Origin of the sequence: Bradyrhizobium sp. LTSP849 (assembly GCF_000938255.1) — a bacterium.
Classification (GTDB): Bacteria; Pseudomonadota; Alphaproteobacteria; order Rhizobiales; family Xanthobacteraceae; genus Bradyrhizobium.
Genome location: NZ_JYMR01000052.1, coordinates 110,194 through 167,864 on the forward strand (window position 1 = coordinate 110,194; position 57,671 = coordinate 167,864).

The 57,671-nt window shown below is 63.6% G+C and carries 47 protein-coding genes (2 of these 47 only partly in view); 32 read left to right on the forward strand and 15 right to left on the reverse strand.

Features of this window, described 5'->3' with window-relative positions:
* Positions 1–1,091: the 5' portion of a winged helix-turn-helix domain-containing protein gene (locus UB31_RS31325; RefSeq protein ID WP_045013918.1), read on the reverse strand. Its footprint begins 475 nt before the window's first position; 1,091 of the gene's 1,566 nt are visible here — the first part of the coding sequence; it begins with the start codon at positions 1,089–1,091; its stop codon lies off the left edge, out of view.
* 163 nt (positions 1,092–1,254) lie between these two features.
* Between UB31_RS31325 and UB31_RS31330 the strand changes: the two genes are divergently transcribed.
* The 4 genes from UB31_RS31330 (at position 1,255) to UB31_RS31345 (ending at position 6,546) form a co-directional block, all read left to right on the forward strand.
* On the forward strand, positions 1,255–2,229 hold the full coding sequence (locus tag UB31_RS31330; protein ID WP_045013609.1) for a Bug family tripartite tricarboxylate transporter substrate binding protein: 975 nt from the start codon (positions 1,255–1,257) through the stop codon (positions 2,227–2,229).
* A gap of 25 nt (positions 2,230–2,254) precedes the next feature.
* Positions 2,255–3,271, forward strand: coding sequence for a methyltransferase (locus UB31_RS31335; protein ID WP_045013610.1), 1,017 nt, complete (start codon positions 2,255–2,257; stop codon positions 3,269–3,271).
* A gap of 239 nt (positions 3,272–3,510) precedes the next feature.
* Positions 3,511–4,860 carry a malonyl-CoA decarboxylase gene (locus tag UB31_RS31340; RefSeq protein WP_045013611.1) on the forward strand — a complete coding sequence of 450 codons (1,350 nt, stop codon included), beginning with the start codon at positions 3,511–3,513 and terminating at the stop codon, positions 4,858–4,860.
* Between the two features lie 237 nt (positions 4,861–5,097).
* Positions 5,098–6,546 (forward strand): MmgE/PrpD family protein, encoded by a 1,449-nt coding sequence (locus UB31_RS31345; RefSeq protein ID WP_045013612.1) that lies wholly within the window; start codon positions 5,098–5,100, stop codon positions 6,544–6,546.
* 185 nt (positions 6,547–6,731) lie between these two features.
* On the opposite strand, the gene tarD is transcribed toward UB31_RS31345, so the two are convergent.
* From tarD to UB31_RS31370, 5 genes are all read right to left on the reverse strand, one after another.
* Complete coding sequence (tarD, locus tag UB31_RS31350; protein WP_045013613.1) at positions 6,732–7,901, reverse strand: D(-)-tartrate dehydratase; 1,170 nt, start codon at positions 7,899–7,901, stop codon at positions 6,732–6,734.
* A 124-nt stretch (positions 7,902–8,025) separates the two neighbouring features.
* Positions 8,026–8,268, reverse strand: coding sequence for a DUF3297 family protein (locus UB31_RS31355; protein ID WP_045013919.1), 243 nt, complete (start codon positions 8,266–8,268; stop codon positions 8,026–8,028).
* 11 nt (positions 8,269–8,279) lie between these two features.
* A complete protein-coding gene (locus tag UB31_RS31360; protein ID WP_045013614.1) occupies positions 8,280–8,756 on the reverse strand; it encodes a glutathione peroxidase in 477 nt (158 codons plus the stop codon).
* A 2-nt stretch (positions 8,757–8,758) separates the two neighbouring features.
* Positions 8,759–10,159: an amidase family protein gene (locus tag UB31_RS31365; RefSeq protein ID WP_045013615.1), complete on the reverse strand. Its 1,401-nt coding sequence runs from the start codon at positions 10,157–10,159 to the stop codon at positions 8,759–8,761.
* 80 nt (positions 10,160–10,239) lie between these two features.
* Positions 10,240–10,497 carry a DUF6894 family protein gene (locus tag UB31_RS31370; protein WP_045002120.1) on the reverse strand — a complete coding sequence of 86 codons (258 nt, stop codon included), beginning with the start codon at positions 10,495–10,497 and terminating at the stop codon, positions 10,240–10,242.
* A 248-nt stretch (positions 10,498–10,745) separates the two neighbouring features.
* On the opposite strand from UB31_RS31370, the gene pqqA reads away from it, so the two are divergent.
* From pqqA to UB31_RS31420, 10 genes are all read left to right on the forward strand, one after another.
* Entirely contained in the window at positions 10,746–10,826 is an 81-nt protein-coding gene (gene pqqA / locus UB31_RS31375) for a pyrroloquinoline quinone precursor peptide PqqA (protein WP_045002119.1), read from the forward strand.
* Positions 10,827–10,959: 133 nt separating this feature from the next.
* Positions 10,960–11,889 carry a pyrroloquinoline quinone biosynthesis protein PqqB gene (gene pqqB, locus UB31_RS31380; protein ID WP_045013616.1) on the forward strand — a complete coding sequence of 310 codons (930 nt, stop codon included), beginning with the start codon at positions 10,960–10,962 and terminating at the stop codon, positions 11,887–11,889.
* Positions 11,886–12,665 (forward strand): pyrroloquinoline-quinone synthase PqqC, encoded by a 780-nt coding sequence (gene pqqC, locus UB31_RS31385; protein WP_045013617.1) that lies wholly within the window; start codon positions 11,886–11,888, stop codon positions 12,663–12,665. The genes pqqB and pqqC overlap by 4 nt, the downstream gene beginning before the upstream one ends.
* A 10-nt stretch (positions 12,666–12,675) precedes the next feature.
* Positions 12,676–12,987 (forward strand): pyrroloquinoline quinone biosynthesis peptide chaperone PqqD, encoded by a 312-nt coding sequence (gene pqqD, locus UB31_RS31390; protein ID WP_045013618.1) that lies wholly within the window; start codon positions 12,676–12,678, stop codon positions 12,985–12,987.
* Positions 12,984–14,183, forward strand: coding sequence for a pyrroloquinoline quinone biosynthesis protein PqqE (pqqE, locus tag UB31_RS31395; RefSeq protein WP_045013619.1), 1,200 nt, complete (start codon positions 12,984–12,986; stop codon positions 14,181–14,183). Before pqqD ends, pqqE begins: the two co-directional genes overlap by 4 nt.
* Positions 14,173–15,159 (forward strand): prolyl aminopeptidase, encoded by a 987-nt coding sequence (gene pip / locus UB31_RS31400; RefSeq protein WP_045013620.1) that lies wholly within the window; start codon positions 14,173–14,175, stop codon positions 15,157–15,159. The genes pqqE and pip overlap by 11 nt, the downstream gene beginning before the upstream one ends.
* A gap of 13 nt (positions 15,160–15,172) precedes the next feature.
* The gene (locus UB31_RS31405; protein ID WP_045013621.1) at positions 15,173–15,850 is read left to right on the forward strand and encodes a DUF4286 family protein; all 678 of its coding nucleotides are present in this window, start codon (positions 15,173–15,175) and stop codon (positions 15,848–15,850) included.
* A gap of 238 nt (positions 15,851–16,088) precedes the next feature.
* Positions 16,089–17,888: an FAD-dependent oxidoreductase gene (locus UB31_RS31410; protein WP_045013622.1), complete on the forward strand. Its 1,800-nt coding sequence runs from the start codon at positions 16,089–16,091 to the stop codon at positions 17,886–17,888.
* Positions 17,858–19,705, forward strand: coding sequence for a 2-oxoacid:acceptor oxidoreductase subunit alpha (locus UB31_RS31415; protein WP_045013623.1), 1,848 nt, complete (start codon positions 17,858–17,860; stop codon positions 19,703–19,705). Before UB31_RS31410 ends, UB31_RS31415 begins: the two co-directional genes overlap by 31 nt.
* Positions 19,702–20,757 carry a 2-oxoacid:ferredoxin oxidoreductase subunit beta gene (locus UB31_RS31420; RefSeq protein ID WP_045002110.1) on the forward strand — a complete coding sequence of 352 codons (1,056 nt, stop codon included), beginning with the start codon at positions 19,702–19,704 and terminating at the stop codon, positions 20,755–20,757. Before UB31_RS31415 ends, UB31_RS31420 begins: the two co-directional genes overlap by 4 nt.
* Here UB31_RS31420 and UB31_RS31425 read toward each other — a convergent pair whose 3' ends face one another.
* Together UB31_RS31425 and UB31_RS31430 are read right to left on the reverse strand one after the other, a co-directional pair.
* Complete coding sequence (locus UB31_RS31425; protein WP_045002109.1) at positions 20,758–21,204, reverse strand: DUF4399 domain-containing protein; 447 nt, start codon at positions 21,202–21,204, stop codon at positions 20,758–20,760.
* A 17-nt stretch (positions 21,205–21,221) separates the two neighbouring features.
* The gene (locus tag UB31_RS31430; protein ID WP_045013624.1) at positions 21,222–22,751 is read right to left on the reverse strand and encodes an SUMF1/EgtB/PvdO family nonheme iron enzyme; all 1,530 of its coding nucleotides are present in this window, start codon (positions 22,749–22,751) and stop codon (positions 21,222–21,224) included.
* Between the two features lie 325 nt (positions 22,752–23,076).
* On the opposite strand from UB31_RS31430, the gene UB31_RS31435 reads away from it, so the two are divergent.
* The 5 genes from UB31_RS31435 (at position 23,077) to UB31_RS31455 (ending at position 25,607) form a co-directional block, all read left to right on the forward strand.
* On the forward strand, positions 23,077–23,697 hold the full coding sequence (locus UB31_RS31435) for a hypothetical protein (RefSeq protein WP_045013625.1): 621 nt from the start codon (positions 23,077–23,079) through the stop codon (positions 23,695–23,697).
* A 100-nt stretch (positions 23,698–23,797) separates the two neighbouring features.
* The gene (locus UB31_RS31440) at positions 23,798–24,247 is read left to right on the forward strand and encodes a DsrE family protein (RefSeq protein ID WP_045002104.1); all 450 of its coding nucleotides are present in this window, start codon (positions 23,798–23,800) and stop codon (positions 24,245–24,247) included.
* 98 nt (positions 24,248–24,345) lie between these two features.
* Positions 24,346–24,669, forward strand: coding sequence for an ArsR/SmtB family transcription factor (locus tag UB31_RS31445; RefSeq protein WP_045013626.1), 324 nt, complete (start codon positions 24,346–24,348; stop codon positions 24,667–24,669).
* Positions 24,666–25,097 carry an SRPBCC family protein gene (locus UB31_RS31450; RefSeq protein ID WP_045013627.1) on the forward strand — a complete coding sequence of 144 codons (432 nt, stop codon included), beginning with the start codon at positions 24,666–24,668 and terminating at the stop codon, positions 25,095–25,097. Before UB31_RS31445 ends, UB31_RS31450 begins: the two co-directional genes overlap by 4 nt.
* A 60-nt stretch (positions 25,098–25,157) precedes the next feature.
* Positions 25,158–25,607, forward strand: coding sequence for a DUF1801 domain-containing protein (locus tag UB31_RS31455; RefSeq protein WP_045013628.1), 450 nt, complete (start codon positions 25,158–25,160; stop codon positions 25,605–25,607).
* 9 nt (positions 25,608–25,616) lie between these two features.
* On the opposite strand, the gene UB31_RS31460 is transcribed toward UB31_RS31455, so the two are convergent.
* From UB31_RS31460 to UB31_RS31475, 4 genes are all read right to left on the reverse strand, one after another.
* On the reverse strand, positions 25,617–27,152 hold the full coding sequence (locus UB31_RS31460; RefSeq protein WP_045002098.1) for a SpoVR family protein: 1,536 nt from the start codon (positions 27,150–27,152) through the stop codon (positions 25,617–25,619).
* Positions 27,149–28,423 carry a YeaH/YhbH family protein gene (locus tag UB31_RS31465; protein WP_197087150.1) on the reverse strand — a complete coding sequence of 425 codons (1,275 nt, stop codon included), beginning with the start codon at positions 28,421–28,423 and terminating at the stop codon, positions 27,149–27,151. The genes UB31_RS31460 and UB31_RS31465 overlap by 4 nt, the downstream gene beginning before the upstream one ends.
* Before the next feature lie 19 nt (positions 28,424–28,442).
* Complete coding sequence (locus tag UB31_RS31470; protein ID WP_045002095.1) at positions 28,443–30,386, reverse strand: PrkA family serine protein kinase; 1,944 nt, start codon at positions 30,384–30,386, stop codon at positions 28,443–28,445.
* A 299-nt stretch (positions 30,387–30,685) separates the two neighbouring features.
* Positions 30,686–31,324 (reverse strand): STM3941 family protein, encoded by a 639-nt coding sequence (locus UB31_RS31475; RefSeq protein WP_045013629.1) that lies wholly within the window; start codon positions 31,322–31,324, stop codon positions 30,686–30,688.
* A 294-nt stretch (positions 31,325–31,618) separates the two neighbouring features.
* On the opposite strand from UB31_RS31475, the gene UB31_RS31480 reads away from it, so the two are divergent.
* Genes UB31_RS31480 through UB31_RS31505 form a run of 6 tightly spaced genes read left to right on the forward strand, consistent with a single transcriptional unit; the run spans position 31,619 to position 39,119 of the window.
* Positions 31,619–34,468, forward strand: a complete 2,850-nt coding sequence (locus UB31_RS31480) for a bifunctional transaldolase/phosoglucose isomerase (protein ID WP_045013630.1) — start codon at positions 31,619–31,621, stop codon at positions 34,466–34,468.
* A 13-nt stretch (positions 34,469–34,481) separates the two neighbouring features.
* On the forward strand, positions 34,482–35,480 hold the full coding sequence (gnd, locus tag UB31_RS31485; RefSeq protein ID WP_045002090.1) for a phosphogluconate dehydrogenase (NAD(+)-dependent, decarboxylating): 999 nt from the start codon (positions 34,482–34,484) through the stop codon (positions 35,478–35,480).
* 25 nt (positions 35,481–35,505) lie between these two features.
* On the forward strand, positions 35,506–37,017 hold the full coding sequence (gene zwf / locus UB31_RS31490; protein WP_045002088.1) for a glucose-6-phosphate dehydrogenase: 1,512 nt from the start codon (positions 35,506–35,508) through the stop codon (positions 37,015–37,017).
* Entirely contained in the window at positions 37,017–37,766 is a 750-nt protein-coding gene (pgl, locus tag UB31_RS31495) for a 6-phosphogluconolactonase (protein WP_045013631.1), read from the forward strand. The genes zwf and pgl overlap by 1 nt, the downstream gene beginning before the upstream one ends.
* On the forward strand, positions 37,753–38,310 hold the full coding sequence (locus UB31_RS31500; RefSeq protein ID WP_045013632.1) for a gluconokinase: 558 nt from the start codon (positions 37,753–37,755) through the stop codon (positions 38,308–38,310). Before pgl ends, UB31_RS31500 begins: the two co-directional genes overlap by 14 nt.
* Positions 38,307–39,119 carry a Cof-type HAD-IIB family hydrolase gene (locus UB31_RS31505; RefSeq protein WP_045013633.1) on the forward strand — a complete coding sequence of 271 codons (813 nt, stop codon included), beginning with the start codon at positions 38,307–38,309 and terminating at the stop codon, positions 39,117–39,119. Before UB31_RS31500 ends, UB31_RS31505 begins: the two co-directional genes overlap by 4 nt.
* A 2-nt stretch (positions 39,120–39,121) precedes the next feature.
* Here UB31_RS31505 and UB31_RS31510 read toward each other — a convergent pair whose 3' ends face one another.
* Both UB31_RS31510 and malQ read right to left on the reverse strand, forming a co-directional pair.
* The gene (locus UB31_RS31510) at positions 39,122–40,927 is read right to left on the reverse strand and encodes a glycoside hydrolase family 15 protein (RefSeq protein ID WP_045013634.1); all 1,806 of its coding nucleotides are present in this window, start codon (positions 40,925–40,927) and stop codon (positions 39,122–39,124) included.
* A 31-nt stretch (positions 40,928–40,958) separates the two neighbouring features.
* Complete coding sequence (gene malQ, locus UB31_RS31515; protein WP_045013635.1) at positions 40,959–42,932, reverse strand: 4-alpha-glucanotransferase; 1,974 nt, start codon at positions 42,930–42,932, stop codon at positions 40,959–40,961.
* 205 nt (positions 42,933–43,137) lie between these two features.
* Here malQ and UB31_RS31520 point away from each other — a divergent pair, with 205 nt between their 5' ends.
* Genes UB31_RS31520 through treY form a run of 6 tightly spaced genes read left to right on the forward strand, consistent with a single transcriptional unit; the run spans position 43,138 to position 57,148 of the window.
* Positions 43,138–45,084, forward strand: coding sequence for a maltotransferase domain-containing protein (locus tag UB31_RS31520; protein WP_045013636.1), 1,947 nt, complete (start codon positions 43,138–43,140; stop codon positions 45,082–45,084).
* Positions 45,085–45,096: 12 nt separating this feature from the next.
* Positions 45,097–48,390, forward strand: coding sequence for a maltose alpha-D-glucosyltransferase (gene treS / locus UB31_RS31525; RefSeq protein ID WP_045013637.1), 3,294 nt, complete (start codon positions 45,097–45,099; stop codon positions 48,388–48,390).
* Positions 48,383–50,530, forward strand: coding sequence for a 1,4-alpha-glucan branching protein GlgB (glgB, locus tag UB31_RS31530; RefSeq protein WP_045013638.1), 2,148 nt, complete (start codon positions 48,383–48,385; stop codon positions 50,528–50,530). The genes treS and glgB overlap by 8 nt, the downstream gene beginning before the upstream one ends.
* 3 nt (positions 50,531–50,533) lie before the next feature.
* Positions 50,534–52,612 (forward strand): glycogen debranching protein GlgX, encoded by a 2,079-nt coding sequence (gene glgX, locus UB31_RS31535; RefSeq protein WP_045013639.1) that lies wholly within the window; start codon positions 50,534–50,536, stop codon positions 52,610–52,612.
* Entirely contained in the window at positions 52,609–54,363 is a 1,755-nt protein-coding gene (treZ, locus tag UB31_RS31540) for a malto-oligosyltrehalose trehalohydrolase (RefSeq protein WP_045013640.1), read from the forward strand. The genes glgX and treZ overlap by 4 nt, the downstream gene beginning before the upstream one ends.
* 1 nt (position 54,364) lies before the next feature.
* Complete coding sequence (gene treY / locus UB31_RS31545) at positions 54,365–57,148, forward strand: malto-oligosyltrehalose synthase (RefSeq protein WP_045013641.1); 2,784 nt, start codon at positions 54,365–54,367, stop codon at positions 57,146–57,148.
* Positions 57,149–57,151: 3 nt separating this feature from the next.
* Here treY and UB31_RS31550 read toward each other — a convergent pair whose 3' ends face one another.
* Positions 57,152–57,469, reverse strand: coding sequence for a polyhydroxyalkanoic acid system family protein (locus UB31_RS31550; protein WP_045013642.1), 318 nt, complete (start codon positions 57,467–57,469; stop codon positions 57,152–57,154).
* Positions 57,470–57,649: 180 nt separating this feature from the next.
* Between UB31_RS31550 and UB31_RS40830 the strand changes: the two genes are divergently transcribed.
* A protein-coding gene (locus UB31_RS40830) for a DUF3309 family protein (protein ID WP_007595743.1) crosses the window boundary here: on the forward strand, positions 57,650–57,671 show its 5' end (the start). The gene runs 143 nt beyond the window's last position; only the first 22 of its 165 coding nucleotides appear in the window; its start codon is at positions 57,650–57,652; its stop codon lies beyond the right edge, outside the window.

Genomic DNA, 57,671 nt, shown 5'->3' on the forward strand with positions numbered 1-57,671 from the left:
TCGGCGATGCCCTGGGCGGCGCGGTTTGTGAAGATCTGGACGACGCCCATCAGGCAATGTGCCCTCGCGTGATTAGGTGTGCGGGCAAGTATCCTCGTTAAGGACGCTTCGACCACTTGCAGGGGCGCCGCCCTGTCAATCAGCATGGAGGTCGCCCGCATGGTATCGACAGAAGCCATGCCCACCATGGCTTCGACGTTCGCAGAATCCAGGCGGAGCGCCTGTTCGAAGAACGGGCGCGCCTGCGACAGGCTCGCGGGATCCGTTCCGCGATTCATATATTCCATACCTTGAAAATACAGGTCCATCGAATCCGGATGGGGCGCCCGCGCCGCGCGCCGCGCCTCCACCATGACCAGCTCGGTCCCGAGTTGATTGGCAAGACGGGCACCAATCTCGTCCTGCATGTCGAAGAGGTCGACGACCTGTTTATCAAAGCGATCGCCCCACAAATGATTGCCGGTCCCGGCATCGATGAGCTGGACGTTGATGCGCATCCGGCTTCCAGCCCGCTGCACCGAGCCCTCGAGCACGTAGCGAACGCCGAGTTCACGACCGAGCTGCTTCAGATCGACATGCGTACCCTTGTAGGTGAAGGCGGTGTTACGGCCGATCACGAAGATGCCGGCCATTCGCGACAGATCCGTGGTCAGGCTCTCGGTCACGCCGTCGACAAAATATTCCTGCGCGGGATCCGGGCTCAGATTGGCGAAGGGAAGAACCACAAGCGACGGCTTGCCTGCGGCGGGGCTCGGCAAGACGGCGACAGTTGCAGCCGTCGGCACTTCGCGCACCTCCGCGACGAAGCGGATGCCCTTGCGCGGAAAGGTCTTGATCAGGCGCTGCGCGTCTCCGGAATCGCCGATCGCCTTGCGCGCGACATTAAGTCGCGTGGTCAGGGCGACGTCGGAGACGGCGCGGCCATGCCAAATGGTACGGATCAGGTCATCCTTGCTGACGACGCGCTCGCGGTTGCCGATCAGATAGCCGAGCAGGTCGAAGACCTGTGGCGCGATGGCGATCGCATCCGCTCCGCGGCGCAGCTCGCGCCGCTCGGTGTCGAGAGAAAAATTTTCAAAGAGATAGCGCAAGCCGTTTCCCTGCAGTCGCGGTCGATCGCTGAAATCCTTCCGTTCAAGAATAAGCTGCCGGTAAGGAAAATGTAAGCCGGCGACCAGGCCCGTCGGCCTCCCGACGTGATACATCTAAAGGTAGAGCCCGCGGAAACGTTGGGCCTGGTCAGGGAGACGGGCAATGATCACGCGTCGTGATGTGTTATCGACCGCCGCTGCCGCGTTCGCCGCCACGTATCCTGCGCCGCGCGCGCTCGCACGGCCGCTCTCAAAAACCGTGCACATTCTGACAGGCTTCTCGCCCGGGTTCCAGGACGCCATGGCGCGGCTCGTGGCCGGACAGATGAGCGGCTATGCGGAAACCATCGTGGTCGAGAACCGGCCAGGCGCGGGCGGTCGCATCGCGGTGGAGGCGCTGAAGAACGCCGATGCCGACGGATCGGCCATGCTGTTCTCGCCGCTCGGCTTCATGATGTTCTTTCCGCATGTCTACAAGACGCTGAGATACCAGCCGCGTGATTTCACACCGGTGTCGACCGTCGCCTCGACCCCGACATTGCTGACGGTCGGCCCGAAGGTACCGGCCGACGTCAAGACGCTGGCGGACTTCGTTGCCTGGTGCCGCGCCAATCCGAAGCTCGCCACCTTCGGTACGCCGGGCGCCGGAACCACGCTGCATTTTCTCGGTACGATGCTGGGCCGCAGCGCGGGCTTCGATTTTCTTCACATACCCTATCAAGGCGGTGGCGCGATTCAGGATCTGGTCAAGGGCGTGATTGCGGCGACCGTCATGCCGATCGGAAGCTCGCTCGGGCTTGTCCAGTCTGGAGATCTTCGCGCGCTGGCGACCACCGGACCGCGCCGCTGCCCGTTCATTCCGGAGGTACCGACGGTGCGGGAAGCCGGATATCCGTCGCTCGAGGACCTCACATGGTTTGCGTTCTTCGTTCCGGCGAAGACACCAGCGCCGATTGTCGATAAGCTCAATGCCGCGATCCAGGCGGCCGTGCGCACCGACGAGGTCAGGGCCGGCATGGCAAAGCTGGCCGTCGAGCCCGATACGATCGCGATGGAAGACTTCACCCGGCTGATCGCATCGGAATCCGACCGGTGGAAGGCGATCGTGCAGGAAACGGGGTTCGTCCCGACCGATTGAGCGCGGCATTGACAGGAGGCAACACATGAGCGGGCCGGCATCCGTGCATGATCTCGTGCAGTCGCATCGCATCACCGCGGTGATCTATGCTGCGGCGAAGCTCAATCTCGCCGAGGCCATCGGCGATGAGGCGAAATCCGTGGCCGAGCTTGCCCGGCTGGTGTCCGCCGACGAAAGCGCGCTACGCAGACTGCTCGTCGGCCTGACGACAATTGGCCTGTGCAGGCAGGCAGACCTAGACCGGTTTGCCATGACCGATCTCGGCCGGCAACTCGGCGAGACCGCCGACCCATCCTTCAAGGACTGGGTTCTCTTTGAGGGCGAGATGCTCGCGCAATCCTGGAGCGGACTGGTCGATTCGGTTCGCACCGGAAAGACTGCGACCCAGCTGCGCGGAGAAGGCGATGACCGTTATGCCGCGTCAGGCAATGCGCCGGACGCAAACCGACGGTTCAACGCTGCGATGGTCAGCCTCACGCGGTCGATCGTTCCAAAGATCGTTGCGGCCCACGACTTCGCCGCCGCGCGCCTCGTCATGGATCTCGGCGGCGGCACCGGCGAATTGATCGGCGCCGTGCTTCAGCACAACCCTCATCTTGAGGGCGTTGCCCTGGATCTGGCGCGTTGCGAGGCAGATGCGCGCGCACATTTCGACCGGCTTGGTATCGCCGGCCGCTGCCGGTTCGTCGCCGGCAGCTTCTTTGAAAAAGTCCCGAGCGGCGCCGACACGATCGTGATGAAGAGCATTCTCCATAATTGGAATGACGATCGTTGCCGGATTATCCTGCGCAATTGCCGGGACGCGCTGCCGCCGGGCGGGACGCTGATCGTGATCGAGCGGATCATGCCGGAGCTTGCCACGACGGAACCCGGGGATCGCTCCTGCGTCATGAGCGACCTCAACATGCTGCGAGGACCCGGCGGCTGCGAGCGGACGGAAGCCGAGTATCGCAGGCTCGCGGGCTCGGCCGGCTTCGCTTTCGTCCGGACGACCGGCATGGGCTCGTTCAGCCTGGTCCAGTTCAGCAGATCCGGCAATTGAGCAGGCCCTCTTCTGGCGCTGACGTCGGGGGAGCGGATCGCGGACGCACCGGCCCCCATTCGCCACACTGCGCGGCAGGCTACTGCGTACCGTACCCCGCCCTCGCCGGGCATGAGAGCATTCTCGAAACGCACAGCCCAGCTAAAGTTGCCAAATTCGCCTGCTTGATTGTGATCGGCTTCCGCCTCAATCCCGTGTAAGCTTCCGCACCGCACAAACCCCGGATTCGAAAAGCCCAGATGGCCAACGCCTTCTTCTCCGATCTGCTCGCCACGATCTCCGAGCGCGGCCGCACGCTGCTTCGCCGCGATTCTGCTGATACCAAACAGGACGCCGACGGGCTGATCGAGCTCTGCGGCGCGCTGCTGTCGGGCCGGGGTGAAGCCTCCGGCACAGCCATGGCGCGCGAAGTGCTCGACGTCTACGGAGAGCTGGATGCGGCAGGACGTCGCGCCTTTTTCGAGGGCCTCGTGCGCGATTTCGGCCCGGACCGGGAACGTCTGGCCAAGGCCATCGAAAAGTGGCGCGCCCAGCCCAGCGACGAGGACGCGAGCTCGCTGCATTTCGCCTCGGAACCGCGCCGGCAGGAACTGATCCGCCGTCTCAACCGCGCGCCCGGCGGCACCGGCGATCTCGTCAACATGCGCGCCGATCTGCTCGGCATGACGAACGGCCACACCGATCTCGCCGCGCTCGACCGCGACGTCTCCCATCTTCTCTCTTCGTGGTTCAACAGGGGGTTTCTCGTGCTGCGCAGGATCGACTGGTCGACCCCGGCCAACATCCTCGAAAAGATCATTCGCTACGAGGCCGTCCACGAGATCAGCGACTGGGACGATCTGCGCCGCCGCATCGATCCGGTCGACCGCCGCTGCTACGCCTTCTTCCATCCCGCGATGGTGGATGAGCCCCTGATCTTTGTCGAGGTGGCGCTGACCGAGACGATCCCCGGTGCGATTGCGCCGCTGCTCGCGGTCGACCGCCCGTCGGTCCCGATCGAGCGCGCGCGCACCGCCGTGTTCTATTCGATCTCCAACACCCAGCGTGGACTTGGCGGCATCTCGTTCGGCAGCTTCCTGATCAAGCAGGTGGTCGAGGAGCTGCGCCGCGAGACGCCGAAACTCGACACCTTCGTGACGCTGTCGCCGGTGCCCGGCTTCATGCAATGGGTGAAGCAGGACAAAGACGTTCCGCTGTCGGACGAGGATCGCGAGCTGCTGAAGCGTCTCGACGATCCCAAATGGTTCGAGAACCCCGAGACGACCGCGCAACTGCGCAGCGTGATCGAGCCGCTCGCCGCGCACTACTTCCTGAAGGCGCGCACGCCGAAGGGCCGCCTGATCGATTCGGTCGCCCGCTTCCATCTCGGCAACGGCGCGCGGCTCGAGCGCATCAACTGGCTCGGCGACCTCTCGCCGAAGGGTGTGCGGGAATCCGCTAGCGTGATGGTCAACTATCTCTACCGCCTCGACGACATCGAGAAGAACCACGAGGCCTATGCCAATGACGGCGAGGTCGTGGCGTCCAGCGCGGTGAAGAAGCTGTTGAAGGGCGAAGGACGAAGGCTGCTCGACATGCGGCTGTCGTAGCGCCCCACTTGTCGTCCTGGCGAATGCCAGGACCCATTACCACCGCAGCCTGTTTGGCGATGACTGCCCATTGCCATGTTGATGCAGGCGGCGACGAATGTTCGCTACAACTCCTCCCTGGGGTAATGGGTCCTGGCTTTCGCCAGGACGACGTTGGGGAGAGTTCGCCGGCTGGACATGCGGCTATCATAAGCGCTATCCGTTTCATCGAACTCCTGCACCAAAGAACGGGACACCATGAAACGACGCGATTTTCTCGGCCTGACCGCTGCGGCGGCAACCAGCCTCTCGCTCTCGCCCGCACGCAGTTTCGCGGAGGGCTCCGGCTCAGGGCCGGAGATGACGGCGCTGTGCGACTACATGAGCGCGGCGAAGACCCGCGCGCTTCCGGCGGACGTCGTCGAACACGCAAAACACCACATTCTCGATACGCTGGCCTCGATGATATCCGGATCGGAGCTGCCGCCCGGCCAAGCCGCGCAGCGCTACATCCGCGCCAATGCTGCGCAGGGCACATCGACGGTTGCCGGCACGGCGCTCACGGCATCGCCGATCGAGGCCGCACTTGCCAACGGCGTCATGGCGCATGCCGACGAGACCGACGATTCGCACAGCCCGTCGCGGTCGCATCCCGGCTCTTCAACCGTCCCCGCGGCGCTTGCGCTCGGTGAACACCTCGGCATCGACGGTGCCCATTTCCTGCGGGCGGTGACGCTCGGTTACGACGTCGGCACGCGCGTGGTGATGGCAATGGGCGGCGCCGATTTCAGCTATGAAAGCGTGCTGAGCACGCACAGCATTTCCGGCACGTTCTGCGCCTCGGCTGCGGCGGCCTGCGTCGCCGGCTTCGACGCGCGCCGGATGCGCTGGGTGCTCGACTATGCCGCGCAGCAATCCTCCGGCTTCATCGTGTGGCGGCGCGACGTCGATCACATCGAGAAGGGGTTTGTGTTCGCCGGCATGCCGGCCCGCAACGGCGTGACCGCGGCGCTGCTGGTGCGCTCGGACTGGAACGGCGTCGACGACGTGTTCTCAGGGCCAGACAATTACTTCCTGGCCTATGCGCCGAAGGCAGCCACCGGAAAGCTGGTGGAGAAGCTCGGCGAGCGTTACGAGATCGCCGTGACCGACATCAAGAAATGGACCGTGGGCTCGCCGATCCAGGGACCGCTCGATGCGGTCTACGCCATTCGCAGCAAGCAGGCGTTCGAGGCCGACCAGGTCAAACGCGTGACGGTGCGCCTTGCGCCATCCGTCGCCGAGGTCGTTGATAACCGCGACATCCCCGACATCTGCCTCCAGCACATGGTCGCCGTGATGCTGCTCGACAAGACCGCCTCGTTCCACGCCGCGCACGACAAGCCGCGCATGCAGGACGCGGCGGTTTTGAAGGAGCGCGCCAAGGTAAATCTGGTGCGCGACGAGGAGCTGGCCAAGCTGTTGCCGGTGCGCGTCGCCATCGTCGAGATCGAGCTCGCCGACGGCACCCGCCTCTCCGAACGCGTCACCGCCGTCCGCGGCACCCCGCGCAACCCGATGACGCGGGAAGAGGTCATCGACAAGGCGCGCGATTTGATCGCACCGGTGGTGGGAGCCGAGAAGGCGGAGCAGTTGATCAAGTCGGTGTATGGGATTGAGGCGGTGACTGACATCCGCGGTCTGCGGCCGTTGCTGCAACGCGCGTGAGGCTGCGCGCGGCTCACTCCATTGTCGTCCCGGCGAAGGCCGGGACCCATAACCACAGGAAGTGGTTTGACGAAGACTCGGAGTTGTCAGCTCGCGCCATAACTTCTCCCTGGGGTTATGGGTCCCGGCCTTCGCCGGGACGACAGCGAGTATTTGGCGCGGCCGTCGTACTCCAACGACAAATGCTACTCCGCCAGCGCCTTCATCTCCTTGTAGAGATCAGACTTGCCCTCGAAGCCGATGCCCGGCAAATCCGGCATGGTGATGTGGCCGTTCTCGACGCGGACGCCGTCGGGAAAGCCGCCATAGGGCTGGAACAAATCCGGATAGCTCTCATTGCCGCCGAGACCTAAGCCGGCTGCGATGTTGAGTGACATCTGGTGGCCGCCGTGCGGGATGCAGCGGCTTGGCGACCAGCCGTAGGTCTTCAAGACCTCCAGCGTGCGCTGATATTCGCAGAGGCCGTAGGACAGCGCGCAGTCGAATTGCAGCCAGTCGCGATCCGGGCGCATGCCGCCGTAGCGGATCAGGTTGCGCGCGTCCTGGTGGCTGAACAGGTTTTCACCGGTCGCCATCGGGCCCGGATAGAACTCGGCGAGCGCGGCCTGGAGCGCATAGTCGAGGGGATCGCCGACCTCCTCGTACCAGAACAAGGGATAGTCGCGCAGCATCTTGGCGTAGGCGATGCCGGTTTCGAGATCGAAGCGGCCGTTGGCATCGACCGCGAGCTGCGCGTCCTTGCCGATCTCCTTCAGCACCGCCTCGATGCGGCTGCGATCGTCCTCGATCGGCGCGCCGCCGATCTTCATCTTCACGACGTTGTAGCCGCGATCGAGATAGCCGCGCATCTCGCCGCGCAGCATCGAGAGGTCCTTGCCGGGATAGTAATAGCCGCCGGCGGCGTAGACGAAGACGCGCGGATTGGCCGTGAGGCCGTGGCGTTCGGCAAGCAGCCGGAACACCGGTTGGCCTGCGATCTTCGCCACCGCATCCCACACCGCCATGTCGATGGTGCCGACCGCGACAGAGCGTTCGCCATGGCCGCCCGGCTTCTCATTGGTCATCATCGCGGCCCAGACCTTGTCGGGGTCGAGATTGTCGCCGGACGCGTTCAAGAGCGACTTCGGATCAGCCTCCAGGATGCGCGAGGCAAAGCGCTCGCGGATCAGGCCGCCCTGCCCGTAGCGGCCGTTGGAGTTGAAGCCGTAGCCGACCACGCGCTTGCCGTCGCGCACCACGTCGGTGACGATGGCGACCAAGCTCGTCGTCATCTTGGTGAAGTCGATATAGGCGTTGCGGATCGGCGATGAGATCGGTTTTGTGATCTCGCGGACGTCGACGATGCGGACGGACATGGGCTTGGCCTTTCACTTTCGTCATTGCGAGCGCAGCGAAGCAATCCAGACTGCCACTGCGGAAAGATTCTGGATTGCTTCGCTTCGCTCGCAATGACGAGTGGAGAGAGTGTGCGCGCCGAGGTTACTTCTTATCCCTGAAATACGGCTCGACCGGGCCATGCACCTTGATGGTCAGCGGGTTGCCGTGACGATCCTTGGCATTGCCTGCGGTGACGCGGACCCAGCCTTCGCTGATGCAGTACTCCTCGACATTGGTCTTCTCGACGCCCTTGAAGCGGATGCCGACGTCGCGCGCCAGGATCTCCGCGTTGTGATAGGGGCTGTTCGGATCGACCGACAGTCGGTCCGGAAATTCGTCGCTCATGATTGTCTCGCTCACAACAGGGTCTCGATTTGCTGCCGCAATCCTTCCGGCCGTGCGGTCGGCGCGTAGCGCGCGATCACTCGGCCGGCGCGGTCCACCAGGAATTTTGTGAAATTCCATTTGATGGAGGCACCCAACAGTCCGGATTGCTGGTGTTTCAGATACTCATACAAAGGGTGCGCCTTGGCGCCGTTGACGTCGACCTTCTCGAATAGCGGGAAGGTGACGTCGTAATGGGTCGAGCAGAACGACTGGATCTCGCTCGCCTGCCCCGGCTCCTGCGCGCCGAACTGGTTGCAGGGAAAGCCCAGCACCGAGAAGCCGCGCGGCGACAGATCGCGGTGCAAATCCTCGAGCCCGCGATATTGCGGCGTGAAGCCGCATTTGCTCGCGGTGTTGACGATCAGCAGCACCTGTCCCTCGAAGCGGCGCAGGGCGACCTCGTCGCCGGCGAGCGAGTTGGCCTTGAATTCGTAGATCGCCGACATCGCTAACCCACGGGATCGATCGGCGACGGCGGCACGCCGCCCGCCTCGATCGCTTCGCCTGCGAGAAGACAAAGGTCCTCGCGATAACGGCCGGACACGATATGCACGCCGACCGGCGCCTTGCCGACGAGGCCGGTCGAGACCACGAGGCCCGGCAATCCCATGAAGGGAATCGCGATCTGCGGCAGCTGCGCTTCCCAGACGCGCTTGAAGGACGCCTCGTCCTTGCGGTCGAGATGATCGGGGAACGGCAGTTCGCCGGAGACCGGCGTCAGCACCACGGCGTATTGCTCGAAGAACAGCATCCAGTCGCGGGTCAGCGTGGCGCGGCGGGTCAATGCCTTGGCGTAATTCGCCTGGTCGAACGGCGTGACCTTGGCGCGGTTGCCGCGCAGGCACGCCAGTGCGCCGGGATCACCCTCGCGCTCGGCCATCTCAAGCTGCGCCTCATAGCCGTCGCCGAGCCAGAGCTTGACCTGCCACTCGACGGCTTCGCGCATCGGCGGCGTGTTCTCGATCAGTTCAACGGTCCAGCCGGCGCGCTCCAGGCGCTTACCGGCGTCGGTCACGGCCGCCTTCACCTCGGGCGTGGTCGCAAGGCCGTCCGGATTGAGGCAGATCGCGGCGCGCTTCGGCCGCGCCGGGCCTTCCAGCGGTGCCGGCACAAACCAGGGGTCGCGCGCGTCGCGCGCCGACATCGCGGCGAGCGAAATGCGCAAATCGTTGACCGTGCGCGCCAGCGGACCCGACACCGCCATGATCTGCGGCCCGATCGGGCGCTCCGGCAGCGCCGGGTTGAAGGCGGGGATGCGGCCGAGCGTCGGGCGCAGGCCGTGCACGCCGCAGGCATAGGCGGGATAGCGGATCGAGCCGGCGATATCGGTGCCGTGGGCGATGTGGCCAATGCCGGCCGCGACAGCCGAGCCGGCGCCGCCGGACGAGCCACCCGGCGTCAGCGCGGCATCGCGGGGGTTCTTGGTGTCGCCATGGACCAGATTGGTGGTGAACCAGCGATAGGAGAAGGCCGGGCAATTGGTGCGCCCAAGGAGAACCGCGCCGGCTTTGCGGAAATTGGCGACCACCGGATTGTCCTCGCGCGCGATCAGGTCGCGCTGGAGTTTCAGGCCGTTGGTGGTGGCAAAGCCTTCCTGGTCGACATTGGCCTTGATGGTGACGGGCACGCCGGCCAGCACGCCGGGATCCTCTCCCCTCGCGATCGCCGCATCGACGGCATCGGCCTGCTTGAGCACGTCCTCCGGCCGGTGGTCGATCACCGCATTGAGCTTGGGATTGACCGCATCGAGCCGGGCGAGGCCGGCCTTGGCGGCCTCCCTGGCCGACACCTTTTTGGACTTGACGAGGGTAGCGAGGTCGGCGGCCGACAGGCGCCAGAGGTCTTGCATGGCTTGCTCCGTGTAACCGGCGTCTTTTAGCGCCGGAAACACAGCAAAGCCATGCGGATTTCGCAGGGGCGAAGCCGGGATTAGTGCCGGGTCGCGGATTGGTCCGGGACGTCCAGCAGGGCCTCGGTGAAGGGGAATTCCAGCACGATCTCGCCTTCGACGTCGGTGACCTCGATCACCGCCGCCATGAGCGCCGGCTGGGTGCCCTCGGATCTCAGCACCTCCAGGATCATCTGGCGGGCGACCTCCCAGGCACGATCGGGATTGCGCAGGTCCTCGCCTTCGGGATCCACGATCAATTCATCGCCGATACGGGTGTTGAAGAAATATTTGGGCATCACCGAGGTCCAGTTGGGTCGCCTGTACCGGATTGAAAGCTGTCCTGCACTCACAACTGCTTTATCAGGACAGGGTTGGCGACCGAATGCGCCGGGCGCAAGGCTGCGTCGTCAGAAGTGAAGTTCCACTAGCATTTTTCGCGGCGCAACATGGACTTCTCGGGAAAATTTCACTGGCGAACTTTTCCGCCCGCATTACTTTAACCCATGGGCGTACACGTCCCAGTTCGCGAAAATGGAGAGCCAAAATGGCCTGGAAAACCCCGAAGATCGTCGAAGTGCCCTGCGGCATGGAAATCAACATGTATGTGAGCGCCACCCGCAAGTAAGCGGTTGGTGAGTTCGCGTTCAGCGCAGGTGGTTCTTTCGGTCGAGTCCTATTCGGTCACGATGCGTTTCCGAAAGACAGGATTTGTGTCGGCCTGAGATCCACCTCGCGGCGTTCCCTCCAGGAGACGGATCATGCTTCGCGTCGTCGTCCTGGGCGCTGCAGCCGGCGGCGGAGTGCCGCAATGGAATTGCGGCTGCGAGGGCTGCCGGGCGGCCCGTACGAATGGCCATGAGCTTCAACGGACCCAGGCCTCGGTCGCCTTCAGTGGCGATGGCGAGCACTGGTTCCTGATCAATGCGTCCCCCGACCTGCGTCAACAATTGAATGCCACGCCGCAGCTGCACCCCAAGGCGGGTGCGCTACGCCACACGCCGATCGCCGGCGTGATCTTGACCAATGGCGAGGTCGATGCGGTGGCGGGCCTGCTCTCGATGCGCGAGGGCTCGCCGTTCACGGTCTACGCGCATGAGAAGGTGCTGGCGATCCTCAAGGCCAACAGCATCTTCAACGTGCTCAACGAAAAGAACGTGCGGCGGCAGCCGATCGATATCAGCGAGCCGTTCGAGCCGCGACTGCCCGACGGCGCGCGTACGGGACTAGAGGTGCAGCCGTTCGCCGTGCCCGGCAAGTCGGCCTGGTATCTCGAAGGCAAGGCGCATCCCGGCGGCGAGACCGGCGATGGCGACACGCTGGGCCTGAAGATCACCGACAAGTCGACCGGCAAATGCTTCTATTTCATCGCCGCCTGCGCCGAGGTGACCGACGCGCTCAAGGCCGAGATCGACGGTGCAGCCCTGGTGTTCTTCGACGGTACGGTCTGGCGCGACGACGAGATGATCAGGTGCGGGCTCGGCCACAAGACCGGCAAGAGCATGGGCCATGTCGCGATGTCCGGCGACGACGGCGCGATCGCGCGGCTCGCCGATCTCACACTCGACAGGAAGATGTTTCTGCATATCAACAACTCGAACCCGGCATTGCTGCCCGGCTCGCCCGAGCGCAAGACTACTGAGGCGGCGGGTTGGCAGATACCCGCTGACGGAACGGAGATCGTGCTGTGAATGCCGCGTCCATGACTGGAATGACCGCGCTCTCGATCGGCAAGGACATCAGGCTCAACTCCGCCGAGGAGCTCGAGGCAACGCTGCGCCACATTGGGGCTACGCGCTATCACAGCCTGCACCCGTTCCATAAGCTCTTGCACGGCGGCAAGCTGAACAAGGGCCAGGTGCAGGCCTGGGCGCTGAACCGCTATTATTACCAGAGCACGATCCCGATCAAGGACGCCGTGGTGATCTCCCGCTTTCGCGATCGCGCCACCCGGCTGGAATGGCGCCACCGCATCGAGGACCATGACGGCGATGTCGGCTCTGAAGGCGGCATCGAGCGCTGGCTCAAGCTGACCGGCGGCCTCGGCCTCGACACGGCTTACGTGGAATCCACCGAAGGCATCTTGCCGGCGACGCGCTTCGCGGTGGAAGCCTATGTGCATTACTGCCGCGAGAAGAGCCCGCTGGAGGCGATCGCCTCCTCGCTCACGGAATTGTTCGCGCCGAACCTGCACGAAGAGCGGATCTCCGGCATGCTGGAGCACTATGACTTCGTCAATCCTGATATCATGAGCTACTTCAAGCGACGGCTGGCACAGGCACCGCGCGATGCCGGCTTTGCGCTCGACTATGTCAAGGCACATGCCACGACGCCGGAGCAACGCGCCTCCGTCTGCAACGCGCTGATCTTCAAGACCAATGTGCTATGGGTGCAACTCGACGCGCTCTATCACGCCTATGTCGAGGGCAACATTCCGCCGGGTGCGTTCGTGCCCAAAGCGAGCTGAGGAACCATTGATGGCCGGGCCGCGGAACATCAGCGTCAGCGAGGCCAGCCGCCCGGTGCTGCCGCGGCACGCCAAGCTCAGATATGACGAGACGCGAAAGGTCTGGGTGATCCTGGCGCCGGAGCGCGTGCTGGCGCCGGACGAGATCGCGGTCGAGGTCTTGCAGCTCTGCGATGGCGAGCGCAGCGTCGGCGACGTATCCGACCAGCTGGCGGCAAAATACGCCGCGCCGCGTGAGGCGATCCTCACCGATGTCATCGGCATGCTCCAGGATCTCGCGGACAAGGGGTTCCTTACGGAGGCCCGGGAGAAGACGCCATGAGCGATCTGCTCGGCAATCCCACCATTCCGCCTGATGCCAGCGACAGCCTCGCGGTGCTCGAAAAGCAGCGCTCCACGGCGGAGACCTTTGGCATTCCGCTCGCCGTGCTGCTCGAGATCACCCATCGCTGCCCGCTGCAATGCCCCTATTGCTCGAACCCGGTCGAGCTTGACCGTTCCGGCAAGGAGCTGACCACCGAGGAATGGAAGAAAGTCCTGAGCGAGCTCGCCGAGATCGGCGTGCTCCAGGTGCATTTCTCCGGCGGCGAGCCGACCGCGCGCAAGGATCTGGTCGAGCTGGTCAAGCATGCCAGCGACGCCGGGCTCTACACCAATCTGATCACCTCGGCCGTGCTGTTGACGCGCGACAAGCTCAGCGATCTTGCGGATGCCGGGCTGTGCCACGTGCAGATCAGTTTCCAGGGCGTCGAAGAAGGCCTCGCCGATCGCGTCGCCGGCTACAAGAATGGGCATCGCAAGAAGCTCGAAGTCGCGAAGTGGACGCGCGAGCTCGACTTGCCGCTCACCGTGAATGCGGTGATGCACCGGCAGAATCTGCATCAGCTCCCCGACATCATCCAGATGTCGATCGATCTCGACGCCGACCGGCTCGAAGTCGCCAATGTGCAGTATTACGGCTGGGCGTTGAAGAACCGGGCGGCGCTGATGCCGACCGTGGCGCAGCTCGACGAATGCACCCGCATCGTCGAGGAGGCGCGCGAACGGCTCAAGGGCCGACTGACAATCGATTACGTCGTGCCGGATTATTACGCGCTGCGGCCGAAGAAATGCATGGGCGGCTGGGGCCGGCAGTTCTTCAACATCTCGCCGGCCGGCAAGGTGCTGCCCTGCCACGCCGCCGAAAGCATCACCGGGCTCGACTTCGAATCCGTCCGCTCCAACCATTCGATCGCCTGGATCTGGCAGAACTCCGACGCCTTCAACCGCTATCGCGGCACCGGCTGGATGAAGGAGCCATGCAAGTCTTGCGAATTCCGCGAGATCGATTTCGGCGGCTGCCGCTGCCAGGCCTTTGCGCTGACGGGCGACGCTGCCAACACCGATCCGGCCTGTGCGCTGTCGCCGCTGCACGAGACCATCTTCAAGCAGGCCGAGCGCGAGGCCGAGGGCGAGACCAACCGCTTCCTCTATCGCAATTTTGCCGGCGGCACTTTGGAATCCGGGAATGACGCCTGACGCCGACGCGGCCAATTCAGTCAAACGCGCCGATCCCTTTGCGCCGCTGACCTCCGAAATGCTCGATGTCGGCGACGGCCACGAGCTCTATGTCGAGAGCGTCGGCCGGCCCGACGGCATCCCCGCAATCTATCTGCATGGCGGCCCCGGCTCCGGCTGCCAGCCCGATCATCGCCGCTTGTTCGATCCCGACCGTTTCTGCGCGGTGCTGTTCGACCAGCGCGGCTGCGGCCGCAGCCGGCCGAAAGGATCGCGCGCGCACAACACGACGGCGCACCTCATCGCGGACATGGAAAAGATCCGCGAAAAATTCGGCTTCGACCGCTGGATGGTGGTCGGCGGCTCCTGGGGCGCGACGCTGGCGCTGGCGTATGCGCAAGCCCATCCCGAGCGCGTCTCCGGCATCGCGCTGCGCGCGACCTTTCTGGGCACGCGAGCGGAAGTCGAGACGGCTTTCACCTCGCGCCTGGCGCAGTTCTATCCGGCGCTGTACGAAGATTTTCTGAATGTGCTGCCGCCCGAGGAACGAGAGCGGCCGGTCGAAGCTTACTATCGCCGCATCCTCGATGCCGACCCCGCCGTGCATGGACCGGCATCGCGGGCCTGGCACGATACCGAACGTGCGCTCTCCGAGCACAAGCCCGCAAAGACGCGAATTGACCTCGCCTCGCTGAACGTCTGGCGCACATTGCCGGCGACACCGTTCATGGAAGCGCATTACTTCGTCAACGACAGCTTCATGAGCGAGAGCCAGTTGCTGCGGAACGCCGAGAAGCTCAATGGCATTCCCGGCATCATCATCCAGGGCCGCTATGATCTGCTGTGCCCGCCTGAGACATCCGAGCGGTTGGCGAAAGTTTGGCCGGGTTCCGAGATTCGCATCGTGGAAGAAGCCGGGCATTCGCTCTATGATGCCGGCGTGCGGGACGCGGTCATGAAGTCGATCGCCGATCTTGCGTCGAAGGCCGCGCGATAGAAGGACAAGAACAATGCCCCTCGCCGGAAAAGGCATGTTGCTGACGTCGATGAATATCGACGAGGCCGATGAGGTCGACTTCAACCGCTGGTACGATCGCGAGCACCTGGAAGAGCGCGTCGCGATCGATGGTTTTCTGGAAGCGCGGCGCTATGTCGCGCACGCCGCCAACCCCAAATATCTCTCGCTCTATTCGACCGTGACGCTCGACGTGCTCGACAGCCCCGCCTACCGCGCGCGGCTCGCCAACCAGACCGAATGGTCGCGACGGACCATGGCGCATTTCAAGAACATGCTGCGCGTCGTCGCACGCATCACCATCAGCAACGGCACCGGTCGCGGTGCTGCGCTCGGCGTGGTGCGGCTGCGGCCGGCGCCGGACAATGCAGGCGCATGGCGTGATGCGCTGCAAGAAAAGCTGGTGCCGGAGACGCGCGAGGGCATCATCTCGATGCATCTGCTCGAAAGCGAGCCGGAGTTGTCGGGTGCAACGGCGGATATCCCCGCGGCGCGCAACGAAGGCGCGCGCGACTGGTTCGTGCTGATCGACGGCACGCATGTCGGCGCGGTCTCGGCCGCGATCGCCGAGCGCTTCACCGGCCCGACTGCGGCGCCCTTCCCGCTGCCCGTCTCGGTCGGCACCTATGCGCTGATGTGGGACCTCGCGAAGAGCGACATCGCGCGAAGCTAAAATAGCCAGACGCAACGCAACATATTGCAGCGCCGCATTGGTTGCGCGCGGCCGTTAATGCTGTGCGCGCGTGGCTCCCATGAAAGCAGTCAATCGCGAAAATTTGCCGTTGTACTTCGGAGCGGTTCTAATAAGCTAACCCAATGACGTCATTCAGAAACCAGATCGAAGCGCGTTAGCGTTCGCCAAGCTCAAGAAAAGGCCGCCGGGTCTTTGAGCCTGCGCGGACAGGGTAGGAATGAAACCAACCGATATCGCGGCCCCCGACTACTTTCATAAAGTGGTCGATTGCCAATGGGCTTGTCCTGCGCACACCCCGGTTCCCGAATACATCCGACTGATCGCACAAGGCCGCTACAGCGACGCCTATATGATCAATTGGAAATCGAACGTGTTTCCCGGAATTCTGGGACGCACCTGCGATCGTCCATGCGAGCCGGCGTGCCGGCGCGGACGCGTCGAGGAGACTCCGGTTGCGATCTGCCGCCTCAAGCGCGTCGCTGCCGACTTCAAGGACGACATCACGCATCGCTTGCCGAAGCCCTCCGCGAAGAACGGCAAGCGCGTTGCATTCGTCGGCGGTGGCCCGGCGTCGCTGACCGTGGCGCGCGATCTCGCGCCGCTCGGTTATCACTGCACTGTGTTCGACGGCGATCCCGAAGCCGGCGGCATGATGCGGACGCAGATCCCGAAATTCCGCCTGCCCAATTCGGTGATCGACGAGGAGACCGGCTACATCCTCAATCTGGGCGTCGAGTTCAAGGGCGGCCATCGCATCGAGAGCATGAAGGCGCTGCTCGCGGAGAAATATGACGCGATCTTCGTCGGCTCCGGCGCGCCGCGCGGCCGCGAGCTCGACATTCCCGGCCGCAAGGAGGCCGCCGCCCACGTTCATATCGGTATCGACTGGCTGTCATCGGTGTCGTTCGGCCACATCGACAAGATCGGCAAGCGCGTGATCGTGCTCGGCGGCGGCAACACTGCGATGGATTGTTGCCGCACCGCGCGCCGCCTCGGCGGCGAAGACGTCAAGGTGGTCGTGCGCTCCGGCTTCGAGGAGATGAAGGCTTCGCCCTGGGAGAAGGAAGACGCGATCCACGAGGACATCCCGATCATCAACTTCCTCGTCCCGGTCGCCTTCGTCCACGACAACGGCAAGCTGACCGGCGTCACCTTCCAGAAGGTGAAGGCCGAATACGATGCCAAGGGGCGCCGCAATCTCGTACCTTCCGGTGAGCCGGATCAGACTATCGAATGCGACGACGTGCTGGTCGCGGTCGGCCAGGAGAACGCCTTTCCCTGGATCGAGCAGGACTGCGGCATCGAGTTCGACAAATGGCACATGCCCAAGGTCGATCCGAAGACGTTCGTCTCGACCAACCCAAAAGTGTTCTTCGGCGGCGACGCCGCGTTCGGCCCGAAGAACATCATCTGGGCGGTGGCGCAGGGCCATGACGCCGCGTTGTCGATCCACAAGCTGCTCTCGGGCGAGGACATCACCGAACGGCCGCTGCCGGAGGTGCATGTCTCTTCGCAGAAGATGGGCATTCACGAGTGGAGCTATGACAACGACATTTCCAACGACAAGCGCTTCAAGGTGCCGCACCGCGACAAGGTGATTGCGCTGAAGGACATCCGTACCGAGGTCGAGCTCGGTTACGACGTCAAGCTCGCGCTCGGCGAAGCCGAGCGTTGCCTGAACTGCGACGTCCAGACCGTGTTCTCGACCTCGCTCTGCATCGAGTGCGATGCCTGCGTAGACATCTGCCCGATGGACTGCATCACCTTCACGGAGAATGGCGAGGAAGCCGATCTGCGCCAGTACCTGAAGGCGCCTTCGCTCCATCCGGACCAGGATCTCTACGTGTCCAGCGACCTCAAGACCGGGCGCGTGATGGTGAAGGACGAGGATGTCTGCCTGCATTGCGGGCTGTGCGCCGAGCGTTGTCCCACAGGAGCCTGGGACATGCAGAAGTATTTGATCGAAATGACCCAAGCAGGTTCAGCATGTCCGACAAAAAGCCGATCAGCAGCGTAAACGACTTCGTCGTCCGCTTTGCCAACGTCAACGGATCGGGCTCGGCCAGCGCCAACGAAATGTTCGCGCGCGCGATCCTGCGCCATGGCGTGCCGGTATCACCGCGCAACATCTTTCCCTCCAACATCCAGGGCCTGCCGACCTGGTACGAGGTACGGGTGACGGAAGAAGGCCATCTCGGCGCCCGCGGCGGCGTCGACATGATGGTGGCGATGAACCCGCAGACCTGGGACAAGGACGTCGCCGGCATCGAGCCCGGCGGCTATCTGTTCTACGATTCCACCAAGCCGCTGCCGTCGACAAAATTCCGCGACGACATCACCGTGATCGGCGTGCCCCTGACCGCGATCACCAACTCGACCTACACCGATCCGCGCCAGCGTCAGCTGTTCAAGAACATCATCTATTTGGGCGCGCTCTCGGCGCTGCTCGACATGGACCCCAAGCTGATCGAGCAGCTGATCGGCGAACAGTACAAGGGCAAGGAGAAGCTGCTCTCCTCCAACGTCCACGCGCTGCATCTCGGCCGCGACTGGGCGCTGCAAAACCTGAAATGCCCGACCGGGCTGCGGGTGAAGAAATCCGACAAGGTCGGCGACCGCATCTTCATCGAGGGCAACAGCGCCGCCGCTCTCGGCGCCGTCTATGGCGGCGCCACCGTATGCGCCTGGTATCCGATCACGCCGTCCTCGTCGGTGGCGGAAGCTTTCACCGCCCACTGCAAGAAGTACCGGCACGATCCCGCGACCGGCAAGGCGAAATACGCCATCGTCCAGGGCGAGGACGAACTGGCTTCAATCGGTATCGTCATTGGCGCCTCCTGGAACGGCGCCCGCGCCTTCACCGCGACATCCGGCCCCGGCATCTCCTTGATGACGGAGTTCATCGGCCTCTCATACTTCGCCGAGATCCCGGCCGTGATCATGAACATCCAGCGCGCCGGCCCCTCGACGGGCATGCCGACCCGCACCCAGCAATGCGACATCATCGCCTGCGCCTATGCTTCGCATGGCGACACCAAGCATGTGCTGTTGTTCCCGGAAGACCCGGCGGAAGCGTTCGAGTTTGCGGCAGCCGCCTTCGATCTCGCCGAGCGGCTCCAGACCACGATCTTCCTGATGCTCGATCTCGACATCGGCATGAACCACCGCCTCAGCCGTCCGCTGAAGTGGGACGATTCCAAGCAGTACGACCGCGGCAAGGTGATGACCGCACAGATGCTGGACGAAGGCCGCGACTTCGGCCGCTATCTCGACGTCGACGGCGACGGCATCCCCTACCGCACCTATCCCGGCACGCATCCGACCAAGGGCTCCTATTTCACCCGTGGCACCTCGCGCGACCGCTATGCGCGCTACTCCGAGGAAGGCTCGGTCTATGCCGACAACATGCAGCGCCTCGTTCGCAAGTTCGAGACCGCGCAGGATCTGGTGCCGCGACCGCTGCAAGCCAATGCGGAGCGGCCGACCAAATATGGCGTGATCTATTTCGGCTCGACCTCGCCTGCGATGGACGAAGCGATCGGGATGCTCGAGGCACGCGGGCATCAGCTCGACCGCCTCCGCATCCGCGCCTTCCCGTTCCATTCGAGCGTAGCGAGCTTCCTCGCCGAGCACGATTTCGTCTATGTGGTCGAGCAGAACCGCGACAGCCAGCTCCGTCAGCTCATCGTCAACGAGAACGGCATCGACCCGGTACGCCTCGTGCCGATCGTGCATTACGACGGCTCACCGATCACCGCCCGTTACATCGCAAAAGCCATTGGCGACCACCAGGATCACCTCAAGGTGACCCCGCTCCGCAAGGCCGTATCATGACCTACATTGCCAAGCCGAAATTCCATCACCCCGGGTTGAAGAAGAACGAACTCGGCTACACGCATCGCGACTACGAGGGCAAGATCTCGACGCTGTGCGCCGGCTGCGGCCATGATTCGATCACGGCCTCGATCATCGAGGCCTGCTACGAGCTCTCGATCGAGCCGCATAGGGTTGCCAAGATCTCCGGCATCGGCTGCTCGTCGAAGACGCCGGATTATTTTCTCGGCAATTCGCACGGCTTCAACTCCGTGCACGGCCGCATGCCCTCGGTGCTGACAGGCGCCAACCTCGCCAACCGCGACCTGATCTATCTCGGCGTCTCCGGCGACGGCGATTCCGCCTCGATCGGTTTCGGCCAGTTCGCGCATTCGATCCGGCGCGGCGTCAACATGACCTATATCGTCGAGAACAACGGCGTCTACGGCCTGACCAAGGGCCAGTTCTCGGCAACCGCCGACCGTGGCTCGAAGAGCAAGAAGGGCGTCACCAACACCGACAACGCGATCGATCTCGTCGCGATCGCGTTGCAGCTCGGCGCCACCTTCGTCGCGCGCTCGTTTTCCGGTGACAAGGCCCAGCTGGTGCCGCTGATCGCGGCCGCGATCGGCCACAAGGGCGCGTCCTTTATCGACGTCATCAGCCCCTGCATCGCCTTCAACAACCACGCCGGCTCGACCAAGAGCTTTGACTATGTCCGCGAGCACAATGACGCCGTGAACCGGCTCGACGTGCTGGTGGGCCGCGATCCGATCGCGGTCGATTATGCGCCGGGCACGGTGCAGGTGGTCGAGCAGCATGACGGCAGCAAGATCGCGCTGCGCAAGATCGATGCGGACTACGATCCGCATGACCGGCTCGGCGCGCAGACGTTCCTCGCGAGGCACGCCGCCAAGGGCCAGATCGTCACCGGTCTCCTGTACGTCGATCCCGACGCAGACGATCTGCACACGCATCTCAACACGGTGGAGACGCCGCTCAACACGCTGGAGGCGGACACGCTGTGCCCGGGCTCGGCGGCGCTGGACAAGTTCAACGCCAGCCTGCGGTGATCATTTGCCGCGCTGAGGCGGCTGCCTGACGCGGACGGTAATCTTGTCCGACACGACAGGCGGGTCGAACGGATAATGTTTCGCATCGCCCAACACCAGTTGCAGGGTGTGGGTCCCGGGCGGAAGCTCGAGAAATGTTTCGGTCTGCCCTGCCCCGAAATGCAGATGCGACTTGTCCTGCAGGATCGGCTCCTTCGGATCGATGGGGTCGTTGACGTCGATCAGCAAATGATGGTGGCCGGCGTTCTGGTAGTCGTCGCCGGCATGCGTCACACCCATGTTGCGCAAGCCGAACCGGACCAGGAATCCGCCGCGCACCCTTTGCCCGTCATACGGGGTGATAAAATAGACCTTTGCGTCCTTTGGAGCAGGCTTCCCCTGCGAGAAGGCCATGCCCGGGAGCAATGCGAGCACCGCCGACAGCGCAACGCAGCGAAGGATTTGCATCAAATTGACTCCGGCAGTTAAGGACTGAGCGCGACGCGGAATCCATGCGTCGGGTAACGAACATTGGTGTCGTAACCGTCGCGGTTGGACGGCCGCACATATCTCGAGTCGTTCTTCCAGGAGCCCGAGCGCAGGACGTGCGAACTGCAATCCCCACTGCTCCAGGCCGAGCCGTCATTGGGCGCGCCCTGATAGGTCTTGTGCCAGCAGTCTTCGACCCATTGATCGGCGGCGCCGCCCATGTCGTGGAGACCAAAAGGATTGGGCCTGAAGCTGCCGACTTTCGCCGGCTGCTCGGTCGCTGCGTCGCCGCAGTCCTTGCACCCCGCCATGCCTTGCTGGAGCTTGTCGCCCCACCAATATTTGGTCGACGTTCCGCCGCGCGCCGCATATTCCCATTCGGCTTCGCTTGGGAGCCGGTAGGGCTTCTTCGTCGTCTGCACGAGAAAGGCGGCATATTGCTGTGCGTCGGTCCAACTCACATTCGTGATCGGCGCGTCGTCCTTGCCGGTGGCGGTGAACCCGCAGGCCTTGGCGGCGGCGCATTCATTCCATTCCTGCACTGTCACGGGATATTTTCCGATCGAGAATGGCTTGATCGTGACCTGGTGGACGGGACGTTCGGTCGGATCATCGTTGCTTCCCATTGCGAAGCTTCCGCCGCGAATGGCGATCATCTCGGGTTCGCGGACCGGTGTCATCGATGGGCTTGGCGCCGGGGCGGGCGACGGTGGTGACGAAGCCACTGAGGAAGACGGCTGCGGCGTTGCTGTCACCGCTTCCCGCGGCGGAGCTTGCGGGCTCGGGGATACGGCCGGAGAGACGGTGGGCACGGCGGCCTGCTCGCCGACCCGGCCGGGCGGCTGCGCCAGCAGATACCAGAGCACGCCGCTGGCGATGACGAGCAGCGTGATGCCCAGCAGAAAGATCAGGGTGTTCTCGCGTCGGCCTCGCGTCCTGCCGACCGCATCTGCGTCCGGCAGTACACGATAGACGCGCACCGGATCGGTGATGTTCTTGACCTTGCGGTCCCCGAGCGATTCATAGCCGCACACCACCTTGTGCTTGATCTGCTCGTAGATCGCGCCGGAGATGTAGACTTGGCCAGGCTCGGCGATACCCTCGATCCGCGTGGCGATGTTGACGCCGTCGCCATAGACGTCGTCCGGCTCCACGATGACGTCACCGAGATTGACGCCGATCCGGTATTCGATCCGGGTATCCTTCGAAAGCGAGGCGTTGCGGCCGACGAGATTCTGCTGGATGACGATACTGCATCGAACGGCCTCGACGGGACTGTCGAAAATGGCGATGAAGCCGTCGCCCGTCGTCTTCACCAGGCTTCCATGGTGCTCAACGATACTGGGCTCGATGAGATCCCGCTCGATCCGCTTGACGCGGGCATGCGTGCCCTCCTCGTCGGCCTGCATCAGGCGACTGTAGGAGGCGATGTCACCGACGATGATGGCCGCGAGACGACGAGACATCCTGCCGTTTGGCGGCGGCTCATCGTGACTTCCGGACCTGAAATTGCGAATTTCGCCCATTGCGGGGCACTCCACAAACTTGCAAGAGGCAGCCCCAACATACGACTTAGAGAAACAATTGTCTGTGAAGGCTATCACACTGACGAACTCGGACAACGTCGAAGGAATCGCGACATCGAGTTCCAGGGAGCGGCGGCTTTCCTTTGCTTGAACCTTCCCGGCCTAGCCCGCGACTAAGCAACGCGCGGAACATCCATCTGAGATCTGTCCTGCGACGACGGTGTCGAAAGCTCGTGAACGCGCCGTGGTTCGCCGGCGACCAACCGCATACCGGTCCTCATCGTCCCCGAGCGGACCGTCAACGGCTCACGCGTTCGGTGCGATCATGAAGCTTGCCCTTGTCCTGCCGCTTGCCCTTGCCGCCTTCATTGGCGCTGCCCGGGCCGAGGAGGCCGACGACATCCGCGAGGCCAGCAAGGCCGAAGCGGAGACCTTCAATGCGCGGATGTATGCGGGCACTCCGGGCAACAAGGCTTATGCCTGCTTCGTGCGCCGCTACGATGCCGACCATCTGGCGCGGCATCCCAAGCAGAAGGTCGCTTCGATGAAGCTGCTGGTCTCGGCGGAAGTCGATGAGGAAGACAAGCAGCTCCACAACTCGTTCCGGCTTGGCTTCAGATACCGCCACCGCTCGGGCGATTTCGATTCCAGCGGCTCCTGCCATCATGTGATATTCGTGAAGGACGGCAACGAGACCCGCCTCGGCTGCGGTGTCGACTGCGAAGGCGGCGGCATCGGCGTCGCGCTGTCGAAGGACGACAAATCAGCCATCGTGCGGCTCGCGAGCGTCAGGGTTTGGCTGCACAACAAGCCGGACGACGAGGCCGAACGATCGCTGGTCGCGGGCCCCGACGACGGGATTTTCCGGCTCGACCGGGCCGACAACAGCGAGTGCGCCGCCCTCGTGACCGATCGCAAGGAACTCGCCGCGCTCCGCCACAAATGATATGTGTCCGGCAAAGTCAGACGCAATCGTTGTTTTTGCGCATGATCTTTCCGGAAAACTGCTTTGCACTTTTCCGGATCATGCTTCGAGGGAGATCGCCATGAACCGCCGGAACATCTTGTGGAGCACCGTCTCCGCCCTGGGCGCAGCGTTTGCCGCCTCGCGGGCCCAGGCCGCGACCGAAGCCGCACCTTCGAACAAGCTCAAGGTCGTCTACCATCTCAGCGACGCCGAGAAGGTCAATTTCGTGCTCGGCAACATCCAGAACCACATCGACGGCGTCGGCGGCCCCGACCATGTGACCATCGCGCTGGTGATCCACGGGCCGGCGCTGAAGGCGTTTCACTGGGCGCAGGCCAACCCTGACATCAGCAAACGGATCGGCGATTTCTCCAAGGACGGCGTCGAGCTTGCCGCCTGCGGCAACACGATGAAGGCGCAGAACATCACGCTCACGGATCTCTTGCCCGGATTCGTCAGCGCGGAGAAAGGCGGCGTGGTTCGCCTAGCCGAGTTGCAATCACAGGGGTATCTGTATTTGCGGCCTTAGCGTCGAGCTACGCCCCCAAAATCTGCCGCGTCGCACTTGACTTACCCATAACTCTACGGTTATGAATTAATCCATAACTGACTGGTTATGGATTCTGCATGTCTGCCGCACCCGATCTTCTGTTCAGGACCCTCGCCGATCCGACCCGGCGGGCCATCTTCGAGCGGCTATGCCGCGAAGGGGAGCAGACGGTCGGGGCACTGACGGCGCGATCCGGCGTTTCCCAGCCGGCGGTCTCAAAACATCTCGGCGCGCTGAAGCAGGCTGGCCTCGTTCGCGACCGCCATGAGGGACGGCAAACCCATTACAGCGCCCAACCCGGCGCGCTCGATCCGCTGATCGACTGGACCAGCCAGATGGCCGGGTTCTGGCAGAACCGGCTCGATGCGCTGGACGATCTCCTGAAGAGGATGGACCAATGACAGAAGCCGCGACTGAAACCCGTTCCGTCGTCATCGAGCGCGAATTTGCCGCCCCGGCGGAGCGGCTGTGGCGCGCGCTGACGCAACCGCATCTGATCGAGGAATGGCTGATGAAGAACGACTTCAAGCCCACCGTCGGTCACCGCTTCAATCTTCGCGGCGAATGGGGCGGCGTGCTGGACTGCGAGGTCCTCGCCATCGAGCCGCAGCGATCGCTCGCCTACACCTGGAATTTCACGCATGAGGACGCGGCCTACGATCTCAAGAGCGTGGTGACGTTCACGCTGACCCCGACGGGCGCGGGCACCCATTTGCGCGTCGAGCAAGCAGGCTTCCGTCCCAGCCAGAAGCAGGCCTATGGCGGCGCACATGCCGGCTGGAAGCAGTTTTTTGCCAAGCTGGACGAGCTGCTGGCGCGAGCCGACTGAGCGCCAGCGACCGCGCTCGCAACGACGCTGGAGATAGTTCGATACCGAAAAGGCAGGATCATGAAGAAGGCGACGAGTACGGCGAAAAAGAACAGCGCGAAAGACGCGACCAGCGCCTCCCCCTCGAAACTGATCGACGGCAGAATCAACGAGCTCGGTGATTGGCGCGGCGAGATGCTCAGGCGGATTCGTGGCCTGATCAAGGATGCCGATCCCGACGTGGTCGAGGAATGGAAATGGCGCGGCGTTCCGGTGTGGGAGCACGACGGCATCATCTGCACCGGCGAGACCTACAAGGCCGTCGTCAAGATGACGTTTGCCAGGGGCGCGGCGCTGGATGACCCGGCCGGCCTGTTCAATTCGAGCCTTGAGGGAAATGTGCGGCGCGCGATCGATTTTCACGAGGGCGCGAAAATCAATGAGAAGGCGCTGAAGACGCTCATCCGCGCCGCCGTGGCCCTGAACGCGTCCAAGGTCAAAAGCAAGCCGGCAAAGAAGCGTTCGGCGTAGCCGGCGGCGTCACGCCGCCGCGGTGATCGGGCGCGGGCTCACGACATATTCGCGCAAGACCTTGTCGTTGGCGTCGACCTCGATCAGCGCCACGTCATAGGTCCAGAGATCGGCGAGATGCTGGAGCACCCGCTTGGCATCGGTCTCGTTGAGCTGCGAACCCTTGATGACGCGGTGGTGCAGGATCAGCCGGCGGTCGCCGGAGAGATCGACGTCGACCACCTCGATATTGGCATCGATGTAACCGACATCATGCTGCCGCGCCAGCTCGCGCCGCACGCGGCGGAAGCCGCGCTCGTCGTGGATGGCATCGACGCGGATGCCGGCGCGCTCCTCGGGATCGTCATGCAGATGGAACATGCGGAGCTGCCGCATCAGCTTCGGGCTCAGGAACTGGGCGATGAAGCTTTCGTCGCGGTAATTGGCCCAGACGTCACGCAGCACGCCCATCACGTCGTTCTTGCCGGCGATATCCGGGAACCATTCACGGTCCTCGTCCGATGGACTGGTGACGATACGCTCGATGTCCTGCATCATTGCGAAGCCGAGCGCATAGGGATTGAAGCCGGAGTAGCGCGGATCATCGAATTCGGGCTGGAACACCACATTGGTGTGCGATTGCAGGAATTCGAGAAAGTTGCCGTCGGTGATGCGACCCTGCTGGTGCAGCTTGGTCATGATGCGATAGTGGACGTAGGTCGCCGTCCCCTCGTTCATCACCTTGGTCTGGCTCTGCGGATAGAAATATTGCGCGATGTGGCGGACGATGCGCAGCAGTTCGCGCTGCCAGGGGGCGAGCCGGGGCGCGCTCTTTTCCAGGAAATAGAGCAGGTTTTCCTGCGGCAGGCCGAGCAGCTTGCGGCGGCGTTCGATACTCAGCGCAGACTTGGTCTTGGACGCGCCCTTGGGCACAGTGCGCCAGAGATCGTTGAAGACTTCTTCCTCGTGCTGGCGGCGGCGACCTGCCCGCTTCTCTTCGGCGCGCAGATCCAGCTTCTTCTTGCCGGGATAGCGGTCGATACCGTGCGACATCAGCGCATGCGCGGCATCCAGCGTGCGCTCGACCTCGGTGCGGCCGTAGCGCTCCTCGCAGCTCATCACATAGTTCTTGGCGAAGTCGAGATAGTCCAGGATGCCGTCGGCGTCGGTCCACTGCTTGAACAGGTAATTGTTCTTGAAGAAGTGGTTGTGGCCGAAGGCGGCGTGCGCGATCACCAGCGTCTGCATCGTCGCCGTGTTCTCCTCCATCAGGTAGGAGATGCAGGGCGAGGAGTTGATCACGATCTCATAGGCGAGCCCCATCAGGCCCTTGCGATATGACGCCTCGTGATAGGCAAAGTGCTTGCCGAAGGACCAGTGCTTGTAGAACAGCGGCATGCCGACCGACGAATACGCATCCAGCATCTGCTCGGCGGTGATGACCTCGATCTGGTTCGGATAGACGTCGAGGCCGAGATCGTTCGTCGCCACCTCCTCGCAGGCGTCCGTAATGCGCTGCAAGGTGTGAAAATCCCAATCCGCGCCTTCGAACAAGCGTTCCGTCATGGAGCGGCTTTCTCCTGGGTTTCGCGGCGCTGGAACAGGTCGTGGAACACCGGAAAGATCTCGCTGCGCTCGCTGACCTTGCGCATCGAGAGCGGTGCGCCGCTGTTGCGCAGGCGGTCATAAAGGGTCCAGAGCGAGGAGTCGGAGAGATCGAAGGCGCTGCCGCCGGACTCGCCGACCTCGAGATAGGCAAAGAACTGGCAGGCCGGCAGGATCTTGTCGGTCAGCAGCATGCCCGTGAGCTCGCCGTCGGAATAGGAATTGTCGCCGTCGGAGGCTTGGGCGGCGTAGATATTCCAGTCCGACGGATTGAAGCGCTCGCGCACGATCTCGTGCATCGCCTGGAGCGCGCTGGAGACCAGCGTGCCGCCGGACGCCGGACCGTAGAAGAAGGTCTGCTCGTCGACCTCCTCGGCGCGGTCGGTGTGGCGAATGAAGACGATCTCGACATGCTTGTAGCGGCGCTTCAGGAACACGTAGAGCAGCATGTAGAAGCGCTTCGCGAGATCCTTCATGTGCTCGGACATCGAGCCGGAGACGTCCATCAGGCAGAACATCACGGCCTGCGCGACCGGCTTCGGGACCGTCTCGAAGCGGCGATAGCGGATGTCGATCGGATCGATGAAGGGAATCCGCTTGGATTTCGCCTTCAGTTTTTCGAGCTGGGCGAGCAGCACTAAACGCTCGTCCTCATCCGCGCATGCGGCAATGGCGGCTTCCAGCTCTTCGATCTCGTCCTTACTGGGACGCTTGAGTGCGATACGGCGCGCCATTGCGCGCCGAACCGTCCGGCTCACCGAGATGTTGGATGGCGAGCCCGACGTGGTGTAGCCGGCGCGCTGGATGCCTTCGCTCTCGGTCTGCGCGATCTTGCGCTTGGCGAGATCGGGAAGCTCGAGATCGTCGAGGAAGAGATCAACGAACTCGTCGCGACTCAGCACAAAGCGGAAGGCGTCTTCGCTGTCGCCTTCGCCCGGACCGGAATCCTTGGCGCTGCCCTGGCCGGAGCGCTGGAGGTAGTCGCCCTCGATGAACTTCTTGTTGCCGGGCAGCACCATGTCCCGCGTCCCGCCTTCACGGCGGAAACGGGGCTCATGCATGCCGTCGAGAGGAATCGTGACCTCACCACCCTCCAGGACGTCCTTGATGTCGCGTTCCTGCGAGGTCTTCTTGACGGCGCCCTGCACCAGGGATTTGGCCCGACGCAAGAACCGCTGCCGGTTCTCAAGACTCTTGCCGCCTGGATTCAGGCGCCTGTCAATAATGTGAATGGCCACTTTCTCATCCGCCTCAACCGGCTTGCTTCACGCGCATGTACCATTCGACCAGGCGGCGAACCTGACGCTCGGTGTAGCCGCGCTCCACCATGCGTGCGACGAACTCGCCGTGCTTTTTCTCCGTCTCGCCGTCCTTCTTCGACCCGAACGAGATGACCGGAAGCAGGTCCTCGACCTGAGAGAATATCCGCTTTTCGATCACATCGCGAATCTTCTCGTAGGAAATCCAGGTCGGATTCTTGCCGCCGTTCTGGGCGCGCGACCGTAACGAGAATTTGACCACCTCGTTGCGGAAATCCTTGGGGTTGGCGATGCCCGCCGGCTTCTCGATCTTGGTCAGTTCCTGGTTCAACAATTCGCGATCGAGCAGCTGGCCGGTGTCGGCATCCTTGAAGTCCTGGTCCTCGATCCAGGCATCGGCGTAATCGACGTAGCGGTCGAACAGGTTCTGGCCGTAATCCGAGTAGGATTCGAGATAAGCCTTCTGGATTTCGTTTCCGATGAACTCGGCATAACGCGGCGCAAGGTCCGCCTTGATGAATTCGAGGTAGCGCTTCTCGACTTCCTCAGGCAGCTGCTCGCGCTTGATCGACTGTTCCAGCGCGTACATCAGATGCACGGCGTCGGCGGCGACTTCCTGCGGATCGTGGTTGAAGGTCGCAGCCAGGATCTTGAAGGCGAAGCGGGTGGACACGCCGTCCATGCCCTCGTCGACGCCGGCGGCATCGCGATATTCCTGGACGCTGCGCGCCTTCGGATCGGATTCCTTCAGGCTTTCGCCGTCGTAAACCCGCATCTTGGCGTACGTCGTGGAATTCTCGTGCTTGCGCAGGCGCGACATCACCGAGAACCGGGCCAGCGTCTCCAGCGTCGAGGGCGCGCAGGGTGCGGCCGCGAGCTCGGAGCCCTGGATCAGCTTCTCGTAGATCTTCTGCTCTTCCGTGATGCGCAGGCAATAAGGCACCTTGATCACGCAGATGCGGTCGATGAAGGCTTCGTTGTTCTTGTTGGCCTTGAAGCTCGACCACTCGGCTTCGTTCGAGTGCGCGAGGATGACGCCGGTGAACGGGATCGCGCCGATATTCTCGGTGCCGATGTAGTTGCCTTCCTGCGTCGCGGTCAGCAGCGGATGCAGCATCTTGATCGGCGCCTTGAACATCTCGACGAACTCGAGCACGCCCTGGTTGGCGCGGTTGAGGCCGCCGGAATAGCTGTAGGCGTCGGGATCGTTCTGCGCGTAGGTCTCAAGCTTGCGGATATCGACCTTGCCGACCAGCGAGGAGATGTCCTGGTTGTTCTCGTCACCGGGCTCGGTCTTGGCGATACCGATCTGGCGCAGCCGCGACGGCTGGATTTTTGCGACCCTGAACTGGGAAATGTCGCCGCCGAAGGCCTCGAGCCGCTTGTAGCACCACGGGCTCATCAGGCCGGTGAGACGCCGGCGCGGAATGCCGTACTTCTCTTCCAGCATCGGCCCGAGCTGATCGGGATCGAACAGGCTGAGCGGGCTCTCGAACACGGGCGAGAGTTCATCGCCGGCCTTGAGCACGTAAATCGGATGCACTTCCATCAGCGACTTCAGCCGCTCGGCGAGCGAGGATTTGCCGCCGCCGACCGGGCCGAGCAGATAGAGGATCTGCTTGCGCTCTTCGAGGCCTTGCGCCGCGTGCCGGAAGAAACCGACGATGCGCTCGATGGTTTCTTCCATGCCGTAGAAGCCGGCGAAGGCCGGATAGGTACGGATCGTGCGGTTCAAAAAAATACGGCCAAGGCGTGGGTCCTTGGCCGTGTCAATGGTCTGGGGCTCACCGATCGCCGCTAGCAATCGTTCGGCTGCATTGGCGTATTTCATGGGATCGCTTCGACACGATTCCAGATATTCCGCCATCGACATGTCGTGCTGGCTTCTCGCCTCGAACGACTTAGCGAAAGCGTTGAATAGCGAATCGTTGTACATGATCCCTCTCCGCGTGAGTTCCGCTACACAACTGAACGAAAGCAGCGACCGGACCGTTCCTTAGCGCCACTCTCGAATCAGCGTGTGCACATGACGATCATTCGACACCCGCGGGCCTTCACCACGCAACGCACAACGTAGGCATCGGGTGAGTTACGAACAGGCACCTGCCTGTTATTTATGCGAATCTATACCTGTATTCGCTAATTTCCAGCAAATGTCGCCTCACCGCAACATCCGGGCGTTACCGGGGTATAGGCCATCCGGCAGCGCAGCATAGCCGCGGGCCGGCGGCAGCTTTATGACGCTTGTGCGGCCAGGCCTTGCGCGCCGTGATCGCGGTCTCGCCGCAATGCGGTGCGTGAATCGCTGGCAGCATGACAGTCGCGGCAGGCGCGCAGCAATGTGTCAAAATCCGTCGCCAGCCCCTCGGGCTGAATGACGATGCGGTCCGCCTGCGTAGCGCGCGAGGCGGCGCGGATGCAGGATAGCTGCCGCAGCAACGCCGGCGTCGGCGTCAGCACAATCACCTTGTGCCCGCGGCAGTCCTCAGCCGAAACATCCGCAATCGAGTCCCACAGCAGAAATTCATTGCCGACCCGAAGATCACGGATGCCGTAGGGGGTGACGATCACGACCGGCCCCCGCTCGCCCGGCAGCAACCAGATCAGCCACGAGGTGATCGGGCCGAACACCGCGACACCGGCATAGCCCATCGCCGTATCGTATTCGCCGATGCCGTCCCACCAGTCGAAGACAAGGCCTGCGCTGAGCAGCGTCATGGCGAAGCCCGCCGCGACCAGCAGCCGCAGGCGCGTGACGCATTGACCGATTTCGAGATCGTGGGTCGCGTCGATGCAGACGGCCGGCGCGACCGATTGCGGGCTGTCGGCGACACCATCAGGATGTGCGTGCATGCTTTCCCCCAGCATGGCCATTCGCGACCGAGCTAATGATGCGTCAGGCGGGACCGGAATCCACTGACGACACTCCGTGACGCGACAAGTCGAAATTACGCAACAAGACCTCGGCCGAACCACACCGGCCAATGATTTTTATTACGCAAAATCACCACTGCCGCCTGGATCGTCATGATCGCGACGGAGTTACACTGAGAGTATGACGCCAATGCCCTTGATTGGTTCCCTCCCGGGAGCATGTAAGCTACAGGATAGCGCGTCAGGACCGGCGCGGAAACCCCTCGCCCGCAGGCTTGGAGATAAATAAACATCATGAATCCCGTCAAAGAACTGGAAAAGCACGGACAAGCCGTCTGGCTGGACTTCCTGGCCCGCGGCTTCATCGCCAAGGGCGATTTGAAGCGGCTGATCGACACCGACGGCGTCAAGGGCGTCACCTCGAACCCGTCGATCTTCGAGAAGGCGATCGGCAGCTCGGACGAATACGACGCCCCGATCGGCAAGGCGCTGAAGCGCGGCGACCGGACGGTGGCCGACCTGTTCGAGACCGTCGCGATCGAGGACATCCAGAGCGCCGCCGACGTGCTGCGCCCGGTCTATGACAGGCTCAAGGGCCATGACGGCTATGTCAGCCTCGAGGTCTCGCCCTACCTGGCAATGGACACCGCCGGCACGGTCGCCGAGGCACGGCGGCTCTGGAAGGACGTCAATCGCAAGAACCTGATGGTGAAGGTACCGGCGACGCCGGAGGGCCTGCCGGCGGTCGAAACGCTGATCGGCGACGGCATCAGCATCAACATCACGCTGTTGTTCTCGAAGGCGGTGTATCTGGAGGTGGCCGAGGCCTATCTCGCCGGTCTCGAAAAATACGTCGCAGGCGGGGGAGACCCGTCGCATGTCGCAAGCGTGGCGAGCTTCTTCGTCAGCCGCATCGACTCGGTGGTCGACAAGCAGCTCGACGAGAAGATCGCACGCGCCAACGACCCATCCGAGAAGGAACGGCTGGCCGCGCTCAAGGGCAAGGTCGCGATTGCGAATGCCAAGGTGGCCTATCAGGACTACAAGCGGCTGTTCTCGGGCCCGCGCTGGGACAAGCTCGCCGCCAAGGGCGCCAAGCCGCAGCGCATGCTGTGGGCCTCGACCGGCACCAAGAACAAGGATTACAGCGACGTCCTCTATGTCGAGGAATTGATCGGGCCAGACACCGTCAACACCGTGCCGCCGGCAACGCTCGATGCGTTCCGAGACCACGGCAAGGCGCGCGACAGCCTGGAAGAAAATGTCGACGACGCCCGCCGCGTGCTGGAAGAGCTGGAGCGCTCCGGCGTCTCGCTCGATGCCATCACCGAGGAGCTCGTCAAGGACGGCGTCAAGCAGTTTGCCGATGCCGCCGACAAGCTCTATGGCGCGGTCGCCCACAAGCGCGCCACCGTGCTCGGGCCGGCAATCGATCGCCAGCAATTGTCGCTCGGCGACGGGCTCGGCAAGGCGGTCGCAAAGAGCACCGAGGAGTGGCGCGCCTCTGCAAAGATCCGCAAGCTGTGGCAGCGCGACAAATCGGTCTGGACCGGCACGGACGAGGACAAATGGCTCGGCTGGCTCGACAGCGCGGCCAAGGCCGACGTCGCCGACTATGAGGACTATGCCAACCGCGTGAAGGGCCAGAAATTCTCCGATGCCGTCGTGCTCGGCATGGGTGGATCGAGCCTCGGACCGGAAGTGCTGGCCGAGACGTTTGCGCGGAAGTCAGGCTTCCCGAAGCTGCACGTACTGGATTCGACCGATCCGGCGCAGGTGCGGGCGATGGAAGCCAGGATCGACATCGCCAACACCGTGTTCATCGTCTCCAGCAAGTCGGGCGGCACCACCGAGCCAAACGCGATGAAGGATTATTTCCACGAGCGCGTCGCGCAGGCGGTCGGCCCGAAGGTCAAGACCGGCTATCGCTTCATCGCCGTGACCGATCCCGGCTCGTCGCTGGAGAAGGCCGCCAAGAAGCTGAACTATGCTCGCATCTTCCACGGCGAGCCCTCGATCGGCGGACGCTATTCGGTGCTCTCGCCGTTCGGCCTGGTGCCGGCGGCAACCGCGGGCATCGACGTCAAGACCCTGATCAAGCACGCGCTTTCGATGGCCCGCTCTTGCGGACCGGACGTGCCGCCGCAGGAAAATCCGGGCGTGCAGCTTGGGCTTGCCATGGGCCTCGCCGGGCTCGAAGGCCGCGACAAGGTGACGATCCTGTCGTCGAACAAGATCGCCGATTTCGGCGCCTGGGCCGAGCAGCTCATCGCGGAATCGACCGGCAAGGAAGGCAAGGGCCTGATCCCGATCGCCGGCGAGCCGCTGGGCGAACCTTCGCTTTACGGCAACGACCGCTTCTTCATCGACATCCGTACCGAGGGCGAGGCAGATGCCGCCCATGACTCAAAGCTTTCCGCGATCGAAGCGGCCGGCCACCCGATCGTGCGCATTGTGATGAAGTCGATCGACTATCTCGGCCAGGAGTTCTTCCGCTTCGAGATGGCGACGGCTGTTGCCGGTTCGATCCTCGGCATCAACCCGTTCGACCAGCCCGACGTGGAGGCGGCCAAGATCAAGACCCGTGAGCTGACGTCATCGTTCGAGAAGACCGGCGCGCTGCCGGCCGAGCAGCCGGTGGTCAGCACCGCGGAGGCCGATCTCTACACCGACGCGACCAACGCCGCGGCACTCCGCGCCGCCGGCGCCAACGGCGACCTCACCTCATGGCTGAAGGCGCATCTCTCCCGCTCCAACCATGGCGACTATGTCGCCCTGCTCGGCTACATCGCGCGCGACAAGGCTACCATCGATGCGCTCCAGGCGATGCGGCTCGAGGTGCGCGAGAAGCGTCACGTCGCGACTTGTGCGGAGTTCGGGCCGCGCTTCCTGCATTCCACGGGGCAGGCCTACAAGGGCGGACCCGACAGCGGCGTGTTCCTCCAGATCACCGCGGATGATGCCAAGGATCTTCCGGTGCCGGGCCAGAAGGCGAGCTTTGGCGTGATCAAGGCGGCGCAGGCGCGCGGCGATTTCGACGTGCTCACCGAGCGCGGCCGGCGTGCGCTTCGGGTGCACCTGAAGGGTCCGCTCAAGAAAGGTCTGGCGGCGCTCAACGCCGCGCTCACGAACGCACTGAATTAAGGGGATCTTTCAAATGCAACTCGGCATGATCGGCCTCGGCCGGATGGGCGGCAACATCGTTCGCCGGCTGATGCGCCACGGCCATTCGACCGTGGTCTATGACAAGGACGCCAAGGCCGTCGCCGGCCTGGCCGCAGACGGCGCGCAGGGATCGGCAACCCTGGAAGAGTTCATCGCCAAACTCGAGCGGCCGCGCACGGCCTGGGTGATGCTGCCCGCGGGGCGCATCACCGAAGCGACGATCGACACGATCGCAGGCGTGATGCAGGAAGGCGACGTCATCATCGACGGCGGCAACACCTTCTGGCAGGACGACGTCCGCCGCGGCAAAGCGCTGAAAGAGCGCGGCATCCACTATGTCGACGTCGGCACGTCCGGCGGCGTCTGGGGCCTCGACCGCGGCTATTGCATGATGATCGGCGGCGAGAAGCAGGTGGTCGACCGGCTCGATCCAATCTTTGCTGCGCTGGCGCCCGGCGCCGGCGACATTCCGCTTACGCCGGGACGTGACGGCCGCGACCCTCGCATCGAGCAGGGCTATATCCATGCCGGCCCCGTCGGCGCCGGTCATTTCGTCAAGATGATCCACAACGGCATCGAATACGGCCTGATGCAGGCTTATGCCGAAGGTTTTGACATCCTCAAGAACGCCAATATCGATGCCCTGCCGGCGGATCATCGTTTCGATTTCAATCTCCCTGACATCGCCGAAGTCTGGCGGCGCGGCAGCGTGATCCCGTCCTGGCTGCTCGACCTCACCTCAACCGCGCTCGCCGACAACCCGACGCTCTCCGAATATTCCGGCTTCGTGGAGGATTCCGGTGAGGGCCGCTGGACCGTGAATGCGGCAATCGACGAAGCGGTGCCGGCCGAAGTCCTGACCGCGGCGCTCTACGCACGTTTCCGTTCCCGCCAGGAACACACCTTCGCCGAAAAAATTCTCTCCGCGATGCGCGCGGGTTTTGGCGGCCACAAGGAGCCGAAGCAGCCGGACGCAGCAAAGTCGAAATAACAACAAAAGCGAAGGCCGATCATTCGTGACAAAAGACCCGCAAGCAAAGCGCAAGCCGGAAAATTGCGCCTTCGTCATTTTTGGCGTGACCGGAGACCTCACCCACCGGCTGGTGATGCCCTCTCTCTACAATCTGGCGGCCGAGCACATGCTGCCGGAGAAGTTCTGCGTCGTCGGCGTGGCCCGCAACAGCCAGTCGGATGACGAGCTGCGCGACAGCCTGCTGAAGGGCCTGCGCCAGTTCGCGACCCGTCCCGTGGACGACGTCGTTGCCCAGAAGCTGCTGCAATGCGTGACCTTCGTCGAGGCCGATCCGAAGGATCCCCCCTCGTTCGACCGCTTGCGCGAGCATCTGGATTCGCTCGAATGCGCGCAGGACACCGGCGGCAACCGGCTGTTCTATCTGGCCACGCCGCCGGCCGCGTTCGCGCCTACCGCGCGCGAGCTCGGCCGCACCGGTATGATGAGGGAGAACGGCGCCTGGCGGCGGCTGGTGATCGAAAAACCGTTCGGCACCGATCTCGTCTCGGCGCGCGCGTTGAATGCCGAACTGCTCAAGATCATGGACGAGCACCAGATCTACCGGATCGATCATTACCTCGGCAAGGAGACGGTGCAGAACATTTTGGTGCTGCGCTTTGCCAACGGCATGTTCGAGCCGATCTGGAATCGCAACCACATCGACCACATCCAGATCACGGTGGAAGAGAAGCTCGGCGTCGGCCATCGCGGCGGCTTCTACGATGCCACCGGCGCGTTGCGCGACATGGTGCCGAACCATCTGTTCCAGCTGATGTCGCTGGTCGCAATGGAGCCACCCGCCCGCTTCGACGCCCATTCCGTGCGCTCCGAGAAGGCCGAGGTTCTCGCCGCGATCCAGCAGCCGAATGCGGAGGAAGCGCTGAAGAGCTCAGTCCGCGCCCAATATCTCGCCGGCCGCATCGGCGACGACGAAATCACCGACTATCGCAAGACCGAGGACGTCAAGCCCGGCAGCACCACCGAGACCTATGTCGCGCTGAAACTGATGATCGACAATTGGCGCTGGGCCGGCGTGCCCTTCTATCTGCGCACCGGCAAGGCGCTGGGTCACAAGCGCACCGAAGTCGCGATCAAGTTCAAGCAGGCGCCGCTGTCGATGTTCTCGGGCACGGCGGTCGACCGTCTGTCGCAAAACTTTCTCACCATCGGCATTGCGCCAACCGAGACCATCGAGCTTCAGTTCAACGCCAAGATTCCGGGACCCAGCATCACCATCGACGGCGTCGAGATGAAGTTCCGCTACGGCGACTATTTCCGGGCCGATCCCTCGACCGGCTACGAGACGCTGATCTACGACTGCATGATCGGCGACAACATCCTGTTCCAGCGCGCTGACGGCGTCGAAGCCGGATGGCAGGCAGTTCAGCCATTCCTGGACGCCTGGAAGCAGGCCGGCACCAACGGCATCGAAACCTATCCTGCCGGCAGCGACGGCCCTGCCTGCGCCGATGAGCTGCTGAAGCGCGACGGACGTAGCTGGCGGAAGTTTACGTGATGACAGCGGCCGTCCAGCCGAAGCTGATCGTCGTGGCTGATGGCGAGGCGCTCGCGCAGGCTGCCGCCGAACGGGTGATGGCGCTGATTTCGGCCAATCCCGGGCGCATCGCGATCTGCCTCACCGGCGGCTCCAGCCCGAAGAAGCTCTATCAATTGCTCGGAAGCGATGGCTGGCGCGGCAGAATCCCGTGGGATCGCGTGCATTGGTTCATCGGTGACGAGCGTTTCGTGCCTTCGAGCGATCCCCTCAACAACATGGCAGTCGCACGCGCGACCTTTCTCGATCACAGCGCACCGTCCGGCCATATCCATCCCATCCCGACCACGGCTGAAAATCCCGATGCCAGCGCCGAGGCCTATGCCCGCGAGCTGCAAACCTTCTACGGCGCTGAAAGCCTCGATCCGGCGCGGCCGCTGTTCGACCTGGTTTTGATGGGCGCCGGACCGGACGGCCACACCGCCTCGCTCTTCCCGGGCTATCCCGCGATCGAGGAGACGCAGCGCTGGGTCGTCGGCGTCCCCAAGGCCAATGTCGCGCCCTTCGTGCCGCGGGTCTCGCTGACTTTGCCCGCGCTGGCGTCCTGCCGCGAAATGCTGTTCGAGATTGCGGGGCATGATAAGCAGCCGATCTTGACGCGCCTCCTCAATGGCGAGACTCTGCCGGCTGTACGCGCGCGCTCGAATGGCGAGACCGTCTGGCTGGTCGACCAGGCCGCGCTTCCGGAGGGAATTCGTGGCGGGCGCTGAAGCACCTTGTGCATTGATCGTGATGGGCGTGTCGGGCTCGGGCAAGAGCACGGTTGCGGAATTGCTCGGCAAACGCCTCGGCTGGCGCTTTGAGGACGGTGACAGCTTTCACCCCGCCAGCAATGTCGCGAAGATGCGGGCCGGCCATCCGCTCACCGACGAGGACCGCTGGCCCTGGCTCAATGCCATCGCCGACGAGATTGCAAGGGTCTGCGAGCGAGGCGAGCACGTCATCATCGCCTGCTCGGCGCTGAAGCACACCTATCGTGACGTGCTGTTGCGTGGACGCGACGACGTCCGCTTCGTCTTCCTGAAGGGCACGCAGCAGCTGATCGCCGACCGGCTCGCCCACCGCAAGGGCCATTTCATGCCGCCCGGGCTCCTGACCAGCCAATTCAACACGCTCGAGCCGCCCGAGGCGGGCGAGCATGTCATCACGGCGTCGATCGACGAATCCGTCGAGGCGATCGTGGACGGCATCGTGCGGCAATTGAAACTAGGCGGCGACAAACCCAAGGCCGTGAAACCTAAGGTCATGCCATGACGCAAATCTCACTCGTGGTTTCCGACGTCGACGGCACGCTGCTGACCAAGGACAAGACGCTGACCGACCGCGCCCGGAACGCCGTGCGGCGGCTGCACCAGGCCGGCATCGGCTTCACCATCACCTCGAGCCGCCCCGCGATCGGCATGCGCTTCCTGATCGAGCCGCTCGCGCTCTGGCTGCCGGTCGGCCCGTTCAACGGCTCCTCGATCGTCGATCCCGAGATGAATCCGGTCGAGCAGCATCTGATCCCCGCCAGCGCCGCCGAACGGTCCCTACAAATCCTCCGCGAGTTCGGCGCCGACATCTGGCTGTTCACCTACGACAAATGGCTGATCGACAACCCCAGCGGCAAATACGTCGCGCATGAGCAGCACACGATCCGGTCCGATCCGACCATCGTGACGGATTTTTCGCCGTACCTCGCAAGCGCCTGCAAGATCGTCGGCGCGAGCGCCGATGCGGCCGGCCTGGAGGCTTGCGAAAAAGCGATGCAGGCGGCGCTCGGCACGCAGGCGACTGCGGTGCGTTCACAGACCTATTATCTCGACATCACGCCGCCCGGCTTCGACAAGGGCACCTTCGTGCAGGCGATGGCAAAGCGCCTGGGCATTGCGACCAATGCGGTCGCCACGATCGGCGACATGCAGAACGATCTCGCGATGTTCCGCGTCAGCGGCACATCGATCGCCATGGGCAACGCCACCGACAGCGTCAAGGAGCAGGCCACCAACGTCACGGCGACGAACGAGCAGGACGGTTTTGCCGAGGCGATGGAGATGATCTTGAAGTGGAACGGGGTGGGCTGAGGCTATTGCGACCGCTGCATCGCCGGCTTCTCGCTGGCATGCCTCGCCACCGAGAGATTATGCGCGGTGTTGATCAGCGCGATATGCGTCAGCGCCTGCGGGAAATTGCCGGTCTGGCGGCGCGCGACGGAGTCGTACTCCTCAGCCAACAATCCGACATCATTCGCAAGCCCGGCGACGCGATCGAACAGCGCTTGTGCCTTGTCGAGGTCGCCTGAGAGCACATAAGCGTCGGCCAGCCACAGGCTACAGGCCAGGAACGCGCCCTCGATCGGCTGCTGCTCCTCGGACACTTCGCGTGGATCGTGCCGCAGCACAAAGCCGTCGCGCATCATGTGCTTCTCAGCGGCCGCAATGGTGCCGCGGATACGCGGATCCGATGCCGGCAGGAAACCGACCGCCGACAGCAGCAGCACGCTGGCATCGAGCAGTTTTGAGCCATAGGACTCGACGAAGGCATTCTCTTCGGCGTCAAAACCCCTGTGGCAGACGTCGCGATGAATGGCCTCGCGCAGCGCACGCCAGTGCAGCAGCGGCGCCTTGAAGCCAAAGGTCTCGGCGCTCTTGATGCCGCGGTCGAAGGCGACCCAGGTCATCACCTTGGAGAAGACGTAGTGCCGGGGTTCCCCGCGCCGCTCCCAGATGCCGTGATCGGGCTGATCCCAGACCTCGGCCAGATGATCCAGCACGGCACGCTCCAGCGACCAGGTCGCTTCATCGTCGAGCTTCAGCTTGGCCATCCGAGACTGATGGAAGGCGTCGATCAGCTCGCCGTAGACATCGAGCTGGAGCTGGGCATGTGCGGCATTGCCGATGCGCACCGGCTGCGCGCCCTCATAGCCGTCGAGCCAACCTGCTTCCCATTCCAGCAGCCGCCGCTGGCCCCAGATACCGTACATGATCTGCATGTTCGACGGCGCGCCGGCGGCCGCGCGCAGCAGCCAATTGTGCCAGGCCGAGGCTTCTTCGGTGTAGCCGGAGTTCATCAGCGCCAGCAGCGTGAAAGTGGCATCGCGCAGCCAACAGAAGCGATAGTCCCAGTTCCTGGCGCCGCCGAGCTTTTCCGGCAGTGAGGTGGTCGGCGCCGCCACGATGCCGCCGGTGGGGGCGAAGGTCAGCGCCTTCAGCGTGATCAGCGAGCGCATGATGAGATCGCGATACTCGCCGTCATGGGTAGAGCGGCTGCTCCACTCCTTCCAGAATGTCTCGGTCTCCTGAAGCGCGATCTCCGGATCGATCGGTTCGGGCGGATCGAGATGCGACGGGCCGTAAGTCAGCACGAAGGGCACGGTCTCGCCGGCTGCCACTTCGAAGTCCGCGACCGTGGTCAGATCCTCGCCGCGGGTCTTGGCCGGCGTCCTCAGCACCGTCATGTCCTGGCCGGCGATCGCCAGCAGCGATCCGTCCTCGCAGCGGCGCACCCAGGGAATGTCGACGCCAAAGCCGAAGCGGATCACGAGCTCCATCCGCATCTTGACCGTGCCGGCAATGCCGCGGACCAGACGCACGATGTCGGACGCCTTGCCGCGCGGCGGCATGAAGTCGATCAGCGCGACGGTGCCGCTCTTGGTCTCAAAGCGCGTTTCGAGGATGAGGGTATTGTCGAGATAGCGGCGCGAAATTGCGGTAACGTCCTCGGTCGGCGCGATCAGCCAACGACCGTTCTTGTGCGTCCCAAGGATTGCGGCAAAGCAGGCGTCGGAATCGAAGGCCGGCCAGCACAGCCAGTCGATCGAGCCGTTGCGCCCGACCAGCGCCGCGGTCTCGCAGTCGCCGATCAACGCGTAGTCTTCGATCTTCTGAGACAATGTTTTGCGAGCCTTAAGGAATCCCCGCGGATCAACTCCCGCCGGTCAGGGAACGTTCCCGCGTTGCGGCTTTCAAAGCTTTGAGATCAACCCTGGCGGCGATCTTGTCGAGTGTGACGGGAAGACGCTGGCGCCAGTTCGGATGCTCGTCGATCGTGCCGGGAATGTTGGGCTGGTCGATCACGCCGAGCAGGTCTTCCAGCGACACCGCCAACAGCCGCGATGGCGTGCGGGACAGGAAGGCGAGCACCGAATAGAGATCGTTGGCGCTGATGCCGTTCTGGCGCAGGATCTCGTCGAGCAGGCCGAGCGCGTCCCAGCGCGCCTGCTCGTTCTCGCCGGGATCGAGCCCGAGCGAGAGCTTCATCTTGAGATCGCTGAACGAGCGCCAGCCGGCATAGGTCGACAAATCATGCGTGTTCAGCGTGACCAGCGCGTTCGGCCGGTAATAGTCGATATTGCGGAAATGGCCGGCGTCGTCGCGCTCGAACATCATGACGAGGTAGGACCAGATGCCGAAATCCTGCATGGTCTCGCGAAAACCTTCCGGCACCGTGCCGAGGTCCTCGCCGATCACGATGCATTTGTGGGCCGCGCTCTCCTGCGCCACCGCGCCAAGCAGCGCCTCGAACGGCATCTGCACATAGGCACCATTGTCGGGCTTGAAGCCGCGCGGCACAAGGTAGAGCCGCTTCAGCCCCAGCACATGATCGAGACGGATCGCCCCGGCATGGCGCATCGATGCGGCCAGCATCTCGGCAAACGGCACGAAGGACTGCGCCTCGAGCCCACCCGCGTTGAAGCCGGCGAGGCCCCAATCCTGGCCGACGGTGTTAAGCACGTCCGGCGGTGCACCGACCGCGAGATGGCGCGAGATCGCCAGCTGCTCGTTCCAGGCGTCGAAGCCGTTGGACTGCACACCAACGGCAACGTCGAGATAAAGCCCGACCCGCATGCCGAGCTCGCCGGCCAGCTCCTTGGCGCCACGCAATTGGCTATCTGCGGTCCATTGCACGAATTCGACGAATTCGACCTCGTGCTTGTCGGGACCATTGCGCAGCTCGGCGCATTTCGCCTCACTCGGCTGCTGCCACTCCGGCGGCCATTCCCACCACGGTCCGGTGAATCGATGCCGCAGCACCTCGAAGCAGGCAAAGCGGGACAACAGCGGCGCCCGTTCGGCCCGGAAGGCATCAAACTGGTTGCGGCGGACACCGCTCGCGCTTTTCACGAAGCTGTCAAAGGCGGCGCGCAAGCCCAGCCATTTCAGCGCCGCCATGTCCGTATAGGGCACACGATTGCCTTCGCGCAGCCGCGCGGCGGTCGCGGCCGCATCGGGGATGAGGTCTGCCGAAAATTCCGGGATCGCCTCGACGTCGATATAGAGTGGGTTGAGAAACAGCCGGCTGTTCGGCGAATACGGGCTGCAATCGCCCGGCTGGTTGTCGAACAGGACATGCAGCGGGTTGAGCCCGACGCCGTCCGCGCCGAGCCGCTTTGCGAGCCGGACGAGACCGGCAAGATCGGTGAAGTCACCGATGCCCCAATTGCGGTCGGAGCGGACACTGTACAGTTGCACCGCGAGCAGCCAGCCACGGTCGAAATCGCCCCCGAAGGCACGCTCGGGCGCCACAATCATCGGCACCTCTTCCATCGCGCCGGCAGCATCGGTGAGTGTCAACCGGTGGTAACCGAGCGGCAGTCCGGCTGGCCAGGCGATCACCGGTTCGCGCGTCTCGCCTTGCGCGATCACGTTGCCGGTGATTTGGCCGCTGCCGCTGATTTTCCATTTGAGCGGCACAGCCCCAGTCGTCGCCAATTCGGTGCGCGGTTTCCCCAAGGCGCGCACCACCACGGGCCCGCTGACGAAGCGGTAGACCCGCTTCTCCGGCAGGGCGTCGAGGATGGATTTGAGGGCCACGGGATCGGTGACCCTCAGCTTTCCGAGGGCATCGACGAATTCGGACTGAACACCCTTGATCTGGGCTTGAGCTAAAAGATCCATTCGGCACGCGGTTTGCAGGCCATTGTCTGGCCGGGGGTATCGATTTTAACGAGATCGCGGAAGACGTTAGTCAGGGTTAAGTCACAAACCGCGCCTGCCGTTCCCAGTGGGAACTAATGACACACAAGCGGCTTTCTATATAGGTACCAAGCGTAGGTTCCCGACAAGGGAAACGGGCCCCTGCTTTCTTGTCAATGGCATCACCGTGAACAAGACAATTCAAACTGTCGAGAGTGCCGCTTCAGGCAGCGCTTTCCTGATCGAAGACGTTTATCCGTCGATCGATGGCGGCCGCTTCGCTGTGAAGCGGATCGCGGGCGAACGGGTCGAGGTCTGGGCCGACGTCTATCGCGACGGCGACGACGTGGTCAGTGCCGCGCTGATCTGGCGCGGCGAGCAGGAGCGGGAATGGCGGAGCGAGCCGATGATCCATCACGGCAATGACCGCTGGTCCGGTGCCTTCGTGCCGGCCGAGCCCGGGCAATATGTCTATGCCATTGAAGCCTGGACCGACGAATTTGCCACCTGGCGTCATGGGATGGAGCGGAAGCAGCTCTCCGGCGCCGACGTCAGCCTCGATGCGATCGAGGGCGCCGGCCTGCTGACCAAGGCGCATGGCGCGCGGCAAGACGCCGCGGATGTCATCGTCAGGCAATGCGAGGACTACCTTCAAACCGGCGAGCTCACTCCGCTGCTCGCGACCGAGCTCGGCGAGGCCATGTCCGAGAGCCAGCCGCGGCCTGACCTGACCCGTTCTCTCCTCTTCCCGCTGATCGTCGACCGCGACAGAGCGCGCTTTGGCGCCTGGTATCAGATGATGCCGCGCAGCCAGAGTACCGTGCCGGGCCAGCACGGCACGCTCCGCGACTGCATCGCGCGCGTGCCCGATATCGCCGCGATGGGCTTTGACGTGCTCTACTTCACGCCGATCCACCCGATCGGCCGCACCCGCCGCAAGGGCCGCAACAATACAGCGGTCGCGACCGAAGGCGATCCCGGCTCGCCCTATGCGATCGGCGCCGCCGAGGGCGGCCACGATGCGCTGCATCCCGAGCTCGGCACCATCGAGGATTTCCGCGCGCTGGTCGCGACCTGTCTCGAATACGGCCTCGAGCTTGCGCTCGATTTTGCCGTGCAGTGCTCGCCGGATCATCCCTGGCTGACGCAGCATCCGGAATGGTTCAAATGGCGGCCGGATCGTTCGGTGCGGGCGGCGGACGGACCCTATCCGGATATCGCGATCCCCGATTTCGCATCCGTCGACCGGATCGGGCTGTGGAACGCGTTCCGCGACGCCATGCTGTTCTGGATCGACCATGGCGTAACCATCTTCGCCATCGACAATCACGACACCGCGCCGTTGCCGTTCTGGGAATGGCTGATCCAGGACATCCGCCGCCGGCATCCCGAGGTGATCCTGTTCTCCAAAACCTTTGCGCGGCCGAAATTGATGAAGGGTCTCGCAAAGCTCGGCTTTGCAGAGTCCTTCAGCTATTTCCCGTGGCGGACTGGGAAATGGGAGCTCGAGCAATATCTCGGCGAGCTGACGCGTTATCCGGAGCGCGAGTTCTATCGGCCGAACCTGTTCGTCAACACGCCGGACCTGCTACCCTATCATCTCCAGAGCGGTGAAGCCTGGGCATTCAAGTCGCGGCTCGCGCTGGCCGCGACGCTGTCGGGCAATTATGGGGTCTACAGCGGGTTCGAACTGCTCGAGCACGAGGCCGTGCCCGGCCACGAGGAATATCTCGATTCAGAGAAATACCAGATCAAGCAGCGCGACTGGGACAAGGCAGGCAACATCAAGCCGTACATCACCGAGCTGAACCGCGTCCGCAACGACAATGCGGCACTTCAGCAGACGACGAATTTGCGCTTCCTCGCCATTGAGGACGGCAAGACCATTGCCTTCGCGAAGGAGGCGACCGACCCAGCCAACACGGTCGTCGCCGTCATCGCCCTCTCGCGCCACGCGCGCGAGTTCTGGTTGCCGCTCGGCGACCTCACCATCGACGTCGGCGGCGAACGCCGCCACGTCACCGCATTCGAAAATCTCCTCACCGGCGAACAGTCCCGCATCGAATGGGGCGGGATCAAATTGCGTATCGATCCCGACCGCGATCCGGCGCTCTTGTTCCGCTGCCTGGCGTAAAGGCTCAACGCCATGAATGTTTTATCTTCCGTTGATACCAAGAAGGCTGAGGCTGCCGAGACCGTGGATGAGCTCTGGTACAAGGACGCCATCATCTACCAGCTCCACGTCAAGGCGTTTGCCGACAGCAACAATGACGGCATCGGCGATTTCGCGGGGCTGACCGAGAAGCTGTCCTATCTCCAGGACCTCGGCGTCACTGCGCTCTGGCTGCTGCCGTTCTATCCCTCGCCCGGCCGCGACGACGGCTACGACATCGGCGATTACGGCTCGATCAATCCCGATTTCGGGACGATGAAGGATTTCAAGCGCTTCATCCAGGAAGCGCAGAAGCGCGGCTTGCGCGTCATCACCGAGCTCGTCGTCAACCACACATCCGACCAGCACAATTGGTTCAAGCGTGCGCGCCGCAGCCCGGCAGGCTCGAGCGCCCGCAACTGGTATGTCTGGAGCGACACCGACCAGAAATACCAGGGCACGCGGATCATCTTCACGGACACCGAGAAATCCAACTGGACCTGGGATCCGGAGGCCGGCGCGTTCTACTGGCACCGCTTCTTCTCGCACCAGCCGGATCTCAATTTCGACAATCCGCGCGTCGTCAGCGCCCTCATCCAGGTGATGAAGCGCTGGCTCGATGCCGGCGTCGACGGCTTCCGGCTGGACGCGATTCCCTATCTCTGTGAGCGCGAAGGCACCTCGAACGAGAACCTGCCGGAGACGCATGCGATCATCAAGCGCCTGCGCCAGGAGCTCGATGCCTACTCCAAGGGCAAGCTGCTGCTGGCCGAAGCCAATCAATGGCCGGAGGACGTGCAGGAATATTTCGGCCGCGGCGACGAATGCCACATGGCCTACCACTTCCCGCTGATGCCGCGCATCTATATGGCGATCGCGCAGGAAGACCGCTTTCCGATCACCGACATCCTGCGCCAGACGCCGGACATTCCGGCGAGCTGCCAATGGGCGCTGTTTTTGCGCAACCATGATGAGCTGACGCTGGAGATGGTGACCGACGTCGAGCGTGACTATCTCTGGACCACCTACGCCAACGATCCCCGCGCCCGCATCAATGTCGGCATCCGGCGGCGGCTTGCGCCGCTGATGGACAATGACCGGCGCAAGATCGAGCTGATGAACTCGCTGCTGCTGTCGTTCCCGGGCACGCCGATCATCTATTACGGTGACGAGATCGGCATGGGCGACAACATCTATCTCGGCGACCGCAATGGCGTGCGCACGCCGATGCAGTGGAGCCCGGATCGCAACGGCGGCTTCTCGCGCGCCGATCCGGCCCGCCTTTACGCGCCGCCGATCATGGACCCCGTCTACGGCTATGAAGCAGTCAATGTCGAGGCGCAGTCGCGCAGCCTGTCCTCGCAGCTCAGCGCCACCAAGCGGCTGATCTCGGTGCGCAAATCGACACTCGCGTTCGGCCGCGGCACCATGACGTTCATCCGCCCGGCCAACCGCTCCGTGCTCGCCTATGTCCGGCAGTATCGCGACGAGGTGATCCTCTGCGTCGCCAATCTTTCGCGTGCGGCGCAAGCAACCCAGCTCGACCTGTCGCCGTGGAAGGACCGCATCCCGCAGGAAATGCTCGGCCGCAGCCGCTTCCCCGCGATCGGCGAGCAGCCCTATATGGTCACGCTCGGGCCCTACGGCTTCTACTGGTTCCAGCTCCAGGAGCGCGACAAGTCCGAGCCGGTGACGCCAACCGCGGTGCCGGAATTCGAGACGCTGGTGGTGCCGGTCAATTCGACCTGGGTCTCGCTCGCCCGCGAACGCGGCATGTTCGAGCGCGACGTGCTGCCGGGATTCTTGTCGCGCACACGGTGGTATCCGGAGAACAATCCCAAGCACATCCAGCCGACGCTGACCTCGGCGGTGCCGTTCTGCGACATCGGCGACAACCGACCCTGGATCGCGTTCTTCGAAGCGGCACAACACGACGTCACCACGCGCTACGTGGTGCCGATGCAGATCGAATGGGTGCGCTTCGACCGCGAGCGCTTCAACCCGAAGGCGCTCGCCGCCGTGCGCCAGGGCGCCCGGGAGGGTACGCTGCTCGACGTCGCGACCGACCAGATCTTCATCGGCCTGTTCCTGCGCAACCTGTCGCAGAAACTGGTGGTGGAGGAGAACAATCTGCGGCTGGAGTTCAAGCCGACCAGCCTGTTCTCCGAATACACCATCAAGGAGCCCGAACGCATCCGCGCGATCGAGCAGTCGAACAGCACCGCGCTGGTCGACAATCAATACGTCGCCAAGATCCATCGCCAGCTCGAAAGCGGCATCAATCCCGAGATCGAGCTCGGCCATTATCTCACCGAGGTCGCCCGTTTCGCTCATGCGCCGGCGCTGCTCGGCAGCGTCGAACTGGTGGAAGGCGACAGCCGCAGCGCGCTCGGCGTGCTGCATGCTTATGTCGAGAACCAGGGCGACGGCTGGGCCGTGACCGCGAGCTATCTCGACCGTCATGTCGACGAGCAGCGGCTGTTGACCGCGAGCGACACGCCGCGCGAGAATCAGGACCAGGCGCCCTATCTGCACCATCTGGCGCAGACCGGCCGGCGGCTCGCCGAGCTGCATATGGCACTGGCCGTCGCCAAGCCCGCCGATCTTGCCCCTGAGGCGATCGGCCCGGCTCACGTCAAGCGCTGGATTTCGGAGCTCAAGACACGCACTGAGCGTGTTTTCGAGCGGCTGGCCGCAAGCCGCAGCAGCCTGCGGGAGGCTGACCGGCCGCTGGTCGACCAGATCGCCGCGGCGCGCGAGACCCTGGCCGGCCGGCTGACCCGGCTATTGCCATCCGACATCGGCGGGTTGAACATCCGTCATCATGGCGACTTCCGCCTCGGGCAAACTCTGATTGTGAAGGACGACATCTTCATCATCGACTTCGACGGCGATCCGCGCCTGCCGCTGGCCGAGAAGCGGCGCAAGGCCCCAGCCGCGCGCGACGTTGCTGGCTTGGTCCGCTCGATCGAGCTGGCGGCAGCCGCGGCGCTCAATCGCGCGCTCAATGGCACCTCTGACGAGCAGGACCGGCTCACAGCCGCGCTCGGCGAATGGCGCGAGCGCGCCACGGCCACTTTCCTCACCGCCTATCGCGAGGCCATGACCGACCGGCGGCTATGGCCCAATGATCCACGATCTGCGGAAGGGCTGTTAAGGTTTTTCCTGCTTGATCAAGCGTTCGACGAAGTAGAGTACGAGCTGTCCCACCGGCCGGAGGGGCTCAATGCGCCGCTGACCGGGCTGCTTCGCATTCTGTCCAATGCCGAGAGCGAAGCACATGCCTAAACTGCCTGCCGAAGCCTACGCGATCATCGAGGGCCGCCACTCCGACCCCTTCCATTATCTCGGACTGCATCCCGAGGGCGGCAAGAGCGTGGTGCGCGCGTTCCTGCCCGAAGCCGTCGATGTCGAGGCTGTCGGCGAGCACGGCGAAGTGGCAAGGCTCGATCGCGTCCACGATGCGGGCTTGTTCATAGGCGCGCTGCCCAACGGCTCCAAGCACTACCAATTGCGCGCGAAGTTCGGCAACGACGTCGTCGAGTTCGAGGACGCCTACCGCTTTCCACCGATCCTGACCGATTTCGACCTCTATCTGCTCGGCGAAGGCACCCATCAGCGGCTCTATGACAAGCTCGGCGCGCATCCGATGACGCTCGACGGCGTCGACGGCATCGGCTTCGTGGTGCTGGCGCCGAATGCGCGGCGCGTCGCCGTGGTCGGCGACTTCAATTTCTGGAACGCGCGGCGCCATGCCATGCGGGTGCGCGGGGCCGGCTATTGGGAATTGTTCATCCCGCACGCCAAGGCCGGCGACCACTACAAGTTCGACATCGTCGGGCCGCACGGCCATCAGTTGCCGCTGAAATCCGATCCGATGGCATTCGCGGCCGAAGTCCGTCCGAAGACGGCTTCCATCGTCTTCGACGAGGCGCATCTCGCCCGTCCGCGGCCGGCACTCGACGGCATCAACGCGCTGTCGGCGCCGATGTCGATTTACGAAGTTCATCTCGGCTCGTGGCGACGCAAGGGCGACAATGAATGGCTGACCTATCGCGAGTTGGCGGAGCAGCTGCCGGCTTATGCGCGCGACATGGGCTTCACCCATCTCGAATTCTTGCCCGTGAGCGAGCATCCGTTCGACGGCTCGTGGGGCTATCAGCCGACCGGCCTCTATGCGCCGACCAGCCGCTTCGGCGGGCCTGAGGATTTTGCCGCGCTGGTCGATGCCTGCCACCGCGAAGGCGTCGGCGTGCTGCTCGACTGGGTACCCGGCCACTTCCCTGACGATCCGCACGGGCTCGGTAGTTTTGACGGCACCTCGCTTTACGAGCACGCCAACCCGCTCCAGGGCCGCCACCTCGACTGGGGCACGCTGATCTACAATTACGGCCGCACCGAAGTGACGAACTTTCTGGTGTCCAACGCGCTGTTCTGGCTCGAACGCTACGCCATCGACGGCCTGCGCGTCGATGCGGTCGCTTCCATGCTCTATCTCGACTACAGCCGCCCACCGGGTGCGTGGATTCCGAACCAGTATGGCGGCCGCGAAAACATCGAGGCGATCGCATTCCTGCGCCGCTTCAACACCGAGCTATTCGCGCGCTTCCCGCAAGCGACGACGGCGGCAGAGGAATCCACTGCGTGGCCGCAGGTCTCGCGCCCGGTCGAATTCGGCGGACTCGGCTTCGGCTACAAGTGGAATATGGGCTGGATGCACGACACGCTGAATTACATCAGCAAGGATCCGATCCATCGCAAGCATCATCACGGCGACATCCTGTTCGGCCTGCACTACGCCTTCTCGGAAAACTTCATCCTGCCGCTGTCGCATGACGAGGTCGTGCACGGCAAACGCTCGATCCTCGGCCGGATGCCCGGCGACGAGTGGCAGCGTTTCGCGAATTTGCGCGCCTATTACAGCTTCATGTTCGCCCATCCCGGCAAGAAGCTGCTGTTCATGGGCGCCGAGATCGCGCAAAGCCGCGAATGGAATCACGACCAGTCGCTCGACTGGCACCTGCTCGAACACAAGAACCATTCCGGCATCCAGGCGCTGATCCGCGATCTCAACCGCGTCTATCGCGCGGTGCCGGCGCTGCACCAGATGGATTGCGACCAGGCCGGTTTCGAATGGCTGATCACGGACGACGCCAACCGCAACGTGTTCGCCTGGATGCGCAAGGGCGTTGACGAGCAGGCGCGGTGTCTGGTGGTCGTCAATTTCTCACCCAACGTCTATCGCAACTACCGCGTTCGCGTGCCGTTTGCCGGCAAGTGGAAAGAGGTGTTCAATTCGGACTCCGCCCATTATGGCGGCGCCAATGTCGGGAACATCGGCGAGGTTCATGCCGTTGACGGCAAGGCCGCCGAGCTCCGCCTCACCATCCCGCCGCTCGCCGCGATCTTCCTCGTTCCGGAAAGCTGACACATGCGCCTGACTGCTGGATCGCCCGCACGCCTCGGTGCAAGCTGGGACGGACGTGGCACCAATTTCGCGCTGTTTTCCGCCAATGCGCAAAAGGTCGAGCTGTGCCTGTTCGACAGCCAGGGCCGCCGCGAGCTCGAACGCATCGAGCTGCCCGAGCGCACCGAGGATGTCTGGCACGGCTATCTCAACGACGTTTCTCCGGGCCAACTCTACGGCTACCGCGTGCACGGCCCCTATGAGCCCGAGCACGGCCATCGCTTCAACGCCAACAAGCTGCTGCTCGATCCCTATGCCAAGCGGCTCGCCGGACGGCTGGTCTGGAGTGACGCACATTTCGCCTACCGCACCGGCAGCGCGCGCGAAGACCTGTCGTTCGACCGGCGCGACAACGCCCGCGGCATGCCCAAGGGCGTCGTGGTCGACGAGACCTTCAACTGGGGCCGCCGCGAGATCCGGCCTAACATCCCCTGGGAAGACACCATCATCTACGAGGCCCACGTCAAGGGCTTGACGCAGAAGCGCGACGACGTTCCGCCGAACCTGCGTGGCACCTATGGCGGCCTGTCGTCGCCCGCAATGATCGAGCACCTGAAGAAGCTCGGGGTCACCACGGTCGAGCTGCTGCCGATCCATGCTTTCGTCGACGACCGCATGCTGGTGGAGAAGAAGCTCGCCAATTACTGGGGCTACAACACGCTGTCCTTCTTCGCGCCCGAGCCGCGTTACGCCCAGGACAATGCGCTCGACTCCTTCCGCACCACCGTCGCGCGGCTGCACGATGCCGGCATCGAAGTGATGCTCGACGTCGTCTACAACCACACCGCCGAAGGCAACCACCTCGGCCCGACGCTGTGCTACCGCGGCATCGACAACGCGTCCTATTACTGGCTGAACCGCGAGAATCCGCGCTTCTACGACGACTTCACCGGCTGCGGCTCGTCGGTGAACCTGACCCATCCGCGCGTGCTCCAGATGGTGATGGATTCGCTGCGCTATTGGGTGGAAGTTTGCCATGTCGATGGCTTCCGCTTCGATCTCGCCACGACGCTCGCGCGCGGACCGAACGGCTATGATCGTGGCATCTCGTTCCTGACTGCGATCCGGCAGGATCCGGTGCTCGCCACCGTCAAGCTCGTCGCCGAACCCTGGGACCTCGGCCTCGGCGGCTACCAGGTCGGCGCATTCCCCTCGCAATGGTCGGAGTGGAATGATCGCTATCGCAGCGCCATGCGTCGCTACTGGAGCGGCGAAGGCAGCCTGATCGGCGACATCTCCAGCCGCATGACGGCGTCGTCCGACCTGTTCAACCACGACGGACGGCGGCCCCGCGCCAGCATAAACCACATCACCGTTCATGACGGTTTCACGCTCGCCGACCTCTTCAGCTACAACGAGAAGCACAACGAAGCCAATGGCGAGGACAATCGTGACGGCTCAAACGACAACCACAGCAACAATTGCGGTGTCGAGGGCCCGACCGACGATCCAAATATCCTCGGGCTGCGCCGGCAGCTTCGCAAGAACGTGCTGGCATGTTTGATGCTGGCGCAGGGCATTCCCCTGCTTCTCGCCGGCGACGAGGTCGGCAATTCGCAGTCCGGCAACAACAACGCCTATTGCCAGGACAACGAGGTCGGCTGGGTTGGCTGGGATAATCTCGGTAAGGAGGGCGACGATATGATCGATTTCGTCGCTCATCTCGCCGACATCCGGCGTCGGTTCGCTCAGCTCCGCAGCCATCGCTGGCTCGACGGCCGGCCCGCCGATGGCGTCGCTTATGGCGTGCTGTGGCTGACGCCCGCCGGTGACGAGATGACGGAGAACGACTGGAAATTCCCGGAGGGGCGGTTCCTCTCCTATGTGATGGGGCCGATGGAACCGGGTGGCGCCGCGATCTTTATTATTCTGAACGCCGCCCCCGAAGAGATCACATTCAAATTGCCCAAGATGACCGGATACAAGAGCTGGCAGCAGATCCTGAACACGACCGAAGCCAAGCTGAACACGATTGACTTCCAGCCCGGAAGCGACAGCAAGGCGCCGCCCCGCTCCGTGCTCGCCTTCGCGGGGGCGCTATGAGGCCATCCTTCGGCGCAAGGCCGACGAAGGACGGCGTATCGTTCCGCCTGTGGGCGCCCGGCGCGCGCCGCGTCGACCTGCTGCTCGACAGCAGGCACGCGATGCAGCGCCGGCAGGATGGCTGGTATGTCGCCGACATTCCGGGACTATCCGCCGGCAGCGCCTACAAGTTCAGGATCGATGACGAGATCGATGTGCCCGATCCGGCCTCGGCTTTCCAACCTGAGGACGTGTTCGGTCCGAGCGAAGTGATCGATCATGACGCCTTCGCCTGGCGCGCGAGCGATTGGCGTGGCCGTCCCTGGGAAGAGACGGTGCTGATCGAAACTCATGTCGGCACCTTCACTGCGGCAGGCACCTACCGCGCCATGATCGACAAGCTCGATCATCTCACAGCAACCGGCATCACTGCGCTGGAGTTGATGCCGCTGGCCGATTTCGCCGGCCGCCGCGGCTGGGGCTATGACGGCGTGCTGTGGTATGCGCCCGACAGCGCCTATGGCCGTCCTGAAGATCTGAAGCGGCTGATCGACGAGGCGCATCTGCGCGGGCTGATGGTGTTTCTCGACGTCGTCTACAATCATTTCGGCCCCGAGGGGAATTACCTCGGCCGCTATGCGCCGACTTTCTTCACCGACGCGCACACGCCCTGGGGCAGTGCGATCGATTATCGCGTGCCGCAGGTGCGCGCATTTGCGGTCGAGAACGCGCTGTCCTGGCTCACCGACTATCGCTTCGACGGCCTGCGGCTGGATGCCGCCAACCACATTATGGCGCTGCCCGGCGAGCAGTCGATGTTGCAGGAGTTGAGCGTTGCCGCCGGCGAACTCGCCAAGGCCACGGGACGACACATCCATCTCGTGCTGGAGAACGGCGACAATCGCGCGAGCCTGCTTGATGCCGCGCAGGAGCCGCCGAACGGCAAATACCGCGCGCAGTGGAACGACGACTATCACCACGCCTGGCATGTGATGCTGACCGGCGAGCTCGGCGGCTACTATGCCGACTACCAGACCCCGCGCATGGACCTCGCACGCGCGCTCGCGTCGGGCTTCATCTATCAGGGCGAAATCTCGGAATTTTGGGGCAAGCAGCCGCGCGGCGAGCCGAGCGGCGAGCTGCCGCCGGCGACCTTCGTCAATTTTCTTCAGAACCACGACCAGATTGGCAATCGCCCGCTGGGCGACCGGCTGGAGAGCCTGGCGTCATCGAAGCAGATCGAGGCCGCGCTCGCGGTGACGCTGCTCGCACCGATGGTGCCGATGCTGTTTCAGGGCGAGGAGTGGGGTTCGACGGCGCCCTTCCCGTTCTTCTGCGACTTCCAGGGCGGGCTGGCCGACGCCGTGCGCAAAGGCCGCCGGCAGGAATATGCCTGGGCCTATGAGAAGTACGGCGACGATGTGCCCGACCCCTTCGATCCGGCCACGCTGCAATCGGCCGTGCTCGATTGGACGGGCCACACGCCGGAGCAGGAGGCGCGCCTGGCTCTTGTCCGCGATCTGCTCGCAGTTCGCCGCAAGGAGATCACGCCTCGGCTGAAGGGCGCGCGCTTCGGCGATGCCGCGGCGGCGGACAATGGTTTGCTGACCGCGCATTGGCGCATGGGCGACGGCGCAACGCTGCACTTGACGGCAAATCTGTCGGACAAGGACATCACGCAATCCGACAACAATGCAGGCGCGCCGATCTGGGGCGGCGCGGCCGGCGACCGGCTCCCGCCCTGGTCGGTGAACTGGCGTCTCGGAGGTTAGCATGGCTCCCGCCATCCCCCTCGCGACCTATCGCCTGCAACTCACCGCGGATTTCGACTTCGACAAGGCCACCGCGGTGGTGCCTTATCTGAAAGCCCTGGGAATCACGCATCTCTACACCTCGCCGGTGATGAAGGCTCGCAAGGGCTCGACGCACGGCTACGACACTGTCGATAACGGCCAGTTCAATCCCGAGCTCGGCGGCGAGGCCGGCTTCGCACGACTGAGCGAGGCGCTGACCAAACATGATCTCGGCCTCATCATCGATTTCGTGCCGAACCATGTCGGCGTGCATTTTGCCGACAATCCCTGGTGGCTGGACGTGCTGGAATGGGGCCAGACCTCGCCGCATGCGGTCGCCTTCGATATCGACTGGGATCTGTTGCCGCACCGCGCTCGCGGCGGCGTGCTGCTGCCGATCCTCGGCTCGTCCTATGGCGAAGCGCTCGAGCGCGGCGATATCGAGCTGCGCTATGATTCCGACGAAGGCAGCTTTTCCGCCTGGTATTTCGAGCATCGCCTGCCGATCGCGCCGGAGCGATATGGCGAAATGCTGCGGCTGATCGTGAAGGAGGCGGACGCCACCGAAACCGAGGCTGGCAAGCGCTTGCTTTCGCTCGCGACTCGCTACACGGGATTGCGCCGGCCCAACCGCAAGGAAGCACCTAGCTTCAAGGCCGAGCTTAGGGGTATCATGGGTGCTGCCGACATCGTCACACACGGTCTCGCTGCCTATCGGGCCGCAAAGGATCGCCCGGCGCAGACGCTGGCGCTGCATCATCTGCTGGAACGCCAGCACTACAAGCTCGGTCATTGGCGGCTCGCCTCCAGCGACATCAATTACCGCCGCTTCTTCGACGTCAATGGGCTCGCGGGCCTGCGCGTCGAGGATCCCGGCACCTTCGCCGCCACGCATCGGCTGGTGAAGCAACTGATCGCCGACGGCAAGTTGCAGGGCATTCGCCTCGACCATATCGACGGCCTACGCGATCCCGCACAATATTGCCAGCGGCTGCGCCGGCTGGTGCGCGATGCGCAAGGCGCGACCAAGCCGTTCTACACCGTGATCGAGAAGATCCTGTGCGAGCACGAGCGCCTGCCGCACTTTGCCGGCATTCAGGGCACCACCGGCTATGAATGGATGAACGTCATCACCCAGGTGCTGGTCGATGCCAAGGGGCTCGACGCGCTGGACGAGACCTGGCGACAGGTCAGCAACCGGCCGCCGCGGCTCACGCCTTACGTCAAGGACGCCAAGCGGCGCGTGCTGGAGACGTTGCTGACCAGCGAATTCACCGTGCTGACGCGCCTGCTCGCACGCATCGCCAATGGGCACTACTCGACCCGCGACTTTTCCGCCGACAGCTTGCGGCAGGCACTCGAGCTCTACGTGCTGCATTTCCCGGTGTACCGCACATATCTGACGCACAGCAGCCCAACTTCGCTCGACCGGAAGCTGATCGACGAGACCATCGAGCGCGCCCGTGCCGAATGGTTCGCCGCGGACGAGGGCATTTTCGACTTCCTGCGCGATGCGTTGACCATGGACCTGCTCAAGCCCGGCCGTCCCCCGCACAGCGCGCCGCGCGTGCGCCGCTTTGCGCTGAAAGTGCAGCAGTTCACCGGGCCGATGATGGCGAAGTCGCTGGAGGACACCGCGTTCTACCAATTCCACCGGCTGCTCGCCCTCAACGAAGTCGGCGGTGATCCCGCAAGCACAGGCCTTGCGATCTCCGCTTTCCACGAGGCGATGAAGGCTCGCGCCAAAGAATGGCCGCACGGCATGACGGCAACCGCCACCCACGACACCAAGCGCGGCGAGGACGCTCGTGCGCGGATCGCCGCACTCAGCGAGATTCCCGGCGAATGGACCAGCGCGGTCTCGCGCTGGAAGGTGCTGAACGCACCGCACCTCACCCTCCACGGCAATTGGCGCGCGCCGTCGGCGACTTTCGAATACATGCTCTACCAGACCCTGCTCGGGGCCTGGCCGCTTGAGGGGTCGGAGCGCGATTTCGTCGCGCGCATCCAGGCCTATGCGCTCAAGGCCTCGCGCGAGGGCAAGGAAGAGACGAGCTGGCTCAATCCGCACGAGGCCTACGAGTCGGGGGTTCGGAGCTTTATCGAGAAGATCCTCGATCCCGCACAATCCGCCGAATTCCTGGAAGCGCTGCAAACCCTGGCCCGCCGCGTCGCACTGCTCGGCGCGCTGAATTCGTTGGGCCAGCTTACCCTCAAGGCGACGTTGCCGGGCGTTCCCGACTTCTATCAGGGCACCGAATTCTGGGACCTGTCGCTGGTCGATCCGGACAACCGCCGCCCGGTGGACTTTGCCGCGCGTCACGCAGCGCTGGGCTCGCTCGACAATCCGGATTGGAGCAGCTTGATCAAGGCTTGGCCTGACGGTCAGATCAAGCTCGCCTGGACGCAGCACCTGCTCAAGCTGCGCGGCAGGCTCGCCGACGTCTTCACGCAAGGCGACTACCAGCCGCTCGACGTACGGGGCACGCACGCGGATCACGTCATCGCCTTCGCCCGCCACCACCGTGGCAACGCAGCAATCGTCATAATCGGACGACAATTTGCGCCATTCACGCAAGCCGGCCGCGAATGGCTCGTGCCGGAAGGCTTTGACGCGACTGTTGATATCGCCGGTTATGCCGCACATGGGCTCGTGGAAAATGAATTGCCGCTCTCGCAGGCCTTTCGCGATTTTCCCGCTGCTGTCATCGAGGCGCGCACCACAAGCGCTGCAAGGCCTGCGCGACAGCGCGTCCGCATTTGAACGCTACTTTCCCCCGTCCTTCGTCAGCAGCAACTGGCCGCGCTTGCGGATCGTGGCTTGCGCCATCTCGGCAAAGCGCTGCAACAGCCAGGGCAACACCACCTGAACCTTGACGTGGTCGTCGGCGACATCGACCTGCCCGCTTGCAATCTGGCCGAGCGCGCGGATGCGAAAATTCATGGTGTCGCCGCTCCAGCGCTCCTCCTCGACCTGCATTACGGGAATGCTGGCCGCGGCGCGGCCGAGCCCGGTCTTGAGCCGACGCACCGCCTCCTCGCGGCCGAGATGATGCGGAATGGAAACGACAAGCGGTGCTGACATGGCCCTACCCCGTGCTGGATGAACCTCACCTAGTCATGCCGGACGAGACACTAAAGGTTCCATGCAACTAGGACCTGCCGCCGTGTTTCATCGGCGGAACTTTAAAACCTGCGGCAAGTTGCCCTCGCACAACGGGACAGGTGCAACGACCCTTTCACCAAAGGGCTGGAGGAGACTATCATGTCTATCGGTACGATCATTC

Coding starts and splice junctions, on each gene's coding strand:
- malQ (WP_045013635.1), bottom strand. CDS start 42,932: ATGGATCTTTTAGCTCAAGCCCAGATCAAGGGTGTTCAGTCCGAATTC.
- UB31_RS31440 (WP_045002104.1), top strand. CDS start 23,798: ATGAACCGCCGGAACATCTTGTGGAGCACCGTCTCCGCCCTGGGCGCA.
- pqqE (WP_045013619.1), top strand. CDS start 12,984: ATGAGCGATCTGCTCGGCAATCCCACCATTCCGCCTGATGCCAGCGAC.
- UB31_RS31360 (WP_045013614.1), bottom strand. CDS start 8,756: ATGTCGGCGATCTACGAATTCAAGGCCAACTCGCTCGCCGGCGACGAG.
- UB31_RS31505 (WP_045013633.1), top strand. CDS start 38,307: ATGACGCAAATCTCACTCGTGGTTTCCGACGTCGACGGCACGCTGCTG.
- pqqB (WP_045013616.1), top strand. CDS start 10,960: ATGCTTCGCGTCGTCGTCCTGGGCGCTGCAGCCGGCGGCGGAGTGCCG.
- tarD (WP_045013613.1), bottom strand. CDS start 7,901: ATGTCCGTCCGCATCGTCGACGTCCGCGAGATCACAAAACCGATCTCA.
- UB31_RS31450 (WP_045013627.1), top strand. CDS start 24,666: ATGACAGAAGCCGCGACTGAAACCCGTTCCGTCGTCATCGAGCGCGAA.
- treS (WP_045013637.1), top strand. CDS start 45,097: ATGAATGTTTTATCTTCCGTTGATACCAAGAAGGCTGAGGCTGCCGAG.
- UB31_RS31405 (WP_045013621.1), top strand. CDS start 15,173: ATGCCCCTCGCCGGAAAAGGCATGTTGCTGACGTCGATGAATATCGAC.
- glgB (WP_045013638.1), top strand. CDS start 48,383: ATGCCTAAACTGCCTGCCGAAGCCTACGCGATCATCGAGGGCCGCCAC.
- UB31_RS31435 (WP_045013625.1), top strand. CDS start 23,077: ATGAAGCTTGCCCTTGTCCTGCCGCTTGCCCTTGCCGCCTTCATTGGC.
- UB31_RS31550 (WP_045013642.1), bottom strand. CDS start 57,469: ATGTCAGCACCGCTTGTCGTTTCCATTCCGCATCATCTCGGCCGCGAG.
- UB31_RS31455 (WP_045013628.1), top strand. CDS start 25,158: ATGAAGAAGGCGACGAGTACGGCGAAAAAGAACAGCGCGAAAGACGCG.
- treY (WP_045013641.1), top strand. CDS start 54,365: ATGGCTCCCGCCATCCCCCTCGCGACCTATCGCCTGCAACTCACCGCG.
- pgl (WP_045013631.1), top strand. CDS start 37,017: ATGACAGCGGCCGTCCAGCCGAAGCTGATCGTCGTGGCTGATGGCGAG.
- UB31_RS31345 (WP_045013612.1), top strand. CDS start 5,098: ATGAAACGACGCGATTTTCTCGGCCTGACCGCTGCGGCGGCAACCAGC.
- UB31_RS31335 (WP_045013610.1), top strand. CDS start 2,255: ATGAGCGGGCCGGCATCCGTGCATGATCTCGTGCAGTCGCATCGCATC.
- UB31_RS31410 (WP_045013622.1), top strand. CDS start 16,089: ATGAAACCAACCGATATCGCGGCCCCCGACTACTTTCATAAAGTGGTC.
- UB31_RS31470 (WP_045002095.1), bottom strand. CDS start 30,386: ATGTACAACGATTCGCTATTCAACGCTTTCGCTAAGTCGTTCGAGGCG.
- treZ (WP_045013640.1), top strand. CDS start 52,609: ATGAGGCCATCCTTCGGCGCAAGGCCGACGAAGGACGGCGTATCGTTC.
- UB31_RS31445 (WP_045013626.1), top strand. CDS start 24,346: ATGTCTGCCGCACCCGATCTTCTGTTCAGGACCCTCGCCGATCCGACC.
- UB31_RS31475 (WP_045013629.1), bottom strand. CDS start 31,324: ATGGCCATGCTGGGGGAAAGCATGCACGCACATCCTGATGGTGTCGCC.
- pqqA (WP_045002119.1), top strand. CDS start 10,746: ATGGCCTGGAAAACCCCGAAGATCGTCGAAGTGCCCTGCGGCATGGAA.
- UB31_RS31340 (WP_045013611.1), top strand. CDS start 3,511: ATGGCCAACGCCTTCTTCTCCGATCTGCTCGCCACGATCTCCGAGCGC.
- UB31_RS31355 (WP_045013919.1), bottom strand. CDS start 8,268: ATGAGCGACGAATTTCCGGACCGACTGTCGGTCGATCCGAACAGCCCC.
- UB31_RS31425 (WP_045002109.1), bottom strand. CDS start 21,204: ATGCAAATCCTTCGCTGCGTTGCGCTGTCGGCGGTGCTCGCATTGCTC.
- UB31_RS31370 (WP_045002120.1), bottom strand. CDS start 10,497: ATGCCCAAATATTTCTTCAACACCCGTATCGGCGATGAATTGATCGTG.
- pqqD (WP_045013618.1), top strand. CDS start 12,676: ATGGCCGGGCCGCGGAACATCAGCGTCAGCGAGGCCAGCCGCCCGGTG.
- UB31_RS31365 (WP_045013615.1), bottom strand. CDS start 10,159: ATGCAAGACCTCTGGCGCCTGTCGGCCGCCGACCTCGCTACCCTCGTC.
- gnd (WP_045002090.1), top strand. CDS start 34,482: ATGCAACTCGGCATGATCGGCCTCGGCCGGATGGGCGGCAACATCGTT.
- UB31_RS31330 (WP_045013609.1), top strand. CDS start 1,255: ATGATCACGCGTCGTGATGTGTTATCGACCGCCGCTGCCGCGTTCGCC.
- UB31_RS31420 (WP_045002110.1), top strand. CDS start 19,702: ATGACCTACATTGCCAAGCCGAAATTCCATCACCCCGGGTTGAAGAAG.
- pip (WP_045013620.1), top strand. CDS start 14,173: ATGACGCCTGACGCCGACGCGGCCAATTCAGTCAAACGCGCCGATCCC.
- glgX (WP_045013639.1), top strand. CDS start 50,534: ATGCGCCTGACTGCTGGATCGCCCGCACGCCTCGGTGCAAGCTGGGAC.
- UB31_RS31430 (WP_045013624.1), bottom strand. CDS start 22,751: ATGGGCGAAATTCGCAATTTCAGGTCCGGAAGTCACGATGAGCCGCCG.
- UB31_RS31415 (WP_045013623.1), top strand. CDS start 17,858: ATGTCCGACAAAAAGCCGATCAGCAGCGTAAACGACTTCGTCGTCCGC.
- UB31_RS31480 (WP_045013630.1), top strand. CDS start 31,619: ATGAATCCCGTCAAAGAACTGGAAAAGCACGGACAAGCCGTCTGGCTG.
- UB31_RS31460 (WP_045002098.1), bottom strand. CDS start 27,152: ATGACGGAACGCTTGTTCGAAGGCGCGGATTGGGATTTTCACACCTTG.